General features: G+C 41.9%; 58 protein-coding genes, 1 tRNA gene and 1 pseudogene (2 of these 60 running past the window's edge). 27 read left to right on the top strand and 33 right to left on the bottom strand.

Annotated features, from left to right (window positions below):
* The 3 genes from KXQ82_RS15600 to KXQ82_RS15590 all read right to left on the bottom strand — a co-directional run.
* Window positions 1–408 carry the 5' portion of a YciE/YciF ferroxidase family protein gene (locus KXQ82_RS15600; protein ID WP_219489371.1) on the bottom strand. The gene continues 141 nt to the left of window position 1, outside the view, so 408 of the gene's 549 nt are visible here — the first part of the coding sequence; its start codon is at window positions 406–408; the stop codon falls past the left edge of the window.
* A gap of 90 nt (window positions 409–498) precedes the next feature.
* Window positions 499–1,548, bottom strand: a complete 1,050-nt coding sequence (locus KXQ82_RS15595) for a hypothetical protein (RefSeq protein WP_219489370.1) — start codon at window positions 1,546–1,548, stop codon at window positions 499–501.
* A 268-nt stretch (window positions 1,549–1,816) separates the two neighbouring features.
* On the bottom strand, window positions 1,817–2,506 hold the full coding sequence (locus tag KXQ82_RS15590; RefSeq protein WP_219489369.1) for an SIMPL domain-containing protein: 690 nt from the start codon (window positions 2,504–2,506) through the stop codon (window positions 1,817–1,819).
* 290 nt (window positions 2,507–2,796) lie between these two features.
* Here KXQ82_RS15590 and KXQ82_RS15585 point away from each other — a divergent pair, with 290 nt between their 5' ends.
* Both KXQ82_RS15585 and KXQ82_RS15580 read left to right on the top strand, forming a co-directional pair.
* Window positions 2,797–4,425 carry a M28 family metallopeptidase gene (locus KXQ82_RS15585; RefSeq protein WP_219489368.1) on the top strand — a complete coding sequence of 543 codons (1,629 nt, stop codon included), beginning with the start codon at window positions 2,797–2,799 and terminating at the stop codon, window positions 4,423–4,425.
* A gap of 34 nt (window positions 4,426–4,459) precedes the next feature.
* A complete protein-coding gene (locus tag KXQ82_RS15580) occupies window positions 4,460–4,933 on the top strand; it encodes a GyrI-like domain-containing protein (protein ID WP_219489367.1) in 474 nt (157 codons plus the stop codon).
* A gap of 79 nt (window positions 4,934–5,012) precedes the next feature.
* Here the strand turns inward: KXQ82_RS15580 and KXQ82_RS15575 are convergent, their stop codons facing one another.
* The 4 genes from KXQ82_RS15575 to ileS all read right to left on the bottom strand — a co-directional run bounded on the left by KXQ82_RS15575 (window position 5,013) and on the right by ileS (window position 10,598).
* Window positions 5,013–6,008: an alpha/beta hydrolase fold domain-containing protein gene (locus KXQ82_RS15575; RefSeq protein ID WP_219489366.1), complete on the bottom strand. Its 996-nt coding sequence runs from the start codon at window positions 6,006–6,008 to the stop codon at window positions 5,013–5,015.
* 200 nt (window positions 6,009–6,208) lie between these two features.
* Window positions 6,209–6,814 carry a lipoprotein signal peptidase gene (locus KXQ82_RS15570; RefSeq protein WP_219489365.1) on the bottom strand — a complete coding sequence of 202 codons (606 nt, stop codon included), beginning with the start codon at window positions 6,812–6,814 and terminating at the stop codon, window positions 6,209–6,211.
* A 3-nt stretch (window positions 6,815–6,817) separates the two neighbouring features.
* Entirely contained in the window at window positions 6,818–7,195 is a 378-nt protein-coding gene (locus tag KXQ82_RS15565; protein WP_219489364.1) for a TraR/DksA family transcriptional regulator, read from the bottom strand.
* 13 nt (window positions 7,196–7,208) lie between these two features.
* On the bottom strand, window positions 7,209–10,598 hold the full coding sequence (gene ileS, locus KXQ82_RS15560) for an isoleucine--tRNA ligase (protein WP_219489363.1): 3,390 nt from the start codon (window positions 10,596–10,598) through the stop codon (window positions 7,209–7,211).
* A 481-nt stretch (window positions 10,599–11,079) separates the two neighbouring features.
* Here ileS and KXQ82_RS15555 point away from each other — a divergent pair, with 481 nt between their 5' ends.
* A complete protein-coding gene (locus KXQ82_RS15555) occupies window positions 11,080–12,207 on the top strand; it encodes a GAF domain-containing protein (RefSeq protein ID WP_219489362.1) in 1,128 nt (375 codons plus the stop codon).
* Window positions 12,208–12,293: 86 nt separating this feature from the next.
* Here the strand turns inward: KXQ82_RS15555 and KXQ82_RS15550 are convergent, their stop codons facing one another.
* Window positions 12,294–12,869 carry a hypothetical protein gene (locus KXQ82_RS15550; RefSeq protein WP_219489361.1) on the bottom strand — a complete coding sequence of 192 codons (576 nt, stop codon included), beginning with the start codon at window positions 12,867–12,869 and terminating at the stop codon, window positions 12,294–12,296.
* A 331-nt stretch (window positions 12,870–13,200) separates the two neighbouring features.
* Between KXQ82_RS15550 and KXQ82_RS15545 the strand changes: the two genes are divergently transcribed.
* Complete coding sequence (locus KXQ82_RS15545; RefSeq protein WP_219489360.1) at window positions 13,201–13,473, top strand: hypothetical protein; 273 nt, start codon at window positions 13,201–13,203, stop codon at window positions 13,471–13,473.
* 88 nt (window positions 13,474–13,561) lie between these two features.
* Here the strand turns inward: KXQ82_RS15545 and KXQ82_RS15540 are convergent, their stop codons facing one another.
* From KXQ82_RS15540 to KXQ82_RS15520, 5 genes are all read right to left on the bottom strand, one after another.
* Complete coding sequence (locus KXQ82_RS15540; protein WP_219489359.1) at window positions 13,562–15,103, bottom strand: recombinase family protein; 1,542 nt, start codon at window positions 15,101–15,103, stop codon at window positions 13,562–13,564.
* Between the two features lie 398 nt (window positions 15,104–15,501).
* Window positions 15,502–15,981: a hypothetical protein gene (locus tag KXQ82_RS15535; RefSeq protein ID WP_219489358.1), complete on the bottom strand. Its 480-nt coding sequence runs from the start codon at window positions 15,979–15,981 to the stop codon at window positions 15,502–15,504.
* A 390-nt stretch (window positions 15,982–16,371) separates the two neighbouring features.
* Window positions 16,372–16,644, bottom strand: a complete 273-nt coding sequence (locus tag KXQ82_RS15530) for a helix-turn-helix domain-containing protein (protein WP_219489357.1) — start codon at window positions 16,642–16,644, stop codon at window positions 16,372–16,374.
* Between the two features lie 127 nt (window positions 16,645–16,771).
* On the bottom strand, window positions 16,772–17,704 hold the full coding sequence (locus KXQ82_RS15525) for a hypothetical protein (protein ID WP_219489356.1): 933 nt from the start codon (window positions 17,702–17,704) through the stop codon (window positions 16,772–16,774).
* A gap of 56 nt (window positions 17,705–17,760) precedes the next feature.
* Window positions 17,761–18,180 carry a hypothetical protein gene (locus KXQ82_RS15520; protein WP_219489355.1) on the bottom strand — a complete coding sequence of 140 codons (420 nt, stop codon included), beginning with the start codon at window positions 18,178–18,180 and terminating at the stop codon, window positions 17,761–17,763.
* 343 nt (window positions 18,181–18,523) lie between these two features.
* Here KXQ82_RS15520 and KXQ82_RS15515 point away from each other — a divergent pair, with 343 nt between their 5' ends.
* Window positions 18,524–19,405 carry a nucleotidyltransferase domain-containing protein gene (locus tag KXQ82_RS15515; RefSeq protein ID WP_219489354.1) on the top strand — a complete coding sequence of 294 codons (882 nt, stop codon included), beginning with the start codon at window positions 18,524–18,526 and terminating at the stop codon, window positions 19,403–19,405.
* Complete coding sequence (locus KXQ82_RS15510) at window positions 19,392–19,871, top strand: hypothetical protein (protein ID WP_219489353.1); 480 nt, start codon at window positions 19,392–19,394, stop codon at window positions 19,869–19,871. The genes KXQ82_RS15515 and KXQ82_RS15510 overlap by 14 nt, the downstream gene beginning before the upstream one ends.
* Here KXQ82_RS15510 and KXQ82_RS15505 read toward each other — a convergent pair.
* Both KXQ82_RS15505 and KXQ82_RS15500 read right to left on the bottom strand, forming a co-directional pair.
* Entirely contained in the window at window positions 19,863–21,545 is a 1,683-nt protein-coding gene (locus KXQ82_RS15505; protein WP_219489352.1) for a recombinase family protein, read from the bottom strand. The genes KXQ82_RS15510 and KXQ82_RS15505 overlap by 9 nt on opposite strands.
* Window positions 21,514–21,714 (bottom strand): hypothetical protein, encoded by a 201-nt coding sequence (locus tag KXQ82_RS15500; RefSeq protein ID WP_219489351.1) that lies wholly within the window; start codon window positions 21,712–21,714, stop codon window positions 21,514–21,516. Before KXQ82_RS15500 ends, KXQ82_RS15505 begins: the two co-directional genes overlap by 32 nt.
* A gap of 104 nt (window positions 21,715–21,818) precedes the next feature.
* Between KXQ82_RS15500 and KXQ82_RS15495 the strand changes: the two genes are divergently transcribed.
* Together KXQ82_RS15495 and KXQ82_RS15490 are read left to right on the top strand one after the other, a co-directional pair.
* Entirely contained in the window at window positions 21,819–23,039 is a 1,221-nt protein-coding gene (locus KXQ82_RS15495) for a type IV secretory system conjugative DNA transfer family protein (RefSeq protein ID WP_369412470.1), read from the top strand.
* Between the two features lie 32 nt (window positions 23,040–23,071).
* Window positions 23,072–23,593, top strand: coding sequence for an NUDIX domain-containing protein (locus KXQ82_RS15490; RefSeq protein ID WP_219489349.1), 522 nt, complete (start codon window positions 23,072–23,074; stop codon window positions 23,591–23,593).
* On the opposite strand, the gene KXQ82_RS15485 is transcribed toward KXQ82_RS15490, so the two are convergent.
* The 7 genes from KXQ82_RS15485 to KXQ82_RS15455 form a co-directional block, all read right to left on the bottom strand.
* Window positions 23,586–24,395, bottom strand: a complete 810-nt coding sequence (locus KXQ82_RS15485) for a nucleotidyltransferase domain-containing protein (protein WP_219489348.1) — start codon at window positions 24,393–24,395, stop codon at window positions 23,586–23,588. The genes KXQ82_RS15490 and KXQ82_RS15485 overlap by 8 nt on opposite strands.
* Entirely contained in the window at window positions 24,385–25,590 is a 1,206-nt protein-coding gene (locus tag KXQ82_RS15480) for a cupin domain-containing protein (protein WP_219489347.1), read from the bottom strand. The genes KXQ82_RS15485 and KXQ82_RS15480 overlap by 11 nt, the downstream gene beginning before the upstream one ends.
* Window positions 25,591–25,657: 67 nt before the next feature.
* The gene (locus tag KXQ82_RS15475) at window positions 25,658–25,840 is read right to left on the bottom strand and encodes a hypothetical protein (protein WP_219489346.1); all 183 of its coding nucleotides are present in this window, start codon (window positions 25,838–25,840) and stop codon (window positions 25,658–25,660) included.
* A gap of 675 nt (window positions 25,841–26,515) precedes the next feature.
* The gene (locus tag KXQ82_RS15470; RefSeq protein WP_219489345.1) at window positions 26,516–26,758 is read right to left on the bottom strand and encodes a DUF7683 domain-containing protein; all 243 of its coding nucleotides are present in this window, start codon (window positions 26,756–26,758) and stop codon (window positions 26,516–26,518) included.
* Window positions 26,759–26,773: 15 nt separating this feature from the next.
* A complete protein-coding gene (locus tag KXQ82_RS15465) occupies window positions 26,774–30,157 on the bottom strand; it encodes a DUF6443 domain-containing protein (protein ID WP_219489344.1) in 3,384 nt (1,127 codons plus the stop codon).
* Window positions 30,158–30,198: 41 nt separating this feature from the next.
* A complete protein-coding gene (locus KXQ82_RS15460) occupies window positions 30,199–30,573 on the bottom strand; it encodes a hypothetical protein (protein WP_219489343.1) in 375 nt (124 codons plus the stop codon).
* Window positions 30,560–33,742, bottom strand: coding sequence for an RHS repeat protein (locus tag KXQ82_RS15455; RefSeq protein WP_219489342.1), 3,183 nt, complete (start codon window positions 33,740–33,742; stop codon window positions 30,560–30,562). The genes KXQ82_RS15460 and KXQ82_RS15455 overlap by 14 nt, the downstream gene beginning before the upstream one ends.
* A 474-nt stretch (window positions 33,743–34,216) precedes the next feature.
* Between KXQ82_RS15455 and KXQ82_RS15450 the strand changes: the two genes are divergently transcribed.
* Window positions 34,217–34,693 carry a hypothetical protein gene (locus KXQ82_RS15450; protein WP_219489341.1) on the top strand — a complete coding sequence of 159 codons (477 nt, stop codon included), beginning with the start codon at window positions 34,217–34,219 and terminating at the stop codon, window positions 34,691–34,693.
* Window positions 34,693–37,605: a type IV secretory system conjugative DNA transfer family protein gene (locus KXQ82_RS15445; RefSeq protein ID WP_219489340.1), complete on the top strand. Its 2,913-nt coding sequence runs from the start codon at window positions 34,693–34,695 to the stop codon at window positions 37,603–37,605. Before KXQ82_RS15450 ends, KXQ82_RS15445 begins: the two co-directional genes overlap by 1 nt.
* 11 nt (window positions 37,606–37,616) lie before the next feature.
* Here the strand turns inward: KXQ82_RS15445 and KXQ82_RS15440 are convergent, their stop codons facing one another.
* The gene (locus KXQ82_RS15440) at window positions 37,617–37,853 is read right to left on the bottom strand and encodes a hypothetical protein (RefSeq protein ID WP_219489339.1); all 237 of its coding nucleotides are present in this window, start codon (window positions 37,851–37,853) and stop codon (window positions 37,617–37,619) included.
* Window positions 37,854–37,893: 40 nt separating this feature from the next.
* Complete coding sequence (locus tag KXQ82_RS15435) at window positions 37,894–38,253, bottom strand: helix-turn-helix domain-containing protein (protein WP_219489338.1); 360 nt, start codon at window positions 38,251–38,253, stop codon at window positions 37,894–37,896.
* 112 nt (window positions 38,254–38,365) lie between these two features.
* On the opposite strand from KXQ82_RS15435, the gene KXQ82_RS15430 reads away from it, so the two are divergent.
* From KXQ82_RS15430 to KXQ82_RS15415, 4 genes are all read left to right on the top strand, one after another.
* Entirely contained in the window at window positions 38,366–38,743 is a 378-nt protein-coding gene (locus tag KXQ82_RS15430; RefSeq protein WP_219489337.1) for a PEGA domain-containing protein, read from the top strand.
* Window positions 38,744–38,747: 4 nt separating this feature from the next.
* The gene (locus KXQ82_RS15425; protein WP_219489336.1) at window positions 38,748–39,140 is read left to right on the top strand and encodes a hypothetical protein; all 393 of its coding nucleotides are present in this window, start codon (window positions 38,748–38,750) and stop codon (window positions 39,138–39,140) included.
* Between the two features lies 1 nt (window position 39,141).
* A complete protein-coding gene (locus tag KXQ82_RS15420) occupies window positions 39,142–39,609 on the top strand; it encodes a hypothetical protein (RefSeq protein ID WP_219489335.1) in 468 nt (155 codons plus the stop codon).
* Between the two features lie 188 nt (window positions 39,610–39,797).
* On the top strand, window positions 39,798–40,187 hold the full coding sequence (locus tag KXQ82_RS15415) for a hypothetical protein (RefSeq protein WP_219489334.1): 390 nt from the start codon (window positions 39,798–39,800) through the stop codon (window positions 40,185–40,187).
* 23 nt (window positions 40,188–40,210) lie between these two features.
* Here KXQ82_RS15415 and KXQ82_RS19890 read toward each other — a convergent pair whose 3' ends face one another.
* Together KXQ82_RS19890 and KXQ82_RS19995 are read right to left on the bottom strand one after the other, a co-directional pair.
* Window positions 40,211–40,411 carry a helix-turn-helix domain-containing protein gene (locus KXQ82_RS19890; protein WP_255563678.1) on the bottom strand — a complete coding sequence of 67 codons (201 nt, stop codon included), beginning with the start codon at window positions 40,409–40,411 and terminating at the stop codon, window positions 40,211–40,213.
* A gap of 21 nt (window positions 40,412–40,432) precedes the next feature.
* A pseudogene (locus tag KXQ82_RS19995) lies at window positions 40,433–40,654 on the bottom strand (helix-turn-helix domain-containing protein); the annotation flags it as partial.
* On the opposite strand from KXQ82_RS19995, the gene KXQ82_RS15405 reads away from it, so the two are divergent.
* The gene (locus KXQ82_RS15405) at window positions 40,621–41,154 is read left to right on the top strand and encodes a terminase small subunit (RefSeq protein ID WP_219489332.1); all 534 of its coding nucleotides are present in this window, start codon (window positions 40,621–40,623) and stop codon (window positions 41,152–41,154) included. The pseudogene KXQ82_RS19995 and the gene KXQ82_RS15405 sit on opposite strands and share 34 nt — an antisense overlap.
* Window positions 41,155–41,170: 16 nt before the next feature.
* A complete protein-coding gene (locus tag KXQ82_RS15400) occupies window positions 41,171–41,506 on the top strand; it encodes a hypothetical protein (protein ID WP_219489331.1) in 336 nt (111 codons plus the stop codon).
* Here the strand turns inward: KXQ82_RS15400 and KXQ82_RS15395 are convergent.
* On the bottom strand, window positions 41,448–43,799 hold the full coding sequence (locus KXQ82_RS15395; protein WP_219489330.1) for an efflux RND transporter permease subunit: 2,352 nt from the start codon (window positions 43,797–43,799) through the stop codon (window positions 41,448–41,450). The genes KXQ82_RS15400 and KXQ82_RS15395 overlap by 59 nt on opposite strands.
* Window positions 43,800–43,908: 109 nt before the next feature.
* On the opposite strand from KXQ82_RS15395, the gene KXQ82_RS15390 reads away from it, so the two are divergent.
* The gene (locus KXQ82_RS15390; RefSeq protein WP_219489329.1) at window positions 43,909–44,265 is read left to right on the top strand and encodes a diacylglycerol kinase family protein; all 357 of its coding nucleotides are present in this window, start codon (window positions 43,909–43,911) and stop codon (window positions 44,263–44,265) included.
* A 1-nt stretch (window position 44,266) separates the two neighbouring features.
* On the top strand, window positions 44,267–44,992 hold the full coding sequence (gene recO / locus KXQ82_RS15385) for a DNA repair protein RecO (protein WP_219489328.1): 726 nt from the start codon (window positions 44,267–44,269) through the stop codon (window positions 44,990–44,992).
* On the opposite strand, the gene KXQ82_RS15380 is transcribed toward recO, so the two are convergent.
* Window positions 44,989–45,369, bottom strand: a complete 381-nt coding sequence (locus tag KXQ82_RS15380) for a response regulator (protein WP_219489327.1) — start codon at window positions 45,367–45,369, stop codon at window positions 44,989–44,991. The genes recO and KXQ82_RS15380 overlap by 4 nt on opposite strands.
* A gap of 313 nt (window positions 45,370–45,682) precedes the next feature.
* Between KXQ82_RS15380 and KXQ82_RS15375 the strand changes: the two genes are divergently transcribed.
* Window positions 45,683–45,757: transfer RNA gene (locus KXQ82_RS15375), tRNA-Val, on the top strand.
* A 43-nt stretch (window positions 45,758–45,800) separates the two neighbouring features.
* Here KXQ82_RS15375 and KXQ82_RS15370 read toward each other — a convergent pair.
* Window positions 45,801–46,556, bottom strand: coding sequence for a carbohydrate deacetylase (locus tag KXQ82_RS15370; RefSeq protein WP_219489326.1), 756 nt, complete (start codon window positions 46,554–46,556; stop codon window positions 45,801–45,803).
* A gap of 10 nt (window positions 46,557–46,566) precedes the next feature.
* Window positions 46,567–47,364: a glycosyltransferase family 4 protein gene (locus KXQ82_RS15365; RefSeq protein ID WP_219489325.1), complete on the bottom strand. Its 798-nt coding sequence runs from the start codon at window positions 47,362–47,364 to the stop codon at window positions 46,567–46,569.
* A gap of 396 nt (window positions 47,365–47,760) precedes the next feature.
* Between KXQ82_RS15365 and KXQ82_RS15360 the strand changes: the two genes are divergently transcribed.
* A complete protein-coding gene (locus KXQ82_RS15360) occupies window positions 47,761–48,126 on the top strand; it encodes a DUF6717 family protein (protein WP_219489324.1) in 366 nt (121 codons plus the stop codon).
* 214 nt (window positions 48,127–48,340) lie between these two features.
* Here the strand turns inward: KXQ82_RS15360 and KXQ82_RS15355 are convergent, their stop codons facing one another.
* Together KXQ82_RS15355 and KXQ82_RS15350 are read right to left on the bottom strand one after the other, a co-directional pair.
* A complete protein-coding gene (locus KXQ82_RS15355; protein ID WP_219489323.1) occupies window positions 48,341–48,844 on the bottom strand; it encodes a TlpA family protein disulfide reductase in 504 nt (167 codons plus the stop codon).
* 30 nt (window positions 48,845–48,874) lie between these two features.
* The gene (locus KXQ82_RS15350) at window positions 48,875–49,891 is read right to left on the bottom strand and encodes a Gfo/Idh/MocA family oxidoreductase (protein WP_219489322.1); all 1,017 of its coding nucleotides are present in this window, start codon (window positions 49,889–49,891) and stop codon (window positions 48,875–48,877) included.
* 109 nt (window positions 49,892–50,000) lie between these two features.
* Here KXQ82_RS15350 and gcvH point away from each other — a divergent pair, with 109 nt between their 5' ends.
* The 6 genes from gcvH (at window position 50,001) to KXQ82_RS15320 (ending at window position 55,041) form a co-directional block, all read left to right on the top strand.
* Window positions 50,001–50,381 (top strand): glycine cleavage system protein GcvH, encoded by a 381-nt coding sequence (gene gcvH / locus KXQ82_RS15345; RefSeq protein WP_219489321.1) that lies wholly within the window; start codon window positions 50,001–50,003, stop codon window positions 50,379–50,381.
* Window positions 50,382–50,777: a VanZ family protein gene (locus tag KXQ82_RS15340; protein ID WP_219489320.1), complete on the top strand. Its 396-nt coding sequence runs from the start codon at window positions 50,382–50,384 to the stop codon at window positions 50,775–50,777.
* Window positions 50,778–50,965: 188 nt separating this feature from the next.
* Window positions 50,966–51,181 (top strand): FeoA family protein, encoded by a 216-nt coding sequence (locus tag KXQ82_RS15335; protein ID WP_219489319.1) that lies wholly within the window; start codon window positions 50,966–50,968, stop codon window positions 51,179–51,181.
* An 11-nt stretch (window positions 51,182–51,192) separates the two neighbouring features.
* The gene (gene feoB, locus KXQ82_RS15330) at window positions 51,193–53,304 is read left to right on the top strand and encodes a ferrous iron transport protein B (protein WP_219489318.1); all 2,112 of its coding nucleotides are present in this window, start codon (window positions 51,193–51,195) and stop codon (window positions 53,302–53,304) included.
* Window positions 53,305–53,422: 118 nt separating this feature from the next.
* Window positions 53,423–54,052, top strand: coding sequence for a SprT-like domain-containing protein (locus KXQ82_RS15325; protein ID WP_255563677.1), 630 nt, complete (start codon window positions 53,423–53,425; stop codon window positions 54,050–54,052).
* A 134-nt stretch (window positions 54,053–54,186) separates the two neighbouring features.
* On the top strand, window positions 54,187–55,041 hold the full coding sequence (locus tag KXQ82_RS15320) for a DUF4198 domain-containing protein (protein ID WP_219489317.1): 855 nt from the start codon (window positions 54,187–54,189) through the stop codon (window positions 55,039–55,041).
* A gap of 5 nt (window positions 55,042–55,046) precedes the next feature.
* Here KXQ82_RS15320 and KXQ82_RS15315 read toward each other — a convergent pair whose 3' ends face one another.
* Window positions 55,047–56,879: a hypothetical protein gene (locus tag KXQ82_RS15315; RefSeq protein WP_219489316.1), complete on the bottom strand. Its 1,833-nt coding sequence runs from the start codon at window positions 56,877–56,879 to the stop codon at window positions 55,047–55,049.
* Window positions 56,880–57,083: 204 nt separating this feature from the next.
* On the opposite strand from KXQ82_RS15315, the gene miaB reads away from it, so the two are divergent.
* Window positions 57,084–57,333 carry the beginning of a tRNA (N6-isopentenyl adenosine(37)-C2)-methylthiotransferase MiaB gene (gene miaB / locus KXQ82_RS15310; RefSeq protein WP_219489315.1) on the top strand. It continues 1,187 nt past the right edge of the window, so the window shows 250 of its 1,437 coding nt (coding positions 1–250); it begins with the start codon at window positions 57,084–57,086; the stop codon falls past the right edge of the window.

The raw sequence follows: 57,333 nt of genomic DNA, 5'->3' as shown, positions 1-57,333 counted from the left end.
AGTGCGCAGTGTACCGTATGACGCGATCTCATAGTGCTCAACTTTTTGCGCTGCCGATATAATGCCAACATCACGTGTAAGCGAGCCTTTTTCTGTTTCGCTCATAATTTCTTCGCCTTCTTTTAACAAACCTGCCATCGCTTCACATTTTACAGCTACTGCTTTTTCACCGATCGATTCGAAGGCCTGCTCTAAGCGGGTGATATGATTTTCCGTTTCGGTAAGGTGGTTTTCTATAGCTGTTTTTAGCTCTGCAGATGTAGCGCCCTTTATCATTTTTGGCAATGCTTTGGCCAGGTGCTTTTCGGCCCAATAAATATCTTTTAATTCATCAATAAATAATTCGTTAAGTGCCGAATCTTCAATGCTGTCAGCTTGTGACGCAGATTTTGTTGCTGTGGTTTTCATTTGTTAGATTTTTTAATTGTTGTGTGATTAAATAACCTATAAATGAAGAATATGTTTTTGTATTAGGTAAATAATTATCTTAATATGATATTATGGTTTTGTCTTTGTTAGTATAATGTGCATATGCTCGGTAAGTATTTGCCCCATGGTGGTACAATGCTCAAAGGCCGTGCTTTTATGGTATTCGCCTAAGTCAACGGCAAGCTGTTGAATTTTTTCTTTCGGCGATATCTCATCAATACGCATTATTTTCATCAGGTCGTGCAGTCGCACCCGTGCCATACGTACCCGCTGAGCTATCAGGCTGCGTTCTTCTTCCTGGTATTGTTTCATCGTAGTCTCGTTAATGAATTTCATGCCCAGGTTAACCAGTATGTTATTCTCTTTAAAAAAATGGGGCAGGTAAAACTTACGGCGGCCTTCGTACGATTGCTGATCAAAATCTATGGCGCGGATGCGGTATTGGTTACCCTCAATATCGGGCGTAATATCCACCACAAAATTGTAACTCCGCATATCGCCCAACAGGCGTACAAAACAGCGTTCGTTAAACTTTACAAACTCTTTGCAAATGCGTATCTGGTTAAATTTGGATGTTGTTATCCTGTGGTTGATAAACACATCGCCGGGTAAGCCGGGGATGTGCTCTTCGATGAGGGTGTTGCCATTTGATATGTACAGGATGCGGTTAGGCGAGAGTATATGTTCCAGCTCCAGCCCGTAAATACGCGAAGCGTCGGATACCTTAATATAAAAGTGATCGTAATTATCATTTAAACGGTTAATGATGCGGATACGGAATGGCTTGGAATTACCAAACGTGCAATAATCTATCCGGGCAACCGAAAGGTGCTCCATGGCTTTAGTATCGCCATCGGTATGGAGCAGGGCGTAGATATAAGTAAGGCTTGGAAAAAGCTCCTTCATCTCGCTCTCATCATAATAAACAGTTTGCCAAAGGGTATCGCTGCCATCTTTATTTAACAATGGGGTATGGAAATTAAAACGGAGCAGATCCGAATATTGAACGGGTAGTTTTACCTCACGATCGTACTTTATCAGGTAAGCCCGTAACTGATCTATTACAGGGTAAAAGAATTTTTTACGTGAGGGAACATCTTCGCGTGGGGTATCGCTCATAATAGGCTAAGCTACAAAATAGCTTTAAATAACGATGGGTTTTAAGCTCAGGAGTGTTCGAAAGGTTGGTCAACCCATCAAACTCCTTCCTTGGGGAAGGGTGCGGCGGATTGTGAAGTGGCGGGTAGGGGTAATTTGCACTATGTACTTCCCAATAGGACCCCTCCCTGCACCCTCCCGTTGGGAGGGAATCGCACAGGCCCAATGCTTTTTATAATCTTTCGAACACTCCATGTTTAAAACTCATCGTTATTAGTGAGATCAATTATTACTTCACAATCTCAAAAACCGCGTTCACCTGGAAAGTCAGTTTTATCTTTTTAAAATCAATATCCTGCTCGGCTGCTACATCGGCGTTTGAGGCTTTTGCCATGTACATTACATTGCGGGGCTGTGCAAAATTATTTCCGTTATCAATTTCGGTAATACTGATAGGGTCGCCTGTTTTTTGGCCAATACCGGTTAACAGGTAAGCTGCTTTATCTCGCGCGGCAATCAGGGCCTTTAGCTTAAGTTCCTTTTTCAAGTCCTCAATTTTTGAGTAATCGTAGCTTTCGATGTAGGTAGACTGGATACCTTTTGGATCAATAGCGCCCAGAATCTGGTTGATCTTGTTCAGATCGCGAAACTTAACACGGTATTGTTTGCTTGCCAAAAAGTTAGGGTCCTTCTTTTTTTGGTAGGTAGTATAGCCCGATATATTGTTAATGGTCAGGTCCTCTTTAGCTACGCCGGCATCGGCAACAGCCTTAATTAACTGGTTTTCTAATGTTGTGATATCAACCCGGTTACGGCCATCCATGTACTCTTTTAATGAGATGCTAAAGTAGATGATATCAGGTGTTACTTCTGTTTCGGCGGTGCCGGATACTTCTATTTTACGGCGAAGATCAACGTTTTGTGCTTGCGTTGCTGTTATGGTGAACAGTATTAATGCGGAAAGAATTAGCTTTTTCATATGATATGTTTTTCTTTGAAGACGAAGTTATGTATGCTTTTGCATAATGGTAACATGTATTTTACAAAAATGTTGTGGACTCACCCCAAATGCGCTTCGCTGTTTGACCCTCTCTTCCGCAAGCGGGAAAGAGGGTTAAGAAAAAAGGAAATTGAAGTTTACCCTCTTTCCACCGCAGGAGAAGAGAGGTCACCTTCGCTAAAGCTTCGGCAGTCAAGAGTGGCCGGACGGGCGATGATGAGTTATGCCGATAACCCAATTTTATGTAAGTTTGGTAAAAGCACTTTTACATGAAACTGAACTACATTAAAACCACATTAATTTTTGGCCTTGCGGCGATGGTTGGCTGCAAGCAAAAAGAAGAAACAAAATCCTATGGACCGGTATCGGCAGACGATATTAAAGCGCATATAGCTGTTCTGGCTAACGATTCGCTGATGGGCCGTAAGCCTTTTGGACCAGGTGAGCCTAAGGCTATCAACTATATCTCATCAGAATTTAAGAAACTTGGTTTAGCACCGGGTAATAATGGAAGCTATTTCCAGGATGTGCCGATGGTAGAGATAACCAATACGCCGAGCGATAGCATGGTTGTAAGCGGACCTAAAGGCAGGTTCAGCTTTAAAAAAGCTGATGACTTTGTAGTATTCAGTCGCCGCGAGCAGGATACCATCCAGTTAAAAAATGCGCCAATGGTTTTTGCAGGTTATGGCATTGTAGCGCCAGAGTACCATTGGAATGATTACGCGGGCCTGAATGTAAAGGGCAAAGTAGTAGTAGTATTAGTTAACGACCCTGGTTTTAAAGCACCCGAAAAGCTATTTAAAGGCGATACCATGACCTACTACGGCCGCTGGACCTACAAATTTGAAGAAGCTGCAAGGCAGGGCGCCGCGGGTGTATTAATAGTTCACCAAACTGAGCCTGCAAGTTATGGCTGGCAGGTGGTGCGTACCAGTAATACAGGCAGTAAGTTGTATTTACAGCAGGCCGATAAACACATGGGGCGCTGCCAGGTTGAGGGTTGGATAACCGAAGCTACGGCAGGTAAAATATTTGGTGCTGCAGGTATCACCGGAGACCTGCGCGCCATAGCCCGGAAGAAGGACTTTAAAGCAATACCGCTGAATATGAATGTAACGGTAGGTATTAGCCTGAAGCTGAAGTATGCCATGTCGCACAATGTGGTGGCTATTTTAAAGGGAACCGAAAAACCGGATGAAACCATTATTTACAGTGCGCACTGGGATCATTTAGGCGTAGGCGCACCCGTTAAAGGCGATTCGATATATAACGGCGCGGTTGATAATGCCAGCGGCGCGGCATCATTATTGGCTATCGCCAAAACCTTTGCCCAAGCAACCACAAAACCTAAGCGTAGCATTGTGTTTTTAGCGGTTACTGCCGAAGAGCAGGGCTTGTTAGGCTCGGAATATTATGCCACACATCCTATTTTTCCGCTTGCTAAAACAGTTGCTAACCTGAACATGGATGCGCTGGGTTTCTTTGGGCCAACCAAAGACCTCGCTATTACCGGAAAGGGGCAGAATGACCTGGACGATTATGTTGCCGCAGAAGCCGCTAAATTTGGCCTGGAGCTAAAAGGCGATGCAAGGCCGGGCGCGGGTAGTTATTACCGGTCGGACCATTTTAATTTTGCCAAGGTTGGCGTACCTGCTTTGGATATGAACAATGGCGCGAATAGCATTGAGCATGGCGAAGAGTGGGGCAAAGCCAAAAAGAAGGAATATAATGATAGTAATTACCATCAGCCATCAGATAACTACAGTGCCGATATGGATTGCACCGGTATGGCCGAAATAGCCAATATTTTATATAACATAGGCGTAAAGCTTGCTGATGAAACTACCTTTCCGGGATGGAAAGCGGGATCGGAGTTTAAAGCGCTGCGAAAATAATGTGCAGGTGTGCAAATGATTAGTGAATGAGTTTATGTTTTTAAGGACCGAAGTTATCGTTGAAAAGATGTTGGTAGGTAAAAGTCTGACCATGTCTTTTGTAAATAATAAAACAGCAGCATTATGGGGGGAGTTTATACCCCGTCGGGCCGAAGTTGTAAACGCTGTTAGCAACGATCTGTATTCGGCGGAGGTATATGTGCCGGGCTTTTTTGAAAGTTTTGATCCCGCAAAGGAATTTGAAAAATGGGCACTGGCTGAAGTAAGCGGCTTTAATTCGGTACCTGATGGCTTGGAAACGCTTGTTTTTCCGACAGGGTTATACGCCGTGTTTTTGCATAAGGGGCCAGCCAGTGAGGGCGCACGAACGTACCGGTATATTTTTATGGACTGGTTGCCGGCGTCTGGCTATGTATTAGATAACAGGCCGCATTTTGCTATTATGGGCGCGAAGTATAAAAGTGATAGTGAAGAATCGGAAGAGGAAATATGGATACCTGTTTTATAATGTGCAAGGATCTAAAATAAAAATGAGTAAATGTTCAATATGATATGTCTTATCATTTGCACATTTACTCATTCGTAAATTAGTTAAATATCTTTTTTAAAAAAGTATCAATATTGTTTACCATCGGGTTAAACCAGGGTTGGTACAAACAAAATGCATGCGGTGTATCCTTAAAATTAATGATTTCGGTGTAGATGCCTTTTTGGTCCATTAGTTTTTTGAAATCATCGCGACCCGCGTGCATGCGTTCAACCGCGCTGTTGAGGAATAAAAAAGGAATTTTGTTATCTGCCGCGTAGGTAAAGGGGCTTGCTTCTTTCCATAACTCGGGGCGCTCAACCATGGTGAAGCCTATCCATTGCGCTGATGCACCCGTTTGCTGCGGATTTTTAAATTCCTGCGATTCGGGGTGAACGAATGACAGGGTACCATCAATATCAATAACAGCCTGCACCGCGCTTGACTGTTTTTTGTTGCAGTCATTTTTATCGAACAATGAAGAGTTTGAGGTAAGCCCCGTAAGCGCTGCCAATTGCCCGCCTGCTGAAAACCCCATGATCACCAGTTTCTTAGGGTTGATATTGAATTTTTTAGCGTTTGCGCGTACCCATTGCACCGCAGATTTGATATCATTGACTGCTGCCGGATAAAAGGCTTCGGTTGACAGGCGGTATTCAATCGTAAAACAGCTATACCCCAATGCTGCAAGGTGTTGCGCCAGCGGGATATGTTGTGATCGGTCGCCCGAGCGCCAGCCGCCGCCGTGGATGATCAATATTGCTGGTGTGGTTTTTTTTGATCGGGATGCCGGTGAGAAAGCATCTAAATGCAACTGCCTGTTATCTACCTGGCAATACACCAGGTTACGGGTTTCTTTAACTGCCGACGTAACACTATCGGGAACCAGCCGGATGAATGGATATTTTTTAAGGTTCTGGCGGTAATCGCGCATGGTATTGAAACTGGTATCGCGGATACCCGTGCGCCATTCCTGGTGCTGAGCTTTTGTTTTAAGTGTGAGTACTAACAAAAAGCCGATACAGCAACTTAGTTTTATTTTTTCGAGGCTATTCACAAAACAGGGTTTATATTAACCCAAATATAAGTTAAAAGTGGTATGGATGTGCAAATATGCAAATGTGCCGATTTGCAAATGATCTAAAACAAAAATGAGTAAATGTTCAAAATGATAGGCCTTATCATTTGCACATTTACTCATTCACACATCTGCATATTGAGTATCATTTACTCATTTGCATATCTGCACATTTAAAATTACTCTTCAACAACCTCGCTATTCAAACTGCTTTCTTCAACGTGCTCGTGTTTGAAGTAGTGTTTTTGATAGATGAGTATCAGGATAACGCCCACTGATATGGCGGAATCGGCAAGGTTAAATATCGGCCTGAAAAAGATAAAATCTTCGCCACCCCAAACAGGGACCCATTTTGGGAAATAGCCCGAAATGAGCGGGAAGTAAAACATATCGATAACACGGCCGTGAAATATGCGGTCGTAATGATATATCATACCATAAAAGGTAGAATCGATGATATTACCCATGGCACCTGCGAATATGAGCGATACATTCATGATGAGCCCGCGATGGTACTTGTGCTTAACCAGGTAATATATACCGTAGCCTATGGCACAAACCGCCACAATACGGAAAAGCGTTAATATCAGTTTACCAAAATCGCCACCAAGCTCAAGGCCCCATGCCATACCGTTGTTTTCGGTATAGTGCAGCATACCCCGGCTACCCATAAAACGGATCTCCTGGCCAATATACATGTGGTATTTAACCCATGTTTTTATGGCCTGGTCGGCAATAATGATAATAGTAGCAGTAAGAAAAGGTTTTACGTAGGATGCCTTCATTTACTACTGTTTCAATTTAGCTTCCATACTTAAGGTAGTATGCGGTACGGCGCGTAAACGCTCTTTTTGTATCAGTTTACCAGTTTCGCGGCAAATGCCGTAGGTTTTGTTTTCGATACGGATCAGGGCGGCTTCTAATTGCTCAATAAATTTCTTCTGACGGGCAGCCAATTGGTTGATCTGCTCTTTCTCTAAAGTCGCAGAGCCATCTTCTAAAGTTTTATATGTACCTGCGGTGTCATCAGTTCCGTTCGAGTTAGGGCTGCTTAATGACGATGCAAGGTTGTTTAATTCTTGTTTCGCAATTTTTAGCTTGTCTAATAATAATTGCTTAAATTCCTGTAATTCTGAATCAGAATACCTTGTTTTTTCGTTTTCCACGTTATTTTCTACTTTATATTTTACTTATTTCAATCAATATCTTGTTATCATCAATCAGGGCTTCATCGCCTGTAGTTAATTGAGTGTCAACCAATAAACTGTCCGCCAAAATTTCGGCGCAAATATAGGATAAATTATTTTTCACCGCATCGGTAATATAGGGGTGGTCTGATAGTCTTACACTTATCTTATCGGTCACCTCAAAATTCTTCGCTTTACGCAGATTTTGTATCCTGTTCACCAATTCACGCGATATGCCTTCTTCCTTTAACTCGTTGGATATGCTAACATCCAAAGCCACGGTTAGTTTGCCTAAGTTAGCAACTTGCCATCCGGGTACATCTTCGGCAATGATCTCAACGTCCTCAAGCAGTACTGAGTATTGAGTATTTAGTATTGAGATTTTTCCTTCTGTTTCAAGGGTCGCTACTTCGTTCGCTGTTAAATTAGTAATTGCGGCAGCTACCTCTTTCATGTCCTTACCAACCTTAGCACCCAATGCTTTAAAATTAGGTTTGATCTTCTTTTTGATGAGCCCGGCGGTATCGGTTATGTATTCAATGGTTTTGATGTTGGTTTCTGATAAGATCAGTTCCTTCACCAGTTCCACCTGTGTTTTAAAGTTTTTGTCCAGTATCGGCAATAATATCCTGCCCAAAGGCTGGCGAACGTTGATGCCTACTTTTTTACGCAACGATAATACCAACGATGATACATCCTGCGCCAGTTGCATGCGCTCTTCTAAAGCTTTATCCACAAGGTTGGCATTGTACGCAGGGAAATCGGCCAGGTGAACAGATTGTATGCTTTCCTTTTTGGTGATGCTGTTCAGATCGGTAAATAAACGCTCTGCAAAGAACGGCGCAACCGGCGACATCAGTTTCGCGATGGTGGTTAGGCAAGTATATAACGTTTGATATGCCGATAACTTATCTGTTGTGCTATCCGACCGCCAAAAACGGCGACGGCTTAAGCGTACGTACCAGTTGCTCAAATGCTCATCCACAAAGTTCTGGATGGCGCGGGTGGCTTTGGTAGGTTCAAAATCGGCATAAAGCTCATCTACCTCATTGGTTAAGGTATTTAATAAGGATATGATCCAGCGGTCTATTTCCGGGCGGTCATTTATTGCTATCTCTGCCTCGCTGTAATCAAACTTGTCAATATTCGCGTAAAGCACAAAGAACGAATAGGTATTGTATAATGTACCGAAGAACTTACGGCGCACTTCATCTATTCCTTCAATATTGAATTTTAAGTTATCCCATGGCGATGCGTTGCTGATCATGTACCAGCGGGCAGCATCGGCACCATATTTTTCTATGGTTTCGAAAGGATCAACTGCGTTGCCTAAGCGTTTGCTCATTTTGTTGCCGTTCTTATCCAGCACCAAACCGTTAGATACCACATTTTTAAAGGCGATACCTTTGTTGCCTATTTTTTGGTTGATGGCTTTTACCTCATCGCTTGCCTCGCTCAGCATTACCGCTATGGCGTGCAGGGTAAAGAACCAGCCACGGGTTTGATCCACACCTTCGGCAATAAAATCAGCAGGGTAGGCGGCGGCAAACTCCTCTTTGTTCTCAAAAGGGAAATGCCATTGCGCGTAGGGCATGGCGCCGCTATCAAACCAAACGTCGATCAGATCGGCCTCGCGGAACATTTTTTTGCCCGATTCCGATACCAATATCACATCATCCACATACGGGCGGTGCATATCTGCCAAACGGTAACCTTTCGGCATAAATCCGGCTTGAGCCGAAGCGTCTATTTCTTTGTTTAATTCTTCGATAGAACCTATGCATTTTTCTTCGCCGGACTCGCTGCGCCAGATAGGCAGGGGCGTACCCCAGTAGCGTGAACGCGACAGGTTCCAGTCCACCAAATTTTCCAGCCAATTGCCAAAGCGGCCGGTTCCGGTGCTTTCGGGTTTCCAGTTGATGGTTTTGTTGAGGGCTACCAGTTTATCTTTAACAGCTGTGGTGCGGATGAACCAGCTATCAAGTGGGTAATATAATATCGGTTCATCGGTGCGCCAGCTGTGCGGGTAGCTGTGCTCGTATTTTTTAACGTCGAAGGCTTTGTTATCGGTTTTTAGTTTGATGGATATTAATACATCCGTCGCCTTAAAACCGGGTGCTTCGCGTTCTTCTTTGCTGTAGTATTCTTCTTTAACGTAAAAGCCTGCAAAATCGGTAACTTCGTCAACAAATTTACCTTGTTTGTTCACCAAAGGCACTTCTTTGCCTGTTTCATCCAACACCATTACTGATGGTACGTTGTTTTCTTTACAGGCCCTAAAATCGTCCGCGCCAAAAACAGAGGCGGTGTGTACAATGCCGGTACCGTCTTCGGTAGTAACAAAATCTGCCGGGATCACGCGGAATGCGTTGGCTTCCAGGTCGGCATTAGTTACATAAGGCATCAGTTGATGATAACGTAAACCTACCAGGTCGCTGCCTTTAAAATTGGCTGTTACCGTCCAGGGGATCATTTTATCGCCACCCTTATAATCTTCAAACGAAGCATTTTCCGCCTCAGGCTTAAAATATTTTCCAACCAAAGCCTTGGCCAATACCACGCTAACAGGTTTAAAAGTATATTGGTTAAAGGTTTTAATTTTAACGTAATCTATCTTTTCGCCAACGGCCAAGGCACAGTTTGATGGCAGGGTCCACGGTGTGGTGGTCCATGCTAAAATTACGGTTTCCTCATCAGCCTCGCTAAACAAGGTGGGTAAAAGTGGGTGTTTTTGATCATTTTTTAAATGAAACTCGGCCACAATGGTGGTATCCTTCACCATTTTATAAGTACCCGGCTGGTTTAACTCATGCGAGCTTAAACCTGTGCCCGATTTTGGTGAATATGGCTGCACCGTGTAACCTTTATACAACAGATCCTTATCATACAACTGTTTAAGTATCCACCAAAGGCTCTCTATGTATTCGTTTTTGTAGGTAATGTACGGGTCGTTTAGGTCAACCCAGTAACCCATTTTTTCGGTCAGGTCGTTCCACACATCGGTATAGCGCATCACTTCCTTTTTACAGGCGGCGTTATAATCATCGATGGAGATCTTTTTGCCGATATCATCTTTGGTAATGCCCAGCGATTTTTCGACAGCCAGTTCAATTGGCAGGCCGTGGGTATCCCAACCGCCTTTGCGGTTTACCTGGTAACCTTTAAGGGTTTTATAGCGACAAAAAATATCTTTAATAGAGCGCGCCAGCACGTGGTGAATGCCGGGCATACCATTAGCCGATGGCGGGCCCTCATAAAACGTATATGGTTTATCGGCCGGGCGGCTGCTGATACTTTTTTCGAAGATGTTGTTCTCTTTCCAAAATTCCAGTACGTCCTTGCCGATCTGCGATAGGTTAAGCTGCTTATATTCGTTGTACATCAATACTATTACCTCAATTTTTAGAGGTGCAAATTTAAGGAATTTTATATGAAAAAGATAGTCTTTTTGATGTCGGATGTCGGATGTTCGATGTCGGATTTTTTTTAATGATTTACACTGCGTAGCCTGTGTTTTCTCTATGCGCACTTTGCGGTTAAATTTGGATAAGCTGTTTTTAACCACAGGGAGCACAGAGGGTTGCGCAGAGAGGCACAGAGAAAGTGTTGGTGGCAAATAATTTGGGCGTTGCCTGCGGCCGGGCTATCCGTTGCAACTCCTCACTCAGTCCCGATAGCGGGCCTTCGCTCCGGGGTTTCCACTGCTATCCCTAACGCGCGCTACAGGCCATTTTTATCGTAATGAAAAAGTTACGTGCCGATTGTGGTTTGGATGCCTGTTTATATTTTGAAATAAAACTTAGTTTTAATTAAATTCGTAAACTTACTGCCCCGTAATTTAACTGTTGGATTAATTTGACCGAATGGATGAGAGCTTGCGAATAAAGTCTGTTGAACGCTTTACGAAGTATAATTTACAGGCTGATAAAGAATTGATCCAGCTTTTAGAAATGGCATCCGAAATTTGCGAATGCCCCATAGCCACCATTAATTTACTGGATAAAGACACGCAATGGATAAAGGCGCGTGTAGGGATCGACCTTGAAAGCACACCCCGCGCATCCACTTTTTGCAACCAAACCATAACCGGCGATGAGCTGGTGTTGATACCCAATACCCTTAAAGATAAGCGCTTTGCCAGCCACCCGCTGGTTAAAGGCAAAACCGGCATTCGTTTTTATGCAGGGGTGCCTCTTATTACTCACGAGGGCGATTGTTTAGGTACACTTTGTGTAATAGACCCCAAACCCCGTGAGCTGAACAAGCACCAGCAGATGATGTTGAAAATGCTGGGCAAACAGATCATGACGATGATGGAACTGAAGCTTAACAACGACCTGCTGGTACAGCATGAGCAGGAAGTGATAGCAGAGCGGCGTAAAAACAATGAAGCCGATATTAAGCTGCGCGCGTTTTTTGAGAGCTCGGTAAATTTCCATGTGTTGCTGGGGATGCAGTACGAGGTGATGGATTATAACAAAACCGCCTACAAATTTATTAAAACCGCTTACCACAGGATACTTAACCGCGGCCACAATTTTGTTGATTATATTGAGCCCAACTTTAAAGATACTTTTATTAAACGGGCAACAGCCTGCCTTAACGGGATTCGTGGTTATGAAGAAGGTTATACGGATTACCCCGAACTGGGCCGCATTTGGTGGGAAGCATCATTTGAGCCCGCTACTAATAACGATAAACAGATCATCGGGATATCATACAGCATCCGCAACGTAACTGAGCGCAAGCTGTACGAGCAAAAGATAGTGGCGCAAAACGAAATGCTGCGCCGGATATCGTACATCCAATCGCATGAGTACCGCGGGCCGCTGGCCTCGATAATGGGGCTAATGAACCTGATAAAACTGGAAAACTACCAGGCCACTACCGAATACCTGGAAATGATGGATGTTGCCATAAACCGTTTGGATGTTAAGATACGCGAGGTAGTGAATGTGGCCAACCAGGTGAACGCAATGCCTGCGGCGTGAGTATGTAGACGCAGTCTACATGCATATGAGTTCGAAGTCGGAGAATCGAACAGCGGAGGATTATAAATCCCGACCAACGGGGATGTTTATAGTAGGGAGCTAATATGCCTACTAAGGAACTTGCCTCTTGGTGAAAGACTATAGTATGTAATTCCGGCTGTGATTTTAGTTGAGTGTGGAATAGCTTTGCCTTTTGCATCAAGCTTCCATGTGTTCGTTGTATCAGTAACAACTATTTTTTGTTTCGCGGTTACCAATAGGTTTTCAAATGTAATCGACTCTTCATCATCTCCGCTCAATGGGTAAGGCGCCAGTGAATCCGTCACATTACCTTTATCATCATAACATGTAAAAAAAGGCACAGGCCCTTGATCGCCTATAGAAATATCTGCAATAACAGTGTATTTCGTGTTTTTAAATAATATACCTAAAGGTCTGGTGGTATTTCGGTCGTGAAACAATTCAAATTCCTTTCTATCATACCCGGGTGACACATTGTTAAATTTGAGATGTAAAGTTGAACTTCGAAGTGGCAGTGGTATATGGTTTAAAGTAGTAATGTAATGCCTGAACCGATCGCCTTTATCTGATTGATGATGTAATGGCAGGGTTGAACAATAAGTCGAAAATATTATAATCAGTGCGGGTGTAAATTTAATCATAGGGTTTAGTGAGTAGCTAATGCAATATAAGCAATGTTTTGTGTTTATTAGTTATTTATTTTTTGCTTATCCCGATAAATTTTGCTATATTTTACGGTTGGTGGTACGTTGATAACACCGACCACAAGCAGGTAAACTGAATATTTCTTTCACCTCTCTTTCTTGAAAATCCCGGCAAAATTTCGTACCTTGTATGGATTGCGCTGCGGGCGAGTTTTTTAGCCGGTAGCACCCGTTTGGGGTTTGTCAGGAGGATGGTTTTTCGATGGCCTTTTGATTTTTCGATTGCATTTTATTGGTGTTGGGTGAGGGAGTGATAGCTGTGGGGTGAATGGCTTTGGGTGTCGCTCATAGCCGCGACGGGCTTAGTTACTTTTGGCTTGACCCAAAAGTAACCAAAAGGTCAAGTCGCAACACAGCTGCCCTGCGCGCCCTGTCGGTTCTTTACGCCGCACCGTTACACTTTGCTCCACTCAGTACGGCTAAACCGCCATTCCCGCCAGCGCCGGCCCGCACGTTGCGACAAGGCCCACGCTCACGGGTGGATGAAAGCCTGCATTGTTCTGCCCACTTTTTGGCCGAAGCTTCCCTGCTGACGGGTTAATAACAGCATTTATAAACTAACTTAATTAACCTCATCCAACCACTTAACTAAACCAAACCTAATCAACTAATCATTCAACATTACAACCTTAAAACGTTACAACATTTAAACAAAACAAACATGAAAACAGACAAAGGGGAATTAACATTACAGCAGAAGCGTTATTGCTTTGCCTTTTTCCACCATTTCTCATGGAGGGAGGTTCGTAGGCCAGCCGGATGACGATTTCATTTTTTGCGATCACAATGCTCTCGGTTATGGTTTCCACGATTGAGCGTTTTTGCTCAAATGGCATATTGGGCCACTGTTCATACAGGGTCCTGGTTTCTGCGAAGACCGTTTCCGATGATAGCCGTGTAATGGTACGGACATCGATTTCGGCTTCCAGTTCCGGCAGTTGCCTATCAAGCTGGCTGATACGTTCTTCGAGCGGGTCGTATTGCTCCTTGAACCGTTCCTTTGCCAGTTCTCCGTCCATTCGCAGTTGCACCAGCGTGTTCACTTGCTTCGCTAACTTGGCGCGTTCCTTGGAAACCACATCAAGCAATTGCTTTTTTTCGTGCAATTCCTGATCGGACTGTTCCAAGTATTGGGCCGAGTCAATGCCTGAAAGATAGTCTTTCAGGTATGTCTGGTATATCTCATCAATGTCGGAGACCGCAATGCGGGTGCTGCACTTTCTGCACACATAGATCAGGGATTTGTGGAATACGTACATTGACTTGCCACAGGCACATTTCATGTAGCCTGACAAAAGATGTACTGCTTTAGGTCCGGGTTTCTTTCTGAGTTTCTGCTGCTCGTCCATGATGAAATTGCACTCGTTCCATAGCTCCGCTGAAACTATCGCGGGGCATGGTACACGTATCCATTCGCTTTCGGGCTTTAAGACCCACGATTTGCCTTGTCCCTTGGTTTGGCTAAATGCTGCCCTGCGTTCGCCTTTTGCGGCGGGGTCGCGCAGCAGGTTGAGCACTGTGGAATCTGAAAACAAGTTGCCGTCCCGCGTGCGGTGTCCAAGCTCGTTCAATGCTTTGGCGGTGGTCTTCTTGCGTTTATACTTCAGGAACAATTCATACACCAGTTTACGCACTGGTGCCTCCGTTTCATCAATCACTAATTGATTGTCTTCCCAGCGATAACCAAGGGAGGCTTTGCCGCCAATGAATTTGCCGAGCTTGGCGCGGATGGGAATGGAGGCTGATATGCGTGCGGCGATTTCTTCGCGCTCCCACTGCGCCATTGCCGCGATCATGGTGTAGAACAGGCGGCCTGCCGGGCTGCTGGTATCAATGCTTTCGGCTAATGAAATCAGGTCTGCATTAGAGGCCCGGAAAAGTTCTGCGAACTCCAATAATTCCTTGGTGTTCCTGGCAAGACGTGCCAGTTTGGAGAATACCAGTCCGGTGATGTGCCCGCTTTTGATGTCAGCCAGCATGCGTTTGGTTTCCGAGTGCCCCATCACTGATTTTCCGCTGATGGCATCCAGCCGATATACTTCTGCGACTTCCCATTCTTTCAATTGGATATAATGCTTGGCGCGTTGTTCGTGGTGCTCGGGACTATCGCCCTGTACTTGCATGTCGGTGGATACCCGTATCCATATCCCGACCCGTTTGGTTTCGTTCATGGTTTGATGTTTAATTGTGAAAGAATTGATTTACTTAAAGATAGCGAAAAATAAAGCCTCCCAAAAGGGAGGCAAATTTGTCCTACAGAACTAATGGTGAAAGAATGTACAATTGTCCTGTAATCGTTCAACTTCCATAATTCTGGTCATAGGAACAAAATAAGAGGAATCGTGATAGGGCTGATCTTCAAATGCCTGTAAAAGGTAGCATTCTTGTCTGAACCAATCGTACTCCATGAGATTCTGCACATACGGCCAGAGCACTAATACGTAGAGGTCTTCCATTCCATCTACGTCAAAAAAGGGAGGAATTATACTCATATTAAATTGTGTTATGTTTCCCTTATTGTATGCTTCCAATGTTTTCGTTTGTAGGGAGGCGTATTTGTTTTGTACAGCTATTTTGGGGGATTTCCGTATTCCTCCTTCACTAAGTGGGCCACTAAGACGGCCTCGAACATTTTATCGTGATAGCTGTTCTTGTTTTGCAATTCGCGGTGTTTATGCCGTTCCAAGATCGGGTATAATGTAGCGGTATGATTCATTAAGTCCCGGCTATTTTTTATCTCGGGAATAGCCGCTTTTATTTCAGCCTGGGTTTTGTATTCCACCATGCAGCCCGGATAAATGATCGAACCGATTTTATTTATGAGATCAATGATTGCATCTGTATGGTGACTGATTCGGGGGATTTTCAGCACCACCATCGTGACGTTATGCTCTTTCATGTACCGCTCATATTTTGAAATGATATAGCTGCCTTTCTGTTGCGACCAGCTGTCTTTGAACGAGAGCGTATCCCATGATACTAAACTCCGGTTACTGAGTATGGCGATACCGGACGTCCTGGTACCAATGCTAATTCCGAGGATAACCATGTCCGTACTCTTTGTATTGGCCGACAAGGAAGGTAAAGAGTGCGCCACGAGTTCGCTTAATTTGTTTCTCTGGAATGGAGCATACTTTGTTTAAAATCTCGCGCAGTTTTTCGTGCGGAAGCTGTTGCGCATAAGTGAGGTATAATGGCATAGCCTCAGGATCATTGAGACGTGATGATATTTCGTGGGCAAGTTGTATTTCTATTGGATTGTAATTGTGTGAATGGTGATTAAATGATTTCATACGTTGGTGCTGTTACTTTTAATAGCATCGATCGTTCGCTCGTTTTTTTTATTTTATATCCGTTCGTATCGTTCGATAAGGGAGGCCATTCATTTTTGAAAATAAAGAGCCACTCTATCGGACATAAAGGACAATACCCTTAGCAATCAAGACATGGTGAACTGTTGCAGTTCCTTTTCTTTTAAGTCCGCGCGAAAGGTGTAAAACAGCTCGTCATAGAGTTCATTGGGATAGGTGCGATAGATCAAACTCAGTTTGATGAGATTGACGGTGTTGGGGAGCTTAGCCCCTTTTTCCCACTGGCAAATCGGCACGGTGTCATGCAGGCCCAACAGTGTCGCAACCTGTCGCTGGGAATACCCCATCGTCTTTCGATGCAAACGCAATGTGTTTGGAAATGTTCGACTGGTTCTTTCCATGCCATTAGGATAACAATGGCATGGAAACTTGATAAGGGGGGTAAAATAGTTCTAAAGACAATAATTAGAGTTACATAGGTTTGACGTTATAAACGAAATCCAGGATTCCAGGTTAAGGTGGCCAAGGCTATGTCTTGTGGAATTTTTGTAGTTCCGGTACTAAAATATTTGAAGATGCCATTTGAATACTATGTTCAAACATGCCGTTCCATTTAATGCTGTCATATTCATGTTTCCATTTTTCGAACAAAGGAAATCGGTCAGGATTATCCATGATAGAAGAAAAGCAAATCGCATCACCAGTATCTGTATCAATGGCTCTAAGTTTCTTTCCTATAAATTTCGGTTCGGTGATCTTTAATGAAAAAATCTCAGGTACGTTTATTTGGTATTCGGTTTCATAAGTTAAGTCAAAAAGTGGCGTATATTGTAATTGGTAGGTGTATGACGGCAATTTATTATTTATCCAAAGGAGAGATAGGTCAAATAAAATGACCGGCGCATTTGCACCTTTTTTCATAATGATGAATTTATTAAGGTTACGCTTATGTAAATCCGCGATAAATTCATGAGACAGTTTTCGTCTTTCAATCCTCAAACTTACGTTTTCATACAATTCATTTACCAATCTTGAAATAAACTCAATACGATTCCAGTAAACAACACCCCCAAAACTATGCCTGTCAGGGTGCGCAAAATGATTTCTCGTTTGTTTAACCTGTATTAAAGTTTCCATGTTGGTATCAAAACAATTTTCTGCGACCAATGATTTTATCAAATGATCAAAGACCAATTTTCCGTTGCGAGGCAAACTCAATTCATTGTACCTAATAGCCATGGCCATTTCTAATGTATGAACGGCTTTTGAATAGGCTTCATCTATAAATTTATATTCATAGTAGCTAAATGCAAGGAGTTTCTCTACGACCTCAAAATTCTGAATCACATCTTCCGGTACTTCTTTTTTAAAATAGAACACCGGTATTTCTGAGCAGAATTCTTCAAAGGAGCGGTCATGGAATAATCCATGAGCCTGTAAGTATTTATCTGAATATGACATATTAATCAAAGTAGTTAAATAGTCGATGTAATTGAGATTTTCATTTGAATGTAAATTCAAATACTCTTATGCCAATCACTATCCAAAACAGGCTTGCCATCAAAAGCTAAAGCAATTTTGTTCATGCGGTCTGCTACACCCCTAAAAACCATTACGATTTTACTTAGTTGTTTTGCCGTAGGCATTTTTGCGCCTGATTTATATTGCCGTAATAAGCTTTCGTTGAGGTCAATATATCTTGCAAAAGCAGAAACATTAATAAAATCAAAATTCCCGAATATATCCGATACATCGAATCGGCGGTCAATAGTGACATTTTCTATCTGGCAATGCTTTTTTAGATCGGCCCTGACGTTGTTCTCAAGTTCGTCCATACTTTCACCTTTAATAGTATTACCATATTCACCGTACCGGAACCATCCCGAATAGTGGATCTCATCGTGCGTGATGTTCAATGTTACTTTTATCTTTTCCATATTCAAAGATATTAAAAAAGTAACGAATTCGTTACTTTTTTAATAATTGTTCTATTGAATTAATGACGCAATATATTTTTAGTTCTCCAACAATATAGCTGCTCAACCGGAGTCTTGTATAACTGGGCAAGTGCCAAAAATGACCAGCTGACGGACAAGAGTTACCATTCTCTCACGCACAGCGAGGGTACTCGAACTACTGTGCCCAATACCACTACAATAACCTATCGGGTAAGGACTATTTAGGCAATAGTGGTACAAATTGTTGTAGAGTTTAGGTCTCATTTAAGCTTCTGGTATTTACTTTCTAATATATTTCTTTATATTACATTTATATATAATTATGGCAGTTTCAGAACAACAACTTATAACCTGGTCAAAGCCCCTAAGTAAAACAGAGGATACTAAATGCCAGAATGTAGTCAGTCAGGTGACTCAAGTGCTGCGTACCAAATTTGGGTATGGTATCGATATATTTCTCCAGGGTTCGTATCAGAACGATACTAACGTTAAGCAAGATAGTGATGTCGACATTGTTGTTCGGTATAATGGGTCATACTTTCCTAACCTGGTATTTTTATCAGACGAACAAAAAAGAATTTACGATGCAAATACACAAGACGCATCGTATCATTTTCCGCAATTTAAAAATGATGTTGAACTGGTTTTGAAAAACAAGTTTGGTACGGATGCCAAGAGAAAAGACAAATGCATTTTTATACAAGGGAATACTAATCGTGTAAATGCGGATGTTGTACCGTGTTTTCCGATGAAGCGAATGAGTGATGCATATACTGCTGGTGCCATAGGTATCAAATTTATTTCTGATGATGGGGGAACTGTGGAAAGCTATCCGGAACAGCACTATGCTAATGGAGTTACAAAGAATACAGCCACCTCAAGGATGTATAAGCGTACGGTTCGTATGCTCAAGAATATAAGAAATAACTTAATTGATACAGGTGTTATTAAGGAAAAGTTTATCTCATCGTTTTTTATCGAATCACTAGTTTATAACGTCCCTAACACTAATTTTAACCAATATAATTACTCAGAGACTTTGAAAAAGGTAATTAAAAAAATCTACGATGATATGGATAATGCAATTACGGTAAATGAGTATGTCGAGGTCAGTGAATTAATGTATTTGTTCAGAGGGAGCGACAGGTCGGCGGCCGATGTAAGAAAATTTATGCTTAAGTGTTGGGAATATGCAGGATTCTGATATCAAACTCATTATTTCAGACGATAAAAAGGTGGAAATACTACTCAATGCATTGGATGAGCGGTATTCTGCCACTAAAGTTATTAGAGAGCGCGTGCAAAATATATGTACCTGGGCACTTGGGTTATTTGTTACCTCATCGGGCTATATTTTAACGTCTACAGCACCTATTTCGATTCATCAAAAAGCATATTTTACAGTTCTCGCAACATTGTCCGTAATAATTTTAAGGGTGTTTTATCTTGAGGATCTGGAGCGTGGATTTAAGTCCCAGCAGCAAATTCAGGCCAAGATTGAGAATGTTTTGGGCCTTTGTAAAAAGGGGACATTTGCTAAAGAATCTATTTATCCTGAATCTTGGTCACATGCCGGTACCAACAAGGGAAAAGGAAAGTTCTTTCTCCATAACTACATTCTAATTTATTCAGGTATGTTCATGTTAATACTTAGCATTTGGCTAAGATAGCTGGGTATTAAAATCCGACATGTTTTGACAACTTCTTCTTTTGGGTGTTTTGTCAGCCAAAATATCTTGAGCTTCTATTATTTCCTTTGCAATTTCTTCCCAATACTCCTTTGTTTCAAAGAGATATTCATCCATGATAGGTAATTTTGTTCTGGACACGGTGTTTTTATTTATTTCGCTATTGTGCACATTAGTGGAAATTGCTTTCCTAATATCATCTTTTAGCTTGAAAAGCTTACACACTTTCATGGTTCGCAATATTTTATTTTCAAGGATGACGCCTTGTGGAAAAACGAACCACTGAAACCTAGTTTTAATTTCAAATGATCTTGTGGCCCATACGGTGCTTATGTTTTTAAGGAACTCTTTAGCAAATGAAAGTAATTCCTCGATATCGAAGCTTTCCTGTTTTCCCAAGCCTTCTTTTTGCTTCTCCAGAGTCCGCAGTTGAAAAGTTAAGTCTTCCATGTGAATTTTCAATAAGTCGCTGTTGATAATGCCCTTGAACTCGTTTTTGCTATAATGGTGCATTTGGTCGTACACTTCTTTTATTTTGGTATCAATAGCTGATTTGCTTTGGACATCGTCTTTATCCTTTCGTTTCAAATGGAAGGTCAAATTTTGCTTTAATACCTCTAAATATTTAGCGTCAAATTCAAAGGCACTTAAAAACGTGACAAATGCCTGCTCTAAGACCTCTTTTCTGATAGTGCTGTTCTTTAGCTCAAAGCCATAATAAGGGTATTTTTTCTTGCGGCCCTGCGCCCAATAACCTCGCAGTTTCAGACCCTCTTCATTGACGATATACCGCCTCAGGGGGAAGTCCTGGTGCTCTTTGCTATATACCTTCATTTTGATGGTTCTGCCGCTTAGGCGCTGTTGTACCACGTTAAACAAGGCTTCAGAAATGATAGGGGTATAAGAGCCTTTGTGTTGTTCCCCGAATTTATCAATAATGCCGCAATACACTTTGTTTCTGACTAACCGGTAAAATTGCGATTTGGTAACAGGTGCTCCCTTTCTTGTCACCAACCCCTTTTTTGCCATGCGCAAGCGTACCTCGTCAGTAGCATATAAACCGGTCTCAATCTCCCTGAATACTTCTGCCATAAGGGGAGCTTTGTCTGTTTGTATAATATTGGCTTTACCATCAATTTTCGCATTGATATAGCCAATGGGGGCATGCCATACATAGCGTCCCTGGCGCATCGCTTCGCGCATTCCGCTCATCGCTCTTTCTGTGCGCACATCGTTGTCAAAATGGGCCATGTTGGCAAACATGTCCTCCATAAACCTGCCCGCCGGGCTGTCATCGAATTGTTCTGACACATAGCGGAATCGCAGGCCGTATTTTACCCGCTTGATGTCCAGTTCCCGGTAGTCATGCCTGTTTCTGGCAATGCGGTCAACCTTATAGGCAACGATATATTGAATGTTATTACTCTTTTGCTTGCAGAACTCCCACATGTTATTGAGTTCTGTACGGTCAAGGGTTTTGGCGCTTTCGCCTTTTTCTATAAAAATTTCTGCCAGTTCAAATCCGTGTGCCGACACGAATTCGCGGCACAATTGTTCCTGAATGGTTAAACTATATCCTTTTACTTGCTCTTCTGATGACACCCGGCAATAGATAACGGCACGGTTACTCTTCTTTTGTTCGTTTTGAAAATACATAGGCATCAACAATAATTTCTGATAACATATTGATCAGTTCCTCTATGGTCGGTTCTTTGTCTGTATAACCCAAAGCGGAGCCACGATTAACGTCATTGTTGCTACACAATAAACCACGTGGCTCCGCTTTGGGGACGTTAATATTTGATTTATTGTGTAGCTTTTTCATAATACCATAATGTTAATTCTTGCATAGATATAAGTATGGCAAAGAGCGAGTATTAAAAAAGAGTGGCTTTTTGGGTGTCAAAAACAAATTAGCCACTCTTTTTTATGCAAATGATATTTCATACCATACAGAAGTACATGACTTCTTATGAACCCTTACAACCGTTCACCCCCATTGGCATAACGAACTGGCGCAACACGAACAAGGTGTTTGGAATTTTATCGAAAGACCGTTTGCAGCACGTATACGCTATCGGAAAGTCCGGTGTCGGTAAATCGACCCTGTTATTCAACATGGCGTATGACGATATTAAAAAGGGCCACGGAATTGCGGTATTAGACCCTCATGGTGACGTTGCTGAGAAACTTATCCGTTCTATTCCCGAACATCGAAAGACAGATGTGATTTACTTTGATGCCACCGCACCAGCCCACCGCACGGGCTTCAATCCCTTTGCGAACGTGCCGCTGGAACAGCGGCATTTAGTAGCTTCTGAAATAGTGATGATGTTCAAGCGAATTTGGGGTGATACCTGGGGGGCACGGTTGGAATACATATTGCGCTTTTCGGTATTAACGTTATTGGATTATCCCACGGCAACGCTGTTAGACATTCAACCGCTATTGCTTGATAGCACCTTTAGAAACCTGGTACTGCACTATACTGATAACCAATACATATTATCGTTTTGGCACAATGAATACAATAACTACCCGGCCACACTAAAAGCCGAGGCCATTATGCCTATACTTAATAAAGCAGGGGTATTTGCTGCCAGCGAAACACTGCGGGAGATTGTCGGACAGCAATACGGGATTGATCTGGACGGTATTGTCAACGGTCAAAAGATATTGATATGCAACCTATCCAAAGGACTTATTGGCGAGGATGTTTCGCAAATCCTGGGCAGTTTGCTAACTACTGGCCTGCAAATGGCTTCCATGCGGAGAGCAAGCATAGCAGAAGACAAGCGTACCCCGTTTTACATCTTCATTGACGAAGCACATTCATTTATTTCTAATTCGTTCACTACGATGCTTTCCGAGGTACGCAAATTTGGAATAGGCCTGTTTCTCACACACCAGTATTTGGAGCAATTGTCAGGAGATTTGCAAAGCGCCATATTGGGTAATGTGGGTACGATTATATGTTTTCGTTTGGGAACGGCAGATGCAAAGATCATGGCCGAGGAGTTTTACCCGGTGTTTAGGCCGGACGACTTTATCAACCTGCCGAGGTATTGCATGTATTTGAGGTTGTTGATTGATGGTAGTGGGAGCAAGCCGTTTAGTGCTATAACCCAAAAGACCAATGTAGGTTGTTGACATAAGTGCATGAAAATGTACAATAAAGCCACATGAATCGTTTATTTTTAAACAAAATAAATGCAGACAACAATTATACAATAAGGCGGACTGCTAAAGCCGTCATAATAAACCCCATAACCGATGAAGTCCTCTTGATTTCCGATATCTTAGTTGGAGGAGGTGTGGAATCTGGAGAAACTTACCAAACAGCATTATTGAGAGAAATTATGGAAGAGACCGGGGTTGAAGTTGAAATAGTTGGATATTTAGGAAGTGTAATTCAATATCGACAATATTTAAAAAAGAAATATATTATTAGGGGGTACCTTTGTAATTTCACAACAAACATAAGCCAACCAAGTACAGTAGATATAGACGAACTCAAAACAAAAAAAACGTGGAAATGTATTACTGTTGCGATTGATGGTCTGAATAAAAAAATCATGGAATTGCAGAATATACATTCTAAAGATATGCAAACCGATCATTATCAAGCAAGCTTATTCAACAGGCAAATGGCTGTTTTTTTTTTAGGTGAAGCGTTGAAAACATTAAATCAAAAAACTATTTAGAATATTTCCTAATTCTTTCCTCAATCAGCCAATGCCCAAGTGATTTTATTAAACTTAAAATGTCTTCAATTACTATAGTTGGATTTATTGACAGATTTAAAGCCAATTCCATATCATTCTTTTTATCGGGATAGTATTTCGAGAAGGTTTTGTAACATAAGAAAAGTTCATTAGTATATTGTTTTTCTTGTTCAATGACTAATTCCAAACCACATCTCACAAATTTCCTGCAAATCCATGAACACCAGTATTTTGTTAATGAAGGTTCAAAAACTTGTTGCAGCTTAGAAGATGCCTTATTAATACTAATTTCTAAGTGTTGAATAGCAAACGCTATCTCTTTATTAGGCCTAAATTTAGACAGTTTATTTATTAGATTATTACCAAAAAGAAATACCGATTGAATTTCAATCGTAAAAATCCAATGGCTATAATCCTCCTTAGTAATTAAATCATTATAATTTATATAATACAAGTCAAAATTTGAAACGAATTTATATTTAATTAATAATTCCTTTTCAATTAGTCGGATAGCATAAATTTCTTGTTCGGTGGCTGGCTCTTCTAAAATGGCAAAGCAATCATAATCAGAAAAGTTTATTATGGCTTTTCCTCTTGCTACCGAACCTCGCAAATAAATACTATGGATTTTGTTTTTGAATATATTACAGTAGTGATTGACAATATCACTGATTGGTTCTAAAAATGGTTGCTTTATGGTTTGTAGAGAATTCGTATTTATTAAATAGTTTTCATCATTAGTTTTTACGAAATCGCCTAATTCTAAAACTTTAAATTTCATTTCCGATTATTTCTAAGAGGCCTGATAAAACCATTCTTTTTGCAATCAGCATTTTGCTATTATTATCAATTGGGCCTCTAAGCTCAGTAACGGATAGCTGTTTAGTTTGTAAAATGGAGTCTATTGTTTCCTTTAAGTATAATGGGAAAGTTATCTCTTTATCATAAAAGAGTATCGCCAAAGAATTGGAATTCGAAATATATTTATAAGACACATTATCTCGAAGTTTAATAATAGACCTTAAGGACATATTAACTATTTGAGAACTATTCGCGAAGCGATTTTTGTTATTTGGGTATCTTGTGGCTAAAAAATTATTGTCAAAGGAGTTCAACAAATCCTCAAAGGAAATTTCATCGATAAAATTCTTTATATACAATTTGAAATTTTTTATAAAATATTCTTTTTCTTCATCAGTAGAAAATTTAGTTGGTAGGAACTTTCTAAACTCTTTTTCTTGTTCAGCCTTTAATAGAATCTTTTTTATAAAGTCCACACGTGTATACGGAAATACACCCAATGTAATGTGAATTGACGAATTATCAGTAGTAAAAGTATCGTGAACAAACCCTCTTGGTATATAAATCATATCTCCTGGCAAAAGTTCAATTTCAATAGCAGGAACGACATCTTTATATTTTTTAGATTCCTCGTCGCTAATAATTTGGCTTGATAAAGGTAGGTCTAACAAAGAATCATATAAGCGCCAAGTTTTCTTTCCATCGATTTGTAAAATGAAAATATCATGAGTGTCATAATGTGTGTTGAACCCGCTTGTGTTTTTTTGTGTGACATAAACATTCGCATTAGTACTTATGTCAGTCTCATATTCGATTGAATCACAAAAGTCGGATAGTTTACTTATTGATAATTGTGCTTTTTGAATAGCGATTGTTCCACCCCCATTATAGACATCAAATACTTTGTCGGTATCTATTATATTGTAATCAGGCTCTTCAGATGCTTTTATATATTCATATTTCGACAACGAGTGACCATCTTTAATTATCCTTATAAATGGATAAATGATGTCTTTCCGTGCTAAAAACGCATTAATATCATCCTTAGTCAAAATTGAATCAAAGAAGCGGCGATCATCCCTTTTAATTATTAAGTAATTTTTTTCCCAATAATTGGCAAAAAAATCATTAAGCGTTTTTGGTGTAATTAGGTTTTTAAAGTTAAGAAACTCCATGGCCGTTATTATTTAATAAAAAAGCCACTAATGAAACTCATTAGTGGCTCAATAGAAGTTGAGCTAATTACTTAATATCCAAATGAGTGTCGTAATCTAACTCATTTTTTTCATCATCCGAAGGTTTTAGGTTAACCGATAAATTCAAATCGATGGTATTAACTCCATTATTAATTCGAATATCTTCTTCTCTTACTTCGATTAATCCAACTTCTACAACATTGTTTTGAGGATCTAAATTAGATTTCATAAGATTTAATTTAATAACTCTAATATATAAATAATTTATTTAAATAAATCAACTCCGGAAAATCGGTATGCTTCACTCTCAAACTCCACAAACCCAACGCCAAGTTTCGTCAATCCAGGCATAAGCTTTTCAAGCACATGCCTGGATTGACCGGCTTATTCGCTTTCGCGGCCGACTTGTCATAGTATTTGTTTGGAGTAAGGTCGTTGCGCATGCAAGCTGCCTGTAGCTTGTAATGCGCTTCATTGCATTGCAGCACATACAAGCTACCCGCTTGCTTTGTTGAAGCTCACCGCTGGTCGCCAACTGCTTCACAAGGCTATCGTTTATTGCTCAATCCTTTCACGATAGCCTTGTTTCGTGTAAGACATACTGCATAGCCGCGTCGCTCTCTCTATGCAGACGGTTGGCTCCATTCGCGGCGCGGTTCGCGAAAGACTTATGAATTACAATATTGTAAATAGTTTTGATTAATCGACTACCCTTTTATTTCTAGGCAAAATTTGCCTACAATTTCCACATACTATTTTTAACACTCTTACAATTTGCATCGAGAGCACTCTGTTTTGTTAAACAATAGATATCAAATTCAATATCGATTTGGTAATAACTTAATCTCGCAGTCAATTCTTTACTGAATATAAAATAAGGATTCAATCTATCTCCGTCTTGATTTTACACTTGAAAGCAATCTAATTGATAATTAAACCTTTCAAAGTCAAAGTCAAAGTCAAGTAATAACTTTAACATTTCGGCTTCATGAACATATATATTGTATGGGTTATACATCAATGGATCATTGGGTTGTGGCATAAATATTTTTTTTAAATCCTGAAATTCTAAAAAATCTATATTCTGCTCGCCTACAAGATCTTGAGTATCCTTATCATACCAACTTATTAATCTTTCTATTTTCATACTCACTGCCTATGTTTATGGTTCAATTTTACGTCCACCTACCGGATCCTTTGTCATTTCACCTGTATCTGGATTGGCGCTACCAAGATGATTACCTCGATCATTATACACTTCAACATCACCATGTTGTGAATCCCACTCTAAAAGCTTGCCATCATTATTTTTCCATCTTGTTCGTCCACTTCCTTTATTTCCTGTTCTTTTTGCACCAGGAAATCCCTTGAGCGTCTTAGGCGCAGGTGTGTAGGCAGCGAAATGTACGTCCTTAAGCAAATAATATATCGTAATGCCATCGAGAATAAGATTAACGACAGGTACTTCTTGCAAAGTAACATCCGCAAGTAACAAACGAGCAGGAACTTTTTCTGCTAAACCTACTAGGAAAGGAATTGCAGGAGCAGCAGCATTTTCCGATTGAGGTAATTTCCCCTTGATAATAACCTCTTTTAATGGTTTCGGAGCTGGTGGGGCTGGCTTCGGTTTGCCATCATCATTATCTGCATTTGTACTACGAGACCACATTCCGTCAATATCAATATTATTAATTGGGTTGTTTTCGGCGTAATTGTAAGGTGAAAGATGCTCGTAATCCTCCACTAAAGGGTCAATACCCGTCCACCGCGCAATAACTGGATCATAATATCTTGCTCCATAATCGTATTCATTAAACTGATCTCTTAACTCTTTCCCATTATAAAGGTAATTATTTTTATTACCAAAAACAGATATCGTGGCGCTTAAACCAAATGGGTAATAGTCCGTTTCCTGGATTACTCTTGGCGTAGGAGTTGTTATAGATGGATCTTCATCAAAGTTTAGCCTATTATTGCCTAAGTGATCTTTTAAGGTATATTCATACTTGAAACCTCCGCTACCGTTTGGCACAGCCCTCCCTTCCTCAGTTTGAATAAAATCAATTGCCAGTGGGATAGATATATTGACATTCTCGGTATACTCCATACCTTTTATATAATACCGGTAAATACCTGATACATTATCCTCTTCTTCAATTTTTTCACCGGAACCATCATAACAAATAAACATATCCATAGAACCGCTAAAATCATCCGGTTTACCAAAAATATTGAAATCAGCGTACAATATCCTATCATTTCTATAGTCGAAATACAAATTGCCGTTTCCGTCGTACTGCATAGGACCATAAATGGTTAGAGTGTTAACCAAACCACTTGAAGCGTACATTTGATTACTGTTTGAATAATAGCTATTGTTTAAAACTGCACCATTACGGTAAAGTTTAGTCATATTGCCGCCTTTATCGTAAATTATACCGGTTTCGCTTAAATTGTTGCCAGATGAAATTCCGTCGGTTAAACGATTTACCGCGTCGTAAGCATACTTGAACGACCGGTTACCTGAGGATGTAGTAGTTTCTTCTTCGGAGATATTTCCATTATAATTTACAGTGGCACCTTGAGTCTGCGTATTATATCGCATTTGCTCATGGAACAATGGAGAGTTGATATCTTTTAACCAACCACGTTCGTTATAAGCATATGTGATATCTTGCAAAAAGCTATTCCCGCCATCCTCACTATGTAGGTGTTTTTTAAATGGTTGACCTATATCATTGTAATCGACCTGGCTAAGTAACACATTGGTCGCATTGGGCACTGTAGGTGTGTTGATTTGTTCCCACGACTGCTTTTTACGACCCATATGATCGTAATAATAGGTATTTTGGATAGTTACTTTAGCTGTTAAACCGCCTGTCGTTGTAAAATGTTCTCTTTTGCTTGTACTTATCTGGTTATTAAAATTGTAAGTATTTGTTGTATGATCATAGTTGCCCGTATTCAAATATCCATATCCCTGCAAGTAATGTTGGGCATAAACGTCGGTAATACGCCCTAAATCATCGTAATAGTTTACGCTCCAAAGCATATCTTGGTAATAGAGGACGCTTGATATTGTTGCAGTAGCCATTCCCTGAGTCAATTGGCTATGTTGGGTATGAAAATCATATGTTGACGGTAATCCAGGAATATCGTAGTTATCGTAATAAGTCTTAGTGAATTTCATATAAGAACTACTTGTTGGCCAAGCAACATTTGTATAGTCACTACCGGGTACCCTTGTTTCATATTGAGGACCACTGTCTATCATATATTGGGTCGTAGCGCGATTGGAAATACCGCTGTAATACCAGCCCGTAATAATTATACGACCTAAGTTATCATATTTCGTAAACTTCCAGGAATTTCCAAAATTAGAATCTGAAACCGCGACCATCTGATCTTGGTTGTTATAGACCATATACTCCCAGCCTTTGTCAGGTATCTTCTTTTCTATCAATCTTTTTCTACCATCATAAAAATATTGGTAACACAAACCATCAAGTGCAGCCTGGCTAATGCTTCCCAAATCCGGGTCGGCTTTTGGAGTTAAAACAAATGTCAGGTTTCCCAGATAATCATAAACATAATAGGTTGAAAGTGCCTGCCCCGCCGAGTCGTACTTACGCTTTAAAATGACGCGGCCATATTTGTCTTTATATTCTTCAGTAGTGCCAATCTTAGCCATGGCTGTTACCCAGTTCTCGTCTTTGGTAACAGTAAGATAAAGCTGTCCCGCAGGGTAAGAACCCAATGCCGATAAAGTTCGCTTATACTCTAAACCATTTGTTGTTACCGGCGTAGCTTCGTATTGTTGAACGTCGTTTGCAACATTAACACCATAACTAACCTTTACCGTATGGCCTGCGGATAATTGCCAGTCGTTTCCAGGTGCGCCTTGTTCCAAAACCCGATTAAGGGGAGATGGTTCAAAGTTGGTTTCTGCAACTGGTGTTGCTATCTGCGTTACGCCCGTGGGAGGAGTATTATAAAACGCCGCTTGTTGGACGCCTGTTTGCAGCGCATCGGCACGATACGACCCAATGCTCTCCACGTTATCCGCATAGGGCAAATACTTTTTACCCTCGCGGCCAAGCTCGTCGTACGCTATCGGCTGTACTATATCCTTTGTAGCATCCTGGTTGCCCAAAACCTGTACGTTTTGCATAGGCCTGCCGATGCCATCGAGGTACTGCACGGACAGGGTGGATGCGCACGTGTTATGCAACTGCCAGTCGGCGGTTACAGGGGCGGTTGCGGTATAGGTTTCAACATAATTTTCATCGAAGCTCGCAGTGGCTGCTAAATAGGTGCACGGGACTGTCCAGGGCGGCGAGAAAAACACCTTAGTCTTGCTTTTTTCCTGTATCTTATGGGCTTGGGTAATTTTAGTTGCCGTTTCCTTTGCAACAACTGTGTTAGTTACGTGCCAGGTATTTGTAACTACCGGCGCGGTAACTGTGGCTACGGTTGATACGGTAAGTAAACCTGTTGTGATAAACTTAAGTTTTAATTTAAAAAAGAGCTTATTGTATAAAAGCATAGCAGCTATTTAGTTTGTCAAAGCGAGGGTTTCAGTTAACGTTATTGCTTTTGGGAGGCCGATGATCCCTCTGTACGCATTGGATGAGTGTTTTGCCGTTTATACCCAAGTATAGAATCTACTTTTGCAGTGCGGGCCTGCATTAACTTTCTCTGCAGGGTTCTTTTTTGTTCCATACTCATTGTTGTATCACTTAAAAGCTTCATTATTTGTATGCGTGTAGAGTTCATTATGGCTAATAACTGTTCCTGCTTTACCTTATCAACTGCCGGCGCATGATTCTTGGTCGTATCTGGATTGCCAGCAATCCGTTTATTCGTTTGTGCCATTCCTATATGTGCCAGCATAATGATGACCATCGTTACAATCGCTTTTTTATAATTGAACATATGACGATTTTTTTTAATATGAAGCATAGTGGTAGTTATTGTGTTTCAGAATGTTATAGTCTTTATCGCGTATGTTAACCAACCTACCAAAAGCATCGTATTCGTAGGTTTGTTTCTTGCCATTTGGGTCTATGGTGTAAATTAGTCGATTGAAAAGATCATACCCGTATTGAGTCATCAGTCCGCCATCGTTCGTAAAAACAATTTCGTCAAGTGTTGCCGTTCCCGTTATTGCAACCGGGTTGTTGCCAAAAGAGGGGGCTGCCGGAATTGTGACGGTGTAATAGGTCCAGCCGCTCGGGGCGGTCAGCGTCTGGCTAAAGGTCCCGGTATTGTAGTCTTCCACTGTCACAGTTCCTCCATTTGCCCAAAAGCAAACCTTGGTTGGGTTGATGCCGTCCATCACATATCCAGTAGCTCCGCTGTATCCGCTCCATACCCAGTCTGTTTGCCCGGTCCTCGCATTCGGATCATAAACTTCGTTCCACACTTGCGTATCGAATGAAGATGTTACCGCATTAATATTTGTTGAAAGTATTTTGGATAATAAAAAGCCGTTATAAGACCATAGTAAAGATTCCAACTGGTTATCACGCTTTGTTAAAATTGGATTCATGTAACCGTCATAGTTTAAAAACTCAACGCGCTTGTTAAATAATGTGCCGGGATTTGAGGGGTCTAACACTTCAATGTTAGCATTTGATCCCGGTGTTCCCTGTGAAATTTGCGTGGAAAAATTAGAGGTAAAGACCTGTGATGGAACGATATGCACATGGCTCGAAAAAAGAGCCTTGAAATCATTGATCTTTACGTCGGTAAAATAACTGACCGGGCTATTGTTTACGGCGTTTGGGGTGCGTGTTTTTATTTCGCTGATAACAGGGTTAATATAATTCATTGCCACCATATACCCCATTGCATTGTTCGATGCGTTTGCGGAATAATCGAACGGGTACTTGTAGGTAACCTGGTTTGATTTTCCGGCCAAAAAGTGGATATTATCGCTGTAATTTGGATCATGATTAGCATCATCGTCATATTCCGTTATACTCCGTACAAATTGACCATTATGCGTCCCGTCGGTGTATGTGTAAGTTGTCGCCTTAGTGATGATCGGCTGAACATTGTGATTCCCAATGCTACCGGTATTCATGGTTTCCGTTTTGTAAGTCAGGATCATTTTTTCTGAATTGATATTACGCGTCCCCTTGAACTTAACAAAGGCACTTTGATTTCCGTTGATATCAAACAGTTGAAAATATGACTTTAAATTAATTACGGGATCGGCTATTAAAGCATAGTTATAATTAATTGATTTTATGGAATTATCGTTTGCATCTATCAGCTCTTCTTTTAATAATAATCCTCTTTGCTGCTCCTTGGATTCCATTTCAAAAAACGGGAAATAACCATTTGCACGGATATTTGTCAAATTGGCAAGACCTGTACAGCCATTGGTTAGGTTTGTAAAGGCGCCCTCAGTATCCTGATCTGTCGAGTAGGTGTACATCGTAGCTCCATTATCCGTGTTTAGGCCATATTGCTTTACGGATACATATTTATATCCTACATAGCTGCCTTGAGAAGTTCCTAGCATTGATTGGTTGGTGCTGAACCGCACTAAATTGTATGAATCACCCGATCCTGGAGCTACCGGATATGCAACTTGTGGGTAAGGGCCTCCCAAACTACCAAAACTATAAGCGTACTTTTTTGATAACAGCATATTTCCCGTGGCTGAATAATCGGAGATATCTTTTATTCGTACGCCCCCGCCTTGGTAGGAGTTAAATTCATTTATCTCGTAACTGTATATCGTATAACCTTTTGTCGGATAAACGATCTTGTTAAGCGTACCGTAATCTGCTGTGCTGGGATTGCTCGACCGGTCTAAACCCGGATCAACGTTGGAAGTAGTGCCAAATGGCAAATACGAAGTTTTTGATGGATTAAAGGGGTCATAAGTGATGTATACTTTCGGGAATTGAGGCGAAGAAGAAGTTGCACCGTTCGCATTGTAATATCCCCAAATGTCTTGTTGAGGGGAGTTTCTTTCAGGGAGCAGGTCTCGATTTTTATAAAAGAAACTATATGGCGGCAATGAAGTTCCGTTGCTTCCTTTTTCTTGAACAGATTCCAAATATAATCGTCTGTTTGCCTGGCTGCTACCGCTTCCTGATTCGTAGTAATTAAAATTGTACCCCTTTTTGAAAACCGGATTATAGTCATTAAACCAAGTAACGTATTCGTTAATTTCAGTGTACGCTTTATCTCCGGTAAAGTCAGCCCGCGAATGATCTGCTTTAAATTCAATATAACCGCCATCGTAAACAATTTTCTGCAGTACTTTAACGCCTGACAAAGTATTTGAAAAATCATTCCAAGCTCCTGACTGATACGAAACTGTACAATTCGGTGCTCCTGATATGCTTTTCTTTATATCGTACGATAAATTTGGCATATCAGTCCGGTAATAAAAATTCACTTCTTTTTCTGTTACGGGGTCTTTGATGTTTGTTAAATACCAGGAAGAATCATAGTAGGAAGCATAGATAAGATTACCAGGATGATCGTTTACACTGGTATTTTTTTCAACAGCTGCAAAAGTGTATATAAGCCCGTCTTCGGTCGTGATAACAAATTTATCAACCCCACTATATGGGCCAATAACTTTTAGTGGGTCTTTATTTAATAACACTGGCTGTGTTGCACTGGTGAAAATTATTTTTCCGCTTTTCCCGCCGAAATTATAGAAATGAATGTCGGGTTCAAAATCTGTTGTTCCATAGTCTGAATCATAATAGGGCTCTACGCCCTGACTGTTAAAAAAGCCATTTACATTAGAATTACCTGCCGGCTGAAACTCATCCGCCCACCCCTTTACTGTTCTCGTTACAACCCCGCCGGCGTTCAATGCCCAACCAATACCTACCCTTGAAGCGATTTCATCCACTTTTATGCCGGAGCCATGGTACGAAATTGAAATTGGGACTGTGATTCTACCGGTCTTAATGGTAAACAGTGGGATATCAATACTTGGAGTACCGGTAAATTTACCCACAGGATGTTCCACGTATTTCCCCAATGATGATGCTTCGGGGGATGGTGGATCGTAGTTTGGCAAAAAACCATTTTGGGAAAACGCACAATAATTAAAAAATAAAAAAAACAGACAAATGAGAAGATTTCTTTTCATGTTGGGCAATGATATTATTGCAATGGATTGATATGGAATTTATTAGTTATTATTTATGCTCGCTAAAATATGATTATTTTTATATCAAAAAAATGATGTGGAATATTATTTACTATTTCCCTTTATTTGGTAATAATTATTTAACAATCTTCATTATTAATTATAGAAAACAAACAGAACATCCAACAAAAATACCCGGCTTGCGTGTACCATCCCAAAGCACCGCAAGGAATTTCCGGCATAAACCCGCCTGTCCCATTGCGCCACCCATTTATTCCGTTCCTCCTTGCGGTGCATACCCGCGCCGTGTATAGAGCTTTCTTTTTACTTTTTGTTTTTTTGAAATAATTAGTAGAAATACGGTTAAAAACAGGTAGAAACACGGTTGTCTCAATGTATTGGGTTCTTTTATTTTTATACATGCGTTTCCCCGGGCGCTGTATCTAAACGATTTTTCAACCTAACTCTTAATACATGAACCTGATTTTAAAACCCTCCATCATCGACCACTGGCAGAGTCAGGTCGAGGACTTGCAACTATCGTCGGAAGCCTTTTACAAGGAAATTACCGACACTCTGGACAGGAAGGCGTATCCCAATGTCATCTATGAGCGCACAGCACTGAACCAGGGCGGGTTCTTCTCGGCCAAGCGAGATTACCTCAAGGTGGCGTGGGGAGAGTATGAATTTCTGATTTGCGCCGCACCATTTGGGGCGGACTTCTTTTTTTCCTGGTATATCAAAAAATGCATGTCAACAGGTGCACTCCTCGAGCCGATACCGTTTATCGGAAAATGGCTGTACAGGATGTCGCTGCGAAAGTCATACTACGAGTATGATACCGAAACCATGTTCATGGGAAGTATTAAGAAAGTAGTGGAAAATATCATGGCGAAGGTAGCACAGGACAAGGGGTTGCGCATTGGTCAACGCGAAGCGGCTACCGCCTAATGCCGCTGAATTTAGGGCAGCATTTCACTACCCAGTTCTATGACTTTGAACTGCGGGGGCGTGGCTGGTATGTCGCGCCCTTTCCGGTGCAGTTAGAACCGCACTTCCACCCGTTTTTCGGCTTTCAGTACCCGCAGGCATATATCGATGACGGAAAGAAGGAAACACCGTTATCAAAGTTTGCAGGCTTTTTCAAACCAAAGCCTGTAATTCCCGGAATAGCCCAATATGAAAGCCCACCCTACGAATGGTTCCCATTTACCGATACTGCACCCCTTGCTGGCTTTAAGATCTCATTTCCAAAAAACGCCAGGCCTACTGCCGAACTGATGGAGCAATGCTTCATCATGCTCTCAGGCATCAGGGAGCCGATCAGTTTCGAAATTATAGGAGAGGAAACCAAGATTAGTATTCAGCTTGTCTTTCGCGCTCCCTATGGCGCATATATCCGCAGCCAGGTGCTTGCGTTCTTTCCCGACGTGATACTTATACCTTTGCAGGATACCGACACCCTCATTGACCCCGACCTCTCGATATACACAGTCGATTTTGGCTTGGAAGAAGAATGCATGCGACCAATTAACATCGGGCGTACCCATACTGAACCCTATACCGCCTTATTTGGCATATTGGACGGCTTACGGGAAGATGAGCGTGTGATAGTGCAAGTGTTATTGAATGGCACGGCGAATGCCTGGGCGGAAAGCATGGAGCGTGTAGTGTCCGATGGGCATGGCGGATCGTTCTTTTATGATGCGCCGGACATGCCACGCCTGGCACAGGAGAAAACCGGGAGCCCGCTGTTCGCGGTCGCATTTCGAGTGCTCACCCAGGCACAGGAACTTGATGCAGCATACAGTTTGTTAGAGCAAGTTGCCTTTGCAGTCAGCACCGCCTCACAAAGCCCACACAATGCGCTTGTACCACTTCCTGAGGACGGATACACCTTAGAGCAGCGTATGGAAGACATTGCCTTGCGCCAGTCGCACCGTGTCGGGATGCTGTTGAACAGCAAAGAACTGTGCACGCTGGCGCATTTTCCAAACAGCCAGCTCTCCAAAAAGCTCCATGCATATAACCGCACCACCAAAGCCGCACCGGCTTCACTTATCGGCGTGCCCTATGTATTGGGGATCAACAGCCACTATGGGACGGAAGTCTCGGTGGGAATAAACGAGGCGCAGCGCACCCGGCACGTACACCTCATTGGCGTTTCGGGTAGCGGGAAAACGACCATGCTCCATAACCTCATGATGAATGATGTCCTAAGCGGTGCGGGGCTCTGCTGCATCGATCCCCATGGGGACTTGATTGATACCATTGTGCAGTCCATCCCGGCGCACCGGATAAAGGATGTGGTATTGATCGACCCCTCGGACAGCGAGTTTCCGGTTGCCTTTAACATACTGGGCGCACACAGTGATCTTGAAAAGGAATTGCTGGCTTCAGACCTGGTTGCATTGTTCAAGCGCTTCAGCACTTCATGGGGCGACCAGATGAACAGTGTCTTTGCCAACGCGGTCAGCGCATTTGTATATAACACCACTACCGGTCACTTGGGGGACCTGCGCAAATTCCTCATTGATGCTGATTTCCGCAACAGGATGCTGGCCACCTGTACCGACCCCGACATTGTGTATTACTGGCACAGGGAATACCCGATACTGAAAAGCTCGTCCGTCGGTTCGATACTGACCCGGCTTGACAGTTTCCTGCGCCCGCGCGTGTTGCGGCAGATGGTCTGCCAAACGGAAGGCCTGAATTTTCAGCAATTAATGGACACCAGAAAGATCGTATTGGTGAAATTGTCGCATGGCCTGATCGGCGAGGAGAACAGCTATCTGTTAGGCGCGTTCATCGTATCCAAGCTGCAACAGACCGCCATGGCCCGGCAGGCGCAGCAAGCCAGCGACCGTGTCCTGTTCACCTGCTACATTGACGAGTTTCAGCACTTCATCACGCCGTCCATGAATAGCATATTGAGCGGTGGGAGGAAATTTTTGCTGTCACTGGTTTTGGCGCACCAGGAGCTGCAACAGCTTGCTAAAACCGATAATGACATTGCCAGCGCCTTGCTTGCCAATGCGGCAACGAGGGTCTGTTTCAAATTATCAGACAGCGATGCCAAGCGCATGCAGGAAGGTTTTAGTGCATTTAGCACGGAGGACTTGCAGAACCTTGCAATCGGAGAAGCCATCGTGCGGGTGAACACCAAGGAGCAGGATTTTAACATTGCTGTTGTTCCGCATGCGAATACGGAAAACAGTTATACAGAGGAGATCATTGCTCATTCCCGACAGGTTTGCAGTGTCCGAAGTGGGCCATCTGATACCCAACCATCTGATGAAGAGCCGCAGGCAGCTCCACCACCGCAAAAGGCACCGCCCCCCGTTCCGCCACAACCTGTACCTGAACCAGCGGCGGATTCACCGCCTCCAACGGAAGTGCGGGAGCACCGGTATTTGCAAATGTCTATCAAAACACTGGCGGAAAGCCATGGATACAAGGCCAATATTGAAGCCCCGACACCGGACGGCCAGGGCCTCATTGACGTATTGCTCGAAAAGGGCGGTCAGCATATCGCTGTTGAAATCTCTGTCACCACGCCAGCCTCATGGGAGCTGCACAACATCAAAAAATGCCTGGCTGCTGGGTACTTGACCGTGGTGTGTACCACCACTGCTGCAAAAAAGACCGCGATACAGAAGCGCATCTCATCCGCGCTCACCAGTGAGGAGCAATCGAAGGTGTCTGTCATTACAAAAGACCAAATCCATACGCTCTTTACGACATCAGACCCGCAGCAGAGCGAGACCACATATAAGGGCTATAAAGTGAAAGTGGAATACGGGCAGTCCAATAACGACATACAGCAAAATATCCTGCAACGGATCATGAACGCGAAGAAGTAAACTACGTATAGTTAAAAACTTGCTTGTTTACCGTAAGGAAAGTATTTATAGAATATTTTATAGCACACCTCTCGTAATCCCTTTGGGATATTACTGCTGTCTTTGAAATAAAACACCGGAATGCGATTGTTGGGCGGATTTTCAAATGCGATGACGGTATTTTCTTTAACATGCTGACCGTAGGTAAATAATTCGGTTTCAAACTCTACGATTTTTTCATCTTGTGCTGCATAATCAAATTTTTCCATGATCTGTTTTTTTGAATTTATTATTTCAAATTTAAGATAGTTACCTTTTTGCAATCAAGCTATCTATGGTCTTTTGCAGTCGCGCAATTTCTTCGTCTTTGCTTGCCAGCAGTTTATCCATTAGTTCTTTTTGATTTGATATGTAATTTTCTACAAACCCAAACGAATGTTGCGTGCCCTGGTTTGGCTGAAAATTAATAATGGCAGGCTGATTAGTAATAATGTCCATTGGAGAGACATCAAGTACTGCTGCAATCTTGGTCATCATTTCAGTAGTGAGTTTTGTCTCATTGCGTTCAATTTTCGAGTATGAATTTTGTGCAATGCCAAGTTTAAGTGCAACGTTCTCTTGCGACAGCCCCCGCAACTCTCTGATAACTCTGATTTTTTCACCGAACATATCAATTGTATTTTCGATAAAATTAGCAAAAATCAGGATAAAGTATCACTAAATGAGGTAGGATTTGAAAATTTCGTTGGGCAATTTTATAACTCACCAAAACCAACTTTTTATGAACAAACTCTTATCGTACTTTCTGATTTTAACTATTGCGTTTACCTGCACCAGTTGTGCTTCCATCATCAAAGGCACCACCCAAACCATTCATGTGACCTCAGAGCCGCCCGGAGCGGACATTGAAATCAATGGCGTGCCGCACGGCAAAACTCCGACAGATGTCGTCATCAAAAAAAGCATCAAGGGCGAACCTATCGTATTGAAAAAGGCCGGGTATGAAGACAAGGTGTTCACGCCACCAGTCGTGTTCGACCAGATCGCCATCCTTAACTTGTTTGGACTGGTCGGCTGGGGTGTAGACTACTTCACCGGCGCAATCATGCAATACGCTCCCACCAGCTACTCAATTCCACTCACCCCATTGAAGAAATAATGCCATGAAGAAATTAGTTATACTCTCATGTTTTATCCTGTCCTGCACTGTTGCATTGGCGCAAAAGTCCGTTGACACCGTGTACGTGTCAAACAACGGCACAGCGTTCAAAGTCGGTCAGAAACTCACCCTCGGCTTGGGCACCCGCAGCGATGGGTGGTTCAAGTACATCCTCAGTTTTGATATTTTGGGACTGCCGGAAACAAACAAGCCATTGCCTTCCGAATATGCCACGAAGCAAGTCATTATAACGAAAATCAAACGCCAGAAGGCCCGCATGTTTAGCAAGGGCGATGTGACGGTATACCTGATGTTCAAATCGTTCACGAATGCAGGCATCAACTTCGGTATAAATATTGAACCTGCGCTCGTGGCAAACGAGATAATTGTCAAATGATATGAAGAGGATAGCCATAACAATTATCTGTTTTGCCTTTGTAGTGTTGCAGGGATGCAAAAAGGGTACTGCGTTTGACAATGAACCGATAAAGACACGAACACTGCGATACCTTACGCAATCGACCTGGAAGCAAACGGCCCTTGAATATCAGAACCAAAACGGGACATGGACAGCGAAGACGTTAACAGCGACACAGCTTGCATATGTGTACGCATTTATTAGGACTGGCGACTATAACGGTACGTACACCGTGTACAATGCCAACAACACCGTAAATAGCACGGGGACGTGGATTGTGGTGGGAGACAACACGCAGTTAGCACTCAATTTTTCCATAACGTATGATTTTTCCGTACTCAATGACACGACGATGCAGTTGGCGTTAACTGGTTCGATACCATACGCCGATCCCAGCAGCCACGTCACTACGCAGTACTACGGCATGCGGGAAACCTTTAGTCATTAAATAATGGTAGCTTAGCGTATTACTTTTCCCCGTAATTATATTTACTAAAGAAGCCTCTCAAATTTGAGGGGCTTTGCTTTTATAGAAATCCGAGACCTTAATAAGGTTTTTATAATTTGACACGATAAGTTTGTTTTCTGGTTATCATGTTGCGAATATTCGCTAACTTTATTAACCTAATTATTGCAATGAAACTAACCGAAAATCAACAACTAAATAAAGTACTTTCATTTTTTAGTGACACAGATAATTCACCATTAAATGGGATAGAAATACTCAATGGCCTTATTAAGTTTGGAGTTATAATCGAATTATCATTAATGAGAGAAATATTGTATAAACTGGTGATAGATGGGTACTTAAGAGAGCATGTTAACGATGGCATGTCCATATTGGGATTACCAATGTTAAGCACATATACGTTAACTGTAGATGGTAGTGTCTTTATTAAGAATGGAGGCTATAGCATAGATAGAAAAAGGATTTCATTGATCAAAGACATAACTCTTTCCCAATGGGCTGCTATTGCAACAATTATGGGAACGATTATTGCGTTATGGGCATTATTTATAAAATAATTTTTTTTTAATAATAAAGCCCCTCAAGTGAGGGGCTTGGTTTGTTCAATATCGAACTCGTAATACAGGATGAGGATCTGCTCGGAAGGAACAATTTTGTTTCTCTCGTAACCGAGAATCGTTGAGCGGCTAACGCCAAACCACTTTCCCAACTCTTCTGCACTCAAGCCATGCATGCGCCTGGACATAAGTAATGTTCCGCCCAATGTTTCGGTTTCTTCCATGAATGGATAATACCCGAGGAACTTAATGATTTTGGGGTAATGGGCAATATAGGGTTGTGATCGACCACGTTCCCACATCGTGATAGCCCGTTTTGACACGCCAATCAATTGCCCGACATATAGCTGTGTCAGGTTTCCTTCAATCCGCTTCTTTTGGATATGTTCGCCAATGGTTTCAGGATGCTCTTTGTACGTAGGTTTGACTACTCTTGGCAGCTTCTTGCAGTATCGGGAAAAAGGCAACGCAACAGCGATTTTGCGACGAGTATTTGGTGAGCTTTAATGCTTACCAGGCGGCGTTAAATGCCGGGTACAGCAACAACACGGCGCGCAAGTGCGAGTTGCTGCATTTGCCCAAAATTCAGACCTATTTACAGGCAGCTATGGCGAAGACGGCAGAGCGCCTCGAAATTACGCACGACATGATCTTACGCGAGCTGGCCAAGGTGGCCTTTGCCAATATGGGCGATTATTATGATGAGAACGCGGTGCTGAAACCCATGAACCAGCTGACGCCGGACCAGAAAGCAGCGATACAGCAATACCAGCTGATAGATGCTGTTGGCGATTATGGCGAACGGGCAGGGGAGCTGAGTAAGATAAAGCTGCATAATAAAATGGCGGCTTTGGATAAGATTGCCAGGCATACGGGGTTTTACGCTGCTTCGCAGAGTTCAAAGTCGAAAGTTCAAAGTCAACAGTCGAAACTGATTTTGGAGGGGGCGGGAAAGTCCGGAAGTTGAGAAGAGTTCGCGGGAGGTGAATGCTATTATTGAGGCGGAGATCGAGGCGCTGGTGGCGGCGGAAGAAGCGGGCTTGCCTGAATCTACGGTTCCGGCTTCGGGGTATATTGAAAGGGAGGAGATGTTGCCATCCTTCGCTGATGCTCCTTCGCCAAACAGCTACGGAGCACAAAGAGCTACGGCTGGTGAAAAAAATATTCTTACTTTATCACCCCTTGGAAAGAGAATCAAGAATATAGAATCAGGAACCAAGAGGAAGGAAAAATCCGAAATTGAACATCCGAAATCTGAAATCAAATATCCTGTGCCTCACCATCCAACGCAAGGCCTGCTTTTAGCTTGCGGCGGTTGATGCTGTGCTCCATGCTGAGCAGGAAAGCGGGGAGCAGGGTAAGGTTGCAGATCATCGCGACAAGCAGCGTTACCGATAGTAAAATACCCAAGGCAACCGTGCCGCCAAACGTTGATGCCGCGAAGATGCCGAAGCCGAAGAACAGGATGGTGGCGATATAGATCATGCTGATGCCGGTTTCGCGGATGGTATCGCTTACAATTTGAGATATGCTTTTACGCTTGTGCTGCAACTCCTGGCGGTAGCGGGTGAGGAAATAGATGGTTTGATCGGATGAAATGCCCATCGCGATACTGAAAATAAGGATGGTGGATGGTTTGAGCGCGATGCCCAGGTAACCCATCAGCCCGGCGGTAATGATGAGCGGGATAAGGTTTGGCAGGATGGAAATAAACACCATTTTTACCCCCCTGAACAAGATCCACATCACGATAGCGATGAGGAAAATAGCCAATGCCAGGCTCTGGTATAGGTTTTTTACCATATAGTTGGCACCTTTAACAAAGATGACGCTGGTGCCCGTTAGTTCTACGTGAAACTTTTTAGGGTTAAATATTGAATCGATACGGGGTTGCAGTTCGGCAAAGAGGGCGTTGAGTTTTTTGGAACCAATATCTGCCATCTGGAAACTAACACGGGTGGTTTGTTTGGTACTATCAAGGTAAGCGCGCAGCATGTTGTTGCCCTTGCCAGAGTTCGCGGCATAACCCAGGATGAAGGTTTTCTCCATATCATCCGGCAAACGGTAATAGTTGGTATCGCCACCGTAAAAAGCCTGGGTAGAGTATTTAAGTACCTGCGTAAGCGATATGGAACGGCTGAACTCCGGGTAAGATGAGATGAGGTTTTCCAGGCGTTCTACCTTGTGTATGGTAGGCAGGTTCATCATCCCGTTCTTGCGTTTGCTGTCAATGGTCACCTCTAAAGGTAAAACTCCTTTAAAGTTGGATTCGAAGAATCGGAGATCAGTTAAGGTAGTACTGGTTTTTGGCAGGTCGTCAACTACAAAGCTGTTCACGTTAATGCGGGTGATGCCATAAACACTGATAAGGACAAGTACTACCGTGCCGGTGTAAATAGCTTTTCGATAGTTATGTACCCAATGATCAACCTTTGCTAACAGTAGTTGCATGGCCGGGCGGTTTTTGATGCCGCTTTGAGTTTTCCCGGGTTCAGGCAAATAGCTAAAGATGATAGGTATGAGGATAAGCGTAAGCGCAAAAGTTACCAAGATGCTGATGCTGGCTACGAGGCCAAACTCGGTGAGGATCTGGCTATCGGTAAAGCAAAGCACGCCAAAGCCGATGGCGGTGGTTACGTTGGCGATGAAAGTGGTGATGCCTACCTTTTCGATCACGGTATGCAGCGATGCCATCTTATCGCCGGTAAGGCCAAACTCGCGGTAGTATTTGTTAAGCAGGAAGATGCTGTTAGGGATACCGATAACTACAATGAGCGGTGGGATGATGCCCGTAAGCAGGGTGATATCGTAATGATTGAGCACCAGGATACCCAGGCTGCATATCACGCCAAGTACAACCACAATAAGCGGGAAAATAACCGCGTAAGCCGTACGGAAGAACAGGAGCAGGATGATGGCGGTAATGCCTAATGACAGCGCAAGAAAGAGGATAAACTCGTGCGAGACGAGATCGCTGATGACAGTGCGGATATAAGGTTGCCCCGAGATGTGCACCTGCACATGATTGTCCCTGGCAAATTGATCGGCTTCGGCTTGTATGCTGCTGATCATTTTAGCGCGGAGCTTGCTGTTGATGTAGCTTGCTTTAAGGGTTACTGCCATCAGGGTAGCCTGTTTATCGCGACTCAATATTAATCCATTGTAAAAGGGTAGCGCGTAAAGCTGTTGTTTAACACTGTCGGCTGCAGCCTGATTAATAAGCGGCCCGGTAACTAAAGGGTTAAGTACAAATTTGCGCTGTGTGGTGTCTTTTTGCAGCTTGTAAATATTGCCCTGCGAAACTACAGCTGTAACCCCGGGTATTTTTTGCAGCCGTTTGCCCAACTGGTACCAGGCGTTAAACAGGTCCTTTTGAAAAAGGTTGGGCGTTTTAATGCCGATGACCATGGCTGTACCGTCTTCGCCAAAGGTTTTGCGGAATTGCATAAAGCGGATGTAGGCGCTATCGGTTACGGGAAGTATTTTACCGGCATTATAGGCCAGGTGTACTTTGCTTGCCTTAAAACCCATGAAGCCGCAAAACAACAATACAATGGCGAGGATGAGCAGTCGGCTTTTAAGAATGATGTCGGCAAGCTTTTTCCAGAACATTGAATACAGATTTTGTTGCGAGGCGGTAAAACTACGAAATTTGCGTAAACCCTAAATTTTTGAACGATATTGTGACACAAAATAACAAGGCAGGGGTTAGGTATATACTATGTTACGACTGATAAAGAGTTTTGGCTACGCATTTAAAGGACTTTGGTATGCCACCAAAACCCAGCGTAACTTCCGTATCCATTTGGTTGCCGCGGTAGTTACCATTGCCATGGGATTTTACCTGCACCTGCAGCAAAGTGAGTGGCTATGGATAAGCCTTGCCATTACCATGGTGCTTACCGCAGAACTGCTTAACACCGCCATCGAGGTATTAACAGACCGGGTATCGCCGGAATATAATGTGAAGGCGGGGCATACTAAAGATACGGCAGCCGCCGCGGTTACCATAACTGCATTTTTTGCTATTGTGGTTGGTGCCATCATCCTGTTACCTAAAATTATAGCTTTGTTTTAGTATGCTGCACAAAACCCGGGGTATTGTTTTTAAAACCACCAATTACGGCGAGAGCAGTGTGATCGTTCAGGTATATACCGAAAAGTTCGGACTGCAATCGTATATCATTAACGGGGTAAAGAAACCGAGAGCTAAGATCAACCGAAACATGTTACAGCCATTGTTTTTGCTGGACATGGTGGTATATAATAAGCCGGGAGGGGGGATCCAGCGCGTATCCGAACTGAAGAACGAACCGTTGTTACAAAGTATACCTTATGATGTGATCAAAACCTCGATCGTGATGTTTTTGAACGAGGTGCTGTATAAAGCAGTAAAACACCAGGCTACAGATGAAAACCTGTTCGGCTTCATCTTCCATGCCATTGAACTGTTGGAACACCAGCAGGAAGGACTGGCAAATTTTCACCTGTTGTTTTTACTGAAACTGACGCGCTACATGGGTTTTTACCCGGAAGTGAACCAGAACATCAACGCCGACTTTTTTGACCTGAAGGAAGGAGTGTTTAAACGATATAAGCCGGAGCATACGTTGTACCTGTCGCCACCCCATACGCAAAGCTTTAATATGCTGCTGCAATACTCGTTCGAGGATATGACGGCTTTAAGGATCGGTAATGATGAACGCCGGTACCTTATCAATAAACTATTGGAGTATTATGCCCTGCACATCGAAAACTTTGGCGATGTACATTCGCACGAGATATTGGAAGAAGTATTGGGTTAGTTAGGTACTACCAGCACTTTGCTGATCACCCTTTCCAGTTCATCAATATCAAAGGGCTTGGCTAAAAAACAATCGGCACCGGCATTTTGGGCCAGTAGCTGTATATCATTATTAGCCGAGAAATAAATTACAGGAACATCTTTATAATCCGAAGATGCTTTTAAGGTTTGGGTGGCCATAATGCCGCCAACATCAGGTATCCAGTTATCCATCAAAATTACACGGGGGTTAATATCTGCAACCTTACTGATAATGTTGTTACAATCATTAAAAGTGTGTACTTCCCAACCTTGTTCTTCTAAAATATATGTGCAAATTGATAAGATGTCTTCATCGTCATCAAAAATAATAATACGTTTTGAGTTATTGTGTTCCATCGTTTGTTATGACAGGTTATGGGCTAAGTATATAGTAAAACATGAAAGTAACCCAAATAACAATCAGGCTGAGTAGTTGTTTTTATTTTTTTGCTTTTTATGTAAATTACATAAAGCACCAATCTTAGTGGGTTTTTAATATATGTATACAATAACTAATGTAACTATATTGCGTGTTAGTACATGCTATTTTACGTTGCATGCTTTTGCGGGGTAATTAATATTGCTGGTAATCAGCATAATAAAATAAATTGAAAAAACATTTTGTGAAAACGCAGAACAACCCTATATTTGCAATCCCAAAACAAACAAAGGGAGTTTAGCTCAGCTGGTTCAGAGCATCTGCCTTACAAGCAGAGGGTCACTGGTTCGAACCCAGTAATTCCCACATTAATAAAATCCTTCAGATTAGTTTCTGAGGGATTTTTTGTTTAAGCGTTATTTAAGCCTTTCAAATAATTAACCCATCCCGACATATCGGTTGCTGAGTAATGATCTGTTAACTGGCCGGAAATGTCAAAATCAGGGTGAAGCATCAGCTCTGTTGCGCCTTTGTCTTTCCTTGGTATTTTATTACTTAAAAAGTAATCTATCGTTTCAAATTGGTCAGAATAGTTACAGCCCGAGTTTGTTATCTTCCGATTAATGTATCGCCTGAAAAGGAATTTGATGTAACTACCCTCATTATATGTTTGTGCTAATCTCAGTTTTACTTTATGGCGTTGTGCTGCATCTAAAAATATTTCGTAAAAACCAGGTAAAGTATGCAGGTGATGGTGTGAATCGATATGGGTGATCTTTACTTTCGAGTTTACTACTTTTAATACCTGGGCTTCAATTTCGGCCCTGAAATCATTTTTGGTTTGTGTATCTAAAAACTTGACTTTTTTTGAGGTTGTTGATTTATCCCAATGCCCGTTTGCGGTTAAATATCTTTTATTTTTAAAATTGGTGAGCGGTTTGCCATCATCAAGGTTAATGTGTACGCCAACATTTTGTATCGAAGTATTAGCATGGATCATTTCAACTGCTTCATCAAATGCGAAATTAATTTCAGTGCCTGCTGTTGCCATTAACGAAGTACTGTTAATATATCCATGCTCATAGCAATATAAAATTGCCTTGTTAACCGATGTTTTAAGACCAAAGTCATCTGCATTAACAATCAAATTTTCAGGTATTTGCATGTTTAACCGTTTAGTTTTGTGCAAACTTTACAGCATCAACAATGCCGGCCGCGCCCGATTCAAAGTTATACTGTTGAACGTGGGCATAAGCATTACCCGAAAATTGTGCATACAGCTTATCGTTAGCTAATAAACTAATAATTTTGTCGGCCCAGATATCTTCATCACATGGCAGCACATACCCATTTACACTATCAATTACAAGGTCGTTTTGTACCCCTGCATTTTGGCATGTAATTACCGGAACGCCCGATGCCATTGCTTCGTTAGCTACAATACCCCATGCATCGTTCCTGCTCGGAAATAAAAAAAGTTTTGCGCGCGGGTAATAATCGGGCAATTGTTTTTGGTCAATAAAGCCGGGCATATCATAGGCAATATTATACTGTTTAAGCAACGTTTCCATTTCTGCTGCCATATTGCCACTGCCTAATATCAGCACTTTACAATGCCCTATTCTCTCTTTAACCTTTCGGGCAACTTCAACAAAAAAAAGGGGCATCTTTCCTTCTATTAATCGCCCCGAAAACATTAGCGTATATTCCTTTTCAGTTGATTTAACTTTTCCAAAAAGCGAATTATCAATAGCCAGGCAGCTCTTAAAAATTTTCTCTTTGGTTATTTTATAACTTTCGTATAGTTGCACACTTCCCTTGCTGGCCCCAATAAATGCTTTCGAATTTGAATAAACTATTTTGCGCACCAGCCTATGGATAAAAGAAAGGCTCTTCTCCGATCGTAATGTCCCATCAGTAAAGGGTATAAATTTTGCGCTGTGCAATTTTGCCCAAATAAAGCTGTATAGCATTGTTGGGTTAAAGCCGGTTGTAATAATTATTTGGGGTTTTAGCTTATTTAAAACTTTATATATCGAAAAATTGTTGTGAATATATCCCTCGCTCTTATCAGCTAAAAAGACCTTTTCATAACTGCCGTATTGAAATTTCCATTCGCGGTTGGGTTCAAGTTTTACACAATAAATTACGAGGTAATCTGAGTTTAAAGATTCAAATACTAAATCATGGATCTTTTCCCGATAAGGTGATGGTGCGTTTGTTAAATGTACAACTGCGGGCATACGCCAATTATACACAAAAATGTTAGATTTTTGTGCCGAATTACGTTTTTAAAGTAAATACAATAGGTAATAGCGGATAGATAATTTAAGAATTGTATAAACCGGTTACACGAATTAATATGCGGAATGATAAATATTAAAAAACTACATTTTAAAAAAAATGCCAGCGAAAAGTGGTTTTTATCCCTGCCGGAGTGGAATGGAGGTCCTGAAGAGTTGGAAATGGTTTCGGGTGCCGATACACTGCTCGATATCCTGTCGGAGGACGGAAGCGAGTGTATATTATACATGTCGGAATCGCAATTTGAAGGTGCGCATGTAATAGAGCTTTTAGCCGAAAGAGAACCAGATAAGGGTGGTGGCGGAGATTATATTTTGAAAGTGTACAATGGTGAAGTTATTGACCTGAAAATATGGCTTTGCGAAGTAACACGCTGGGTTTGGGGTAAACTTCCGGTGAGTATTTATTTTTCACGCACCGGCAATGGGTGAGTTTTACAACATTTTATGCCGGGCCTGCGTAAAATGATTCTTTTGATACGCATTTAGTTACATGGGCTTAGGTTTTGCTACGTCCGACGTTTATGATTACTATATTGCAAAAGGCATCGGTATCATAGCAAATGATTCCTCAGTAGACAACGCATTAGGCGGGTCAGTAACTACTCATTCAACATTACTGAGCTATTCCATTAAATAATAATGATCACGCTTTCTTTATTGCGGCTACCACATCACTTAGTTTAGGTACTTTTTCAAATGCCTGCACTAATTTACCTGCTTTGGTATAAACAGCTATATATGGTGTGGTTTTAACCTGGTAATACTTTTGTACTAAATAGGTATAGCCTTCGGTGCCAACGGTAATATTAGGGTATTTATCCAACTCATAATCCTTATAAAAAACCTGTATGGCCTGCAGGCTCGACCAGGTAATCATCACGATCTGAGTTTTGTGTAGTAAATTTTTATGTTGCTTTTTCTCAGCCTTTAACTGGTCGGTAATTTCATCTGTAAAATGTTGGCAGTGTGTACAGTCCGGCGAAAAATATATAATCATTACCGGCCCGCTTTTTTTCAATTGAGCAGGGGTAACATATACACTATCTGGATTTAGTATACGATAAGGCGGAATAGGTTTGCCGCCATTTTGCGCATTTAACGATGCAAAAGTTAATATGAAGGAAAAAAGTAATGCTATTCTTTTCATGCTGTTCAAATTATGCGGTAAATATACAGATCAACCCTGTAATAAGTCCATTTGTATTAATATGTGTTCTTCCGTTATGGGGTATAGCTTACCGTTGCGGATGCTTTGATAAACAGCTTCAAACAATCCCATATAATCACCCTTTAACGACGGAATACTCTCTATATTTTTGGTGCCGTCTGCATTCATGGTAAATAGTTTTCCTTCAACACCTTCGGATTCTATGCCGTATTGTGCATCTGTGGGTAGCATGTTTTTATCTAATTGTATTTCCTGCGGGTCAACACGGTCTTTTATATAAGTTCCGGTAGTGCCTTGCAGCACAAATGATGGTAAGGGCTGTACGGCCATCAGGTTTGAAGCAGCAAATACATTTAGCTGGTTTGGATATTTAAGATGAAAGAAAAAATAATCATCCACTTCAGATCCCGGGCGGTATTTACCTGTAGTTTTGGTAAAGCTTTGAGGCTTGCCAAAAAGGCTGATGATCTGGTCAAGCAAATGCGGGCCAAGGTCAAACACCAATCCACTTGCCGGGGTAGCCGCGGTTTCTTTAAATACCTTGGGGCTTATTAAAGGTTTAAACCTGTCAAACCTGAAGGTAACCTCGCTTAACTGGCCAAGCTTGCCGCTTTCTATCACTTGTTTAATGGATAAGAAATCACTATCCCAGCGGCGGTTCTGGTAAATAAATACTTGCTTGTTTTGTTTGCGGCCTAAGTCAAAAAGCTCCTGTACTTCGGCTATGTTTGCCGCTGCCGGTTTCTCTATTAAAACATGCTTGCCGGCATTCAGGGCTTGTTTGGCAAGCTCATAATGCGTGTTGTTGGGCGTGTTTACAATAGCCAGTTCTATCTCATCATCAGCCAGCAATTCATCGTTGCTGTTATAGCTGATGATATCCGGATAGCGCTCTGCAGCTGTTTTTTTGCTACGTTCGGTTATTGCTTTAAGCTCAAATCCCGGGTGACCGGAAACAAAGGGCGCATGGAATATTCTGCCCGACATGCCGTACGACATAATGCCGGTTACTATTGGTTTTGCCATTCGCAATTATAACAAATAAACCATAAAGTTTATGTCTGCGTTTTTAGTTTGGGCGTATTGCTATAGCCTAAAGTTTTGCTATTTTTGGAGCACAAAAAACAAAACAGATATGAACTTTCCAGCCGATTTAAAGTATACAAAAGACCATGAGTGGGTTAAGCTTGATGGTGAGGTGGCAACTATAGGCATCACAGACTTTGCCCAGGGCGAATTGGGTGACATTGTGTATGTTGAAGTAAATACGGTGAAAGAGATAATTGGAGCTGAAGATGTTTTTGGCACGATAGAAGCCGTAAAAACTGTTTCTGATCTGTTTATGCCCGTTACCGGCGAGATTATTGAATTGAACCCTGCATTAACAGCTAACCCCGAATTGGTAAATACTGACCCGTATGGCGAAGGTTGGATAGTAAAAGCTATCGTGGAAGATGTTGCTTCTGTTGCGGCATTACTTTCGGCAGATGAATATAAAAAACTGATAGGCGCCTAAATGCAAGGCGCATTTAAATATCAAGGGCTCACTTTATGGTGGGCCTTATTTATTTTTGTGCTTTGCTCCATTAAAATGGGAGGTGTTTCAGAATCGCCCATGTTTTTTGCCGGGTTTGATAAACTTGTACACTGCGGTTTATTTTTTGTGCTGACCGTAATGCTATGCAGCGGTATGTTACGTAATAACGGCAAGCACAATTTAAGCATAAAACAGGCGTTTGTAAGTTTTATTTTAGCTGAAGCTTTTGGCGGTTTCATTGAAATATTACAAAAATATATGTTTACATGGCGCAGCGGCGATTGGGCCGACCTGTTTGCCGATACTGTTGGCGTTGGCATGGGTATGTTTAGCGTACAGGTTACCCTTTGGGCATTTAATTATGAAAAAAAATAAACTGTTATTTTTAACCTTCGTGCTGCTTGGCGCGACATTGAGTTCATGCGGGCTTTTCCATAAGGGCTGTGGTTGCCCAAAGGTTTTTTATAAAGCGGCAGCTGTTCAAAAACATTAATTTTAGTGCGTCTTCGTTATTTGGATTTAATTTAAATAAGGGTATATTTGTATCGTCTTTATAACAAAACATGAAGTTATCACAACTTAAAGTAGGCGAGCGCGGTACCGTAAAAGAATTTACTGATCTGGAAATGTCGGTAAAACTGATGGAAATGGGTTGTTTACCCGGAGAAGAGATAAGGGTTGAACGCATAGCCCCTCTTGGCGACCCGATAGCCATTAATGTAGCCGGTTACCAGTTAAGTTTACGTAAACGCGAAGCTTCAACTATTATATTGATGTAGTACCCCATACCTTGAAAGCTGATATCAGAATTGCGCTTGTAGGTAACCCTAATACCGGTAAATCAACACTATTTAATGTTTTAACGGGTCTTAACCAAAAAATAGGAAACTTTCCGGGAGTTACGGTTGATAAAAAAATAGGCTATAGCAGCCTGCCCGATGGCCGCTCCGCCGAAGTTATAGACCTGCCCGGCACCTACAGCCTTTATCCTAAAAGCCACGATGAATCTATCGTATTTTCGGTATTGGCCGATAGGAGTAATGACCATAATCCCGACCTGGTTGTTATCATATTAGATGCTACTAATCTTAAAAGAAACCTTTTACTATATACCCAGGTAGCCGATCTGAAAATACCGGTCATTGTAGCATTGAACATGATGGACATGGCAAAAAAGGCCGACCTAACCATTGATGTTGATGGCTTTGCTAAAAAACTGGGCGTGCCTGTAATACCCGTTTCGGCGCGTAAAGTTGAGGGTATTGATAAACTAAAGGAAGCAATAGCTTTTTCAAATAAAATAGCTTTTCAGCCGGATAGCATTGATGTCGGCTCTATTGCGCCACAATTAATAGCAGCCGTACAAAAGGAGATAGGTATAGATAACCCATATTATGCCTTGCAACTAGCCCACCAGCACGAAACGCTTGCATTTTTAACACCCGGCCAAAACGAAGCGATAGAAACGCTGGAAAAAGAGTTTGCCTTCCATTCGCAAAAAGCACAAGGCGCCGAAACCATTGCCCGGTATAATTTTATAAATGATCTGCTTTACGATACCGTTACTAAAAGCGTAACCGCCGAGGATGAAACCACCAGTAACCGTATTGATAAAATATTAACCCACAAAGTTTTTGGCTTTGTTATCTTTTTCGCCATACTGATGTTCATCTTCCAGTCGATATTTGCCTGGTCGGAGTATCCTATGAGCCTCATATCTGATGGTTTTGTTTGGGCGCAAAGTACCCTGCACCATTACCTGCCTGCGGGCCCTCTAACCAATTTATTGGTAGATGGCGTAGTGGCCGGCTTAAGTGGCGTAATGGTGTTTATTCCGCAAATAGCCATCCTATTCGCGTTTATATCTATTTTGGAAGATACGGGCTACATGTCGCGCGTTACGTTCATGATGGATAAGATCATGCGTAAAGTAGGCCTGAATGGTAAATCGGTAGTGCCGCTGATAGGAGGCTTTGCCTGTGCCGTACCATCCATTATGAGCACCCGCACCATTGAGAACTGGAAAGACAGGATGATCACCATTATGGTAACGCCATTAATTACCTGCTCGGCAAGGTTGCCGGTTTATACTTTGCTGATATCGCTGGTGGTACCCAATAAAAGCGTGTGGTGGATATTTAACATGCAGGGGCTGGCCTTAACTGCTATGTACCTGTTTAGTTTGGTATCGGCGGTGGTGGTAGCCTGGGTAATGAAATACATCCTCAAATCGCGCGAGCGGGGCTACTTTATTATGGAGCTGCCTGTATACCGCATGCCGCGCTGGGGTAATGTGTTGCACAGTATGTATGATCGCTCTAAGGCCTTCGTTTTGCAGGCGGGCAAGGTTATCATTGCTGTATCCGTTATCTTGTGGGTAATGGCATCTTATGGCCCGGGTAAAGGTTTCGACCAAATAGATCAAAAATATAAACAGGCCCAATATCAAAAAGCTGCCCCGGATAGCTTACAACGAATGATCGCGTCTGATAAACTGGAAAACTCTTACGCTGGTGTATTGGGGCATGCTATTGAACCGGTTATCAGGCCATTGGGCTTTGATTGGAAAATAGGTATCGCACTTATTACATCCTTTGCCGCCCGCGAGGTTTTTGTGGGCACCATGGCCACCATTTACAGCGTTAACGGCGATGCGGATAATATACAGTCGGTAAAGCAAAAAATGGGTTCGGCAAAAAATGAGCAAACAGGGCAGCCGGTGTTTACGCTGGCTGTTGCCATGAGTTTAATGATGTTTTACGCCTTCGCGATGCAATGCGCAAGCACCGTGGCCGTTGTTTATCGCGAAACCAAAAACTGGCGCTGGCCCGCAGCGCAGTTTGCGTATATGACGGTGCTGGCCTATGTGGCCAGTTTTGTTACCTATCATTTGCTGAAATAGGGATCTTTTATTGTTAGCCACAGAGACACTAAGGCACAAATTCATATTTGTGTCTTCGCGACTTTGTGGCAAAAAACCGACAAACTTCTTTTTGTTCCCATTGAATAAAACCTGATATTTGAATCAAGAGGTAAAATTGGATAAAGTAAAAATTCTGGAAACCTATCTTCCGCCAAAAGCCGCTCCGCTTATCAGTCGATGGATAGATTATTTTGTATGTGAGTTTAAAGTATCGCGTAACCGCAACTCAAAGTTTGGCGATTACCGCCATCCTTATGGTAGCGATGGGCACCGCATATCTGTAAACTACGATTTAAATCCATACGCTTTTTTAGTAACCACCGTGCATGAGTTTGCGCATCTGCATACCTGGAATGAGCATAAGCATAAAGTAAAGCCGCATGGCGCCGAATGGAAGGCCAATTTTAAACGGATGATGCAACCTTTTTTCGAAATGGAAGTATTTCCGCCGGATGTGAAGAAGGCCATTACAGGTTACCTGGACAATCCCGCCGCATCAAGCTGCTCCGATCTGAATTTGTACCGATCGCTAAGGCAATATGATGCGCCAAAACCTGATCATTTAACGGTAGAGAAACTTCCCGCCAAGGCACTCTTCAAATTAAAAGATGGCCGTGTTTTCCAAAAAGAAGAGCGCCTGCGCAAGCGTTACCGCTGTGTAGAGATCAGCAGTAAAAGAGTTTATTTGTTTAGCCCCGTGGCAGAGGTGGAGCTGGTGGAGAGGTAATGTCGAAACCCATTTCGATTTTTAATGATTATAGTTAATACTCACAACCTGTTTTATCCGTTCAAGTTACTGAAAACTAAAACCTGCATAATTTAAAAAATGCCTACTTTTGGCAAGCTATACTTTCGCGATATATGAAACTACGTTACTTTTTTATCTTTTGTCTTTTGTTTGCTGTTGGTTTGATATCATGGTCAAACGACTATATACTGGTACCCGAAAACTTTTTTATGCATAAAGGCGATAGCCTTAATGTACATTTGTTTTCGTCGGAGTTATTTGAGAGTCCTAAAGAAGTAAAATACGAACAAGCTACTACAGAAAAATTTGCTTTGTATGACGGCGGCAAAAAGATAGATCTTAAAGCTACAGCGAAGGCAAACGCGTTGCCTGCTTTGAGTTACAAAATGGATAACAGTGGCTTAGCCATGGTAGAAATGGTACGTAACTACCCTGCAGATGATGTAGATAGAGGTGACTTTACTGCCGAGCTGGAAAGCGAAGGCCTGGTAAAACTATCAGAAAAGGTAAATAATATTGGACAAAACCGTATCCGTACAAAATATACCTGCTATTTAAAAAGCCTGGTAATGGTTGATAAACCCGGTGGCAGCATTTACAGTACCGATCTGGATCATAACCTGGAAATCATCCTCAAATCAAACCCATATAAATTAAGCTATGGTGACGACCTGACCGCTATGGTGAAATTCAGGAAAAAACCTTTAGTGAACGCCCACGTTGATCTGCTTATTAAAACAGCATCGGGCAGGGTATACCCTCAGAAATTAGTTAGCGATGCCAATGGCCTTGTTTCTTTCAGCGTTAACCGCGAAGGCATTTACCTGTTGCGCACCGTAAATATTGAAGCATCAACATCAAAAACATACGATTATGAGAAATGGGGTGCCGATTACTCTTTTGCCTTTAGCAATAACAGCATTATGCCAAATACCTATAAAGAGTTTGGCTTAGGCAACCTACATTAAAATACTTATTCAGGTATCTCGGTTAATACATTTTGCGCTTTTTGTTTTTTGCGTTCTTCGCGTTTTTTACGGCGTTCTTCGCGATGGCGTATGCGCTCTGCCTTGCGGGCATCATGGGTTAGCCGATTTTGTTTAAACTGGCTTATTTTCTGTTTAATGGTTTGCTCTGTTTTTACATCGTAACCTACCGATTCTTTCAATCCCATAAATATTGAACGCCACATAAAGCTGAATATTGATGCACCTGTGCGGCGTTTGCATGTTATTTGCACTACACGCGGCGCTTCGCCATAATAAGGGTTATCTCGCTTTATGATCATGGCATTTGCCAGTAATGATATGATGCCCATTTTTTTCAAACGATTCTCTTCATTCTTTTTCAGCAGTTTGATCTTCAGATCATGATAGATAGCGGTTAGCTTACCTATGGCAAATACGCGGTTTGCCGTGATATCAAAATCCAGGCTCTTAACCTCGCCCGATGCCAACTTAACCATACCCAATGGCATACTGATAGGGTTAACATATTTTAGCGCTATAGAATCAAGATGGCCTTTAAAACCAAATGGGGCATTTTGATTGGTTAAATTAAAAGCGAAATTGGCCTTTAGTTTACTCCGTCCCATAAACAGGCCCTCTATATTAGCTATTGCTACGCTATCGGTATTTAGCGCTGCTTTGTTATTGGTTACATTATATATTTTGCCGTGTATGCGGTTAAAAATAACCGTACCCGGCTGGCCTGATTTAATGCCATACTCGGTATATAATACTTTACTATTATCAGATACAAGAGTATCTACTTTAACGTCAAGTTTTAAACGGTGCAGTAAAAGTTGAGGGAAATTCACGCTTTGATCATTAACGGTATCGTTTGGTGTAGGATTGGCATACATTTCAAATTTGCCATTGGTAAACGTAGCTGATGATGCATGTATAGTATGGTATTTACTGTATGCCTTAAAATCGAACTTGTTTAACCTTACCGAATCAAGGCCCACGGCATAACAGTCTTCGTTATTACCTTTAAAAAAATCAGCGACGGGCATAGTGGGTTTAAAGTTGATGCCCGTAGCGATGAGTTGCGATGTTTGTGTTGAGAATTTTAACGAGGCGATGTTATACATATATCGCTTGCTTTCGCTGGTACGCGAAAAATTGGTTAGCTCGGCGCTAACATCGGTGCAAAACAAAAAGCGCGACTGGCTATTTTGTGTTGTAGAGTCGATAAGCAGGTCGGTAGCTTTTATGTTTAGGTCTTGGAGCTCAATGGCATCTTTTTTTACATAATTATCTACATAGCTAAACTTTACGTTATTCAGCAAAATGCTGTTGATCCGTACCGATTTTAAAACTTTTGATATCAACTGATAAGGTGTTTTCTTGTCTTTAATTAAGGTATCCTGGTCGCGGTTGCGTTCAAAACTAACATGCAGATCGGGGCTGCTGATAATGATCTGGTCAACATCTATCCGCTTATTAAAATACAGATTTAATGGGTGCAGGTGATGAATAACAAGGCGTTGTATTTTAAGGTTGTATAAGCTGTTGGGGGCAAGGTGTATTTGTTTCTTGCGGTTATAAACCGCCATATTGGGTACAAGTTCAATATTATCAATAGTAAGCTCGCCGTTTAAAAAGCTCAGGCTCGATTTTGAAAAATTAACACTGTACAGGCTATCGGTACTTTTTAAAACAGTACTTTTCAACTTCTCGCCCAAAATTGGCGACCAGTAAAAGTTAATAAGCAATACCAGCACAGCCACAAAAACCACCATAACAGCAGCAACTGTTAATGCAATTTTTTTCCATCGCTGTTTTATGAACCTGATAACCATTATTTAAACTGTAGCTGCAATATATCTATTTTACATACATATCAAAAAAGATAGTTTTATAGTTTGGTGTAACCTGCAATAAATAAGCGGTTTAATAACGAAACGGAATTACATTGCAATAAGTTACAAAGAGATGGTTTTTATACGCTGACATTATGGCATGCAATATAATAATTTATGTATTTTTGCATTTTGAATTTTACCATGATAGGATTAGATATACCGGAGAAAACGCACGACGAGAGCAAGCAGGGTGAAGCGTTAATGTTGGAAAAAAGCCCCGTAGTTAGTAATGGCCGTAAGCTTTATATTGAAAGCTATGGCTGCGCTATGAACTTTTCGGATAGCGAGATAGTGGCTTCAATACTATCGGATAAAGGCTTTGAAACGACGAACAATTTTAATGAAGCCGATGTGGTTTTCATCAATACCTGCTCAATTCGCGAGAATGCCG

It is taken from the genome of Mucilaginibacter rivuli, assembly GCF_019391655.1.
Lineage (GTDB): Bacteria > Bacteroidota > Bacteroidia > Sphingobacteriales > Sphingobacteriaceae > Mucilaginibacter > Mucilaginibacter rivuli.
Note: the sequence above shows the minus strand (reverse complement) of the source record. Positions and strands in the feature narration are given on the sequence as shown.

Bases quoted from the DNA above. Each gene is read 5' to 3' on its own strand.
- KXQ82_RS15415 (WP_219489334.1), top strand. From the start codon at position 39,798: ATGAAACTAACCGAAAATCAACAACTAAATAAAGTACTTTCATTTTTT.
- KXQ82_RS15335 (WP_219489319.1), top strand. From the start codon at position 50,966: ATGAAGTTATCACAACTTAAAGTAGGCGAGCGCGGTACCGTAAAAGAA.
- KXQ82_RS15380 (WP_219489327.1), bottom strand. From the start codon at position 45,369: ATGGAACACAATAACTCAAAACGTATTATTATTTTTGATGACGATGAA.
- KXQ82_RS19890 (WP_255563678.1), bottom strand. From the start codon at position 40,411: ATGGAAGAAACCGAAACATTGGGCGGAACATTACTTATGTCCAGGCGC.
- KXQ82_RS15430 (WP_219489337.1), top strand. From the start codon at position 38,366: ATGAACAAACTCTTATCGTACTTTCTGATTTTAACTATTGCGTTTACC.
- KXQ82_RS15525 (WP_219489356.1), bottom strand. From the start codon at position 17,704: ATGTCATATTCAGATAAATACTTACAGGCTCATGGATTATTCCATGAC.
- KXQ82_RS15450 (WP_219489341.1), top strand. From the start codon at position 34,217: ATGAACCTGATTTTAAAACCCTCCATCATCGACCACTGGCAGAGTCAG.
- KXQ82_RS15460 (WP_219489343.1), bottom strand. From the start codon at position 30,573: ATGCTTCATATTAAAAAAAATCGTCATATGTTCAATTATAAAAAAGCG.
- KXQ82_RS15470 (WP_219489345.1), bottom strand. From the start codon at position 26,758: ATGAAAATAGAAAGATTAATAAGTTGGTATGATAAGGATACTCAAGAT.
- KXQ82_RS15340 (WP_219489320.1), top strand. From the start codon at position 50,382: ATGCAAGGCGCATTTAAATATCAAGGGCTCACTTTATGGTGGGCCTTA.
- KXQ82_RS15550 (WP_219489361.1), bottom strand. From the start codon at position 12,869: ATGATTAAATTTACACCCGCACTGATTATAATATTTTCGACTTATTGT.
- KXQ82_RS15360 (WP_219489324.1), top strand. From the start codon at position 47,761: ATGATAAATATTAAAAAACTACATTTTAAAAAAAATGCCAGCGAAAAG.
- KXQ82_RS15435 (WP_219489338.1), bottom strand. From the start codon at position 38,253: ATGTTCGGTGAAAAAATCAGAGTTATCAGAGAGTTGCGGGGGCTGTCG.
- KXQ82_RS15555 (WP_219489362.1), top strand. From the start codon at position 11,080: ATGGATGAGAGCTTGCGAATAAAGTCTGTTGAACGCTTTACGAAGTAT.
- KXQ82_RS15480 (WP_219489347.1), bottom strand. From the start codon at position 25,590: ATGGAGTTTCTTAACTTTAAAAACCTAATTACACCAAAAACGCTTAAT.
- KXQ82_RS15495 (WP_369412470.1), top strand. From the start codon at position 21,819: ATGCAAATGATATTTCATACCATACAGAAGTACATGACTTCTTATGAA.
- KXQ82_RS15440 (WP_219489339.1), bottom strand. From the start codon at position 37,853: ATGGAAAAATTTGATTATGCAGCACAAGATGAAAAAATCGTAGAGTTT.
- KXQ82_RS15570 (WP_219489365.1), bottom strand. From the start codon at position 6,814: ATGAAGGCATCCTACGTAAAACCTTTTCTTACTGCTACTATTATCATT.
- KXQ82_RS15475 (WP_219489346.1), bottom strand. From the start codon at position 25,840: ATGAAATCTAATTTAGATCCTCAAAACAATGTTGTAGAAGTTGGATTA.
- KXQ82_RS15425 (WP_219489336.1), top strand. From the start codon at position 38,748: ATGAAGAAATTAGTTATACTCTCATGTTTTATCCTGTCCTGCACTGTT.
- KXQ82_RS15595 (WP_219489370.1), bottom strand. From the start codon at position 1,548: ATGAGCGATACCCCACGCGAAGATGTTCCCTCACGTAAAAAATTCTTT.
- KXQ82_RS15445 (WP_219489340.1), top strand. From the start codon at position 34,693: ATGCCGCTGAATTTAGGGCAGCATTTCACTACCCAGTTCTATGACTTT.
- KXQ82_RS15545 (WP_219489360.1), top strand. From the start codon at position 13,201: ATGGCTTTGGGTGTCGCTCATAGCCGCGACGGGCTTAGTTACTTTTGG.
- KXQ82_RS15365 (WP_219489325.1), bottom strand. From the start codon at position 47,364: ATGCTATACAGCTTTATTTGGGCAAAATTGCACAGCGCAAAATTTATA.
- KXQ82_RS15520 (WP_219489355.1), bottom strand. From the start codon at position 18,180: ATGGAAAAGATAAAAGTAACATTGAACATCACGCACGATGAGATCCAC.
- KXQ82_RS15320 (WP_219489317.1), top strand. From the start codon at position 54,187: ATGAAACTACGTTACTTTTTTATCTTTTGTCTTTTGTTTGCTGTTGGT.
- KXQ82_RS15490 (WP_219489349.1), top strand. From the start codon at position 23,072: ATGAATCGTTTATTTTTAAACAAAATAAATGCAGACAACAATTATACA.
- KXQ82_RS15515 (WP_219489354.1), top strand. From the start codon at position 18,524: ATGGCAGTTTCAGAACAACAACTTATAACCTGGTCAAAGCCCCTAAGT.
- KXQ82_RS15530 (WP_219489357.1), bottom strand. From the start codon at position 16,644: ATGGAAAGAACCAGTCGAACATTTCCAAACACATTGCGTTTGCATCGA.
- ileS (WP_219489363.1), bottom strand. From the start codon at position 10,598: ATGTACAACGAATATAAGCAGCTTAACCTATCGCAGATCGGCAAGGAC.
- KXQ82_RS15420 (WP_219489335.1), top strand. From the start codon at position 39,142: ATGAAGAGGATAGCCATAACAATTATCTGTTTTGCCTTTGTAGTGTTG.
- recO (WP_219489328.1), top strand. From the start codon at position 44,267: ATGCTGCACAAAACCCGGGGTATTGTTTTTAAAACCACCAATTACGGC.
- KXQ82_RS15465 (WP_219489344.1), bottom strand. From the start codon at position 30,157: ATGCTTTTATACAATAAGCTCTTTTTTAAATTAAAACTTAAGTTTATC.
- KXQ82_RS15585 (WP_219489368.1), top strand. From the start codon at position 2,797: ATGAAACTGAACTACATTAAAACCACATTAATTTTTGGCCTTGCGGCG.
- KXQ82_RS15390 (WP_219489329.1), top strand. From the start codon at position 43,909: ATGTTACGACTGATAAAGAGTTTTGGCTACGCATTTAAAGGACTTTGG.
- KXQ82_RS15350 (WP_219489322.1), bottom strand. From the start codon at position 49,891: ATGGCAAAACCAATAGTAACCGGCATTATGTCGTACGGCATGTCGGGC.
- KXQ82_RS15505 (WP_219489352.1), bottom strand. From the start codon at position 21,545: ATGTATTTTCAAAACGAACAAAAGAAGAGTAACCGTGCCGTTATCTAT.
- KXQ82_RS15510 (WP_219489353.1), top strand. From the start codon at position 19,392: ATGCAGGATTCTGATATCAAACTCATTATTTCAGACGATAAAAAGGTG.
- gcvH (WP_219489321.1), top strand. From the start codon at position 50,001: ATGAACTTTCCAGCCGATTTAAAGTATACAAAAGACCATGAGTGGGTT.
- KXQ82_RS15355 (WP_219489323.1), bottom strand. From the start codon at position 48,844: ATGAAAAGAATAGCATTACTTTTTTCCTTCATATTAACTTTTGCATCG.
- KXQ82_RS15315 (WP_219489316.1), bottom strand. From the start codon at position 56,879: ATGGTTATCAGGTTCATAAAACAGCGATGGAAAAAAATTGCATTAACA.
- KXQ82_RS15580 (WP_219489367.1), top strand. From the start codon at position 4,460: ATGTTTTTAAGGACCGAAGTTATCGTTGAAAAGATGTTGGTAGGTAAA.
- KXQ82_RS15455 (WP_219489342.1), bottom strand. From the start codon at position 33,742: ATGAAAAGAAATCTTCTCATTTGTCTGTTTTTTTTATTTTTTAATTAT.
- KXQ82_RS15370 (WP_219489326.1), bottom strand. From the start codon at position 46,556: ATGCAAATACCTGAAAATTTGATTGTTAATGCAGATGACTTTGGTCTT.
- KXQ82_RS15535 (WP_219489358.1), bottom strand. From the start codon at position 15,981: ATGGTTATCCTCGGAATTAGCATTGGTACCAGGACGTCCGGTATCGCC.
- KXQ82_RS15485 (WP_219489348.1), bottom strand. From the start codon at position 24,395: ATGAAATTTAAAGTTTTAGAATTAGGCGATTTCGTAAAAACTAATGAT.
- KXQ82_RS15500 (WP_219489351.1), bottom strand. From the start codon at position 21,714: ATGAAAAAGCTACACAATAAATCAAATATTAACGTCCCCAAAGCGGAG.
- KXQ82_RS15590 (WP_219489369.1), bottom strand. From the start codon at position 2,506: ATGAAAAAGCTAATTCTTTCCGCATTAATACTGTTCACCATAACAGCA.
- KXQ82_RS15540 (WP_219489359.1), bottom strand. From the start codon at position 15,103: ATGAACGAAACCAAACGGGTCGGGATATGGATACGGGTATCCACCGAC.
- KXQ82_RS15395 (WP_219489330.1), bottom strand. From the start codon at position 43,799: ATGTTCTGGAAAAAGCTTGCCGACATCATTCTTAAAAGCCGACTGCTC.